51 protein-coding genes, 2 tRNA genes and 1 other RNA gene are annotated in these 57,394 nt (G+C 63.1%); 23 read left to right on the top strand and 31 right to left on the bottom strand.

Translation table 11 applies throughout. The features are described from left to right. Nucleotides 1–118: 118 nt before the first annotated feature. Nucleotides 119–1,150 carry a type IV pilus twitching motility protein PilT gene (locus IZU87_RS07810; RefSeq protein WP_213114188.1) on the bottom strand — a complete coding sequence of 344 codons (1,032 nt, stop codon included), beginning with the start codon at nucleotides 1,148–1,150 and terminating at the stop codon, nucleotides 119–121. Nucleotides 1,151–1,345: 195 nt separating this feature from the next. Here IZU87_RS07810 and IZU87_RS07805 point away from each other — a divergent pair, with 195 nt between their 5' ends. The 6 genes from IZU87_RS07805 (at nucleotide 1,346) to IZU87_RS07780 (ending at nucleotide 6,583) form a co-directional block, all read left to right on the top strand. Next, nucleotides 1,346–2,098, top strand: a complete 753-nt coding sequence (locus IZU87_RS07805; protein WP_131431152.1) for a YggS family pyridoxal phosphate-dependent enzyme — start codon at nucleotides 1,346–1,348, stop codon at nucleotides 2,096–2,098. Between the two features lie 88 nt (nucleotides 2,099–2,186). Then, nucleotides 2,187–3,029, top strand: a complete 843-nt coding sequence (proC, locus tag IZU87_RS07800) for a pyrroline-5-carboxylate reductase (RefSeq protein WP_043333440.1) — start codon at nucleotides 2,187–2,189, stop codon at nucleotides 3,027–3,029. Nucleotides 3,030–3,178: 149 nt separating this feature from the next. Next, a complete protein-coding gene (locus IZU87_RS07795; protein WP_043333437.1) occupies nucleotides 3,179–3,760 on the top strand; it encodes a YggT family protein in 582 nt (193 codons plus the stop codon). Nucleotides 3,761–4,029: 269 nt separating this feature from the next. Continuing rightward, nucleotides 4,030–5,223 carry a homoserine O-succinyltransferase MetX gene (metX, locus tag IZU87_RS07790; protein WP_213114187.1) on the top strand — a complete coding sequence of 398 codons (1,194 nt, stop codon included), beginning with the start codon at nucleotides 4,030–4,032 and terminating at the stop codon, nucleotides 5,221–5,223. Then, nucleotides 5,216–5,830, top strand: a complete 615-nt coding sequence (gene metW / locus IZU87_RS07785; RefSeq protein ID WP_213114186.1) for a methionine biosynthesis protein MetW — start codon at nucleotides 5,216–5,218, stop codon at nucleotides 5,828–5,830. Before metX ends, metW begins: the two co-directional genes overlap by 8 nt. Before the next feature lie 249 nt (nucleotides 5,831–6,079). Beyond that, on the top strand, nucleotides 6,080–6,583 hold the full coding sequence (locus tag IZU87_RS07780; RefSeq protein ID WP_213114185.1) for an acyl-CoA thioesterase: 504 nt from the start codon (nucleotides 6,080–6,082) through the stop codon (nucleotides 6,581–6,583). Nucleotides 6,584–6,726: 143 nt separating this feature from the next. Here the strand turns inward: IZU87_RS07780 and IZU87_RS07775 are convergent, their stop codons facing one another. Next, nucleotides 6,727–7,809 carry a ChaN family lipoprotein gene (locus IZU87_RS07775; RefSeq protein WP_213114184.1) on the bottom strand — a complete coding sequence of 361 codons (1,083 nt, stop codon included), beginning with the start codon at nucleotides 7,807–7,809 and terminating at the stop codon, nucleotides 6,727–6,729. A 185-nt stretch (nucleotides 7,810–7,994) separates the two neighbouring features. On the opposite strand from IZU87_RS07775, the gene IZU87_RS07770 reads away from it, so the two are divergent. Then, on the top strand, nucleotides 7,995–8,327 hold the full coding sequence (locus IZU87_RS07770) for a Rieske (2Fe-2S) protein (RefSeq protein WP_213114183.1): 333 nt from the start codon (nucleotides 7,995–7,997) through the stop codon (nucleotides 8,325–8,327). 56 nt (nucleotides 8,328–8,383) lie between these two features. Here the strand turns inward: IZU87_RS07770 and sfsA are convergent, their stop codons facing one another. Both sfsA and IZU87_RS07760 read right to left on the bottom strand, forming a co-directional pair. Continuing rightward, complete coding sequence (sfsA, locus tag IZU87_RS07765; RefSeq protein WP_213114182.1) at nucleotides 8,384–9,226, bottom strand: DNA/RNA nuclease SfsA; 843 nt, start codon at nucleotides 9,224–9,226, stop codon at nucleotides 8,384–8,386. Next, the gene (locus tag IZU87_RS07760) at nucleotides 9,226–10,410 is read right to left on the bottom strand and encodes an aminotransferase class I/II-fold pyridoxal phosphate-dependent enzyme (protein ID WP_213114181.1); all 1,185 of its coding nucleotides are present in this window, start codon (nucleotides 10,408–10,410) and stop codon (nucleotides 9,226–9,228) included. The genes sfsA and IZU87_RS07760 overlap by 1 nt, the downstream gene beginning before the upstream one ends. 275 nt (nucleotides 10,411–10,685) lie before the next feature. On the opposite strand from IZU87_RS07760, the gene dksA reads away from it, so the two are divergent. From dksA to IZU87_RS07705, 10 genes are all read left to right on the top strand, one after another. Next, nucleotides 10,686–11,123: an RNA polymerase-binding protein DksA gene (dksA, locus tag IZU87_RS07755; RefSeq protein WP_043333424.1), complete on the top strand. Its 438-nt coding sequence runs from the start codon at nucleotides 10,686–10,688 to the stop codon at nucleotides 11,121–11,123. A 134-nt stretch (nucleotides 11,124–11,257) separates the two neighbouring features. Beyond that, nucleotides 11,258–12,172, top strand: coding sequence for a tRNA glutamyl-Q(34) synthetase GluQRS (gene gluQRS / locus IZU87_RS07750; RefSeq protein WP_213114180.1), 915 nt, complete (start codon nucleotides 11,258–11,260; stop codon nucleotides 12,170–12,172). Nucleotides 12,173–12,335: 163 nt separating this feature from the next. After that, on the top strand, nucleotides 12,336–13,946 hold the full coding sequence (locus IZU87_RS07745; protein ID WP_249330489.1) for a sigma 54-interacting transcriptional regulator: 1,611 nt from the start codon (nucleotides 12,336–12,338) through the stop codon (nucleotides 13,944–13,946). Between the two features lie 477 nt (nucleotides 13,947–14,423). Next, nucleotides 14,424–14,930, top strand: coding sequence for a hypothetical protein (locus tag IZU87_RS07735; RefSeq protein ID WP_152965404.1), 507 nt, complete (start codon nucleotides 14,424–14,426; stop codon nucleotides 14,928–14,930). Between the two features lie 129 nt (nucleotides 14,931–15,059). Then, nucleotides 15,060–16,460, top strand: a complete 1,401-nt coding sequence (pcnB, locus tag IZU87_RS07730; protein WP_213114179.1) for a polynucleotide adenylyltransferase PcnB — start codon at nucleotides 15,060–15,062, stop codon at nucleotides 16,458–16,460. A 46-nt stretch (nucleotides 16,461–16,506) separates the two neighbouring features. Continuing rightward, nucleotides 16,507–17,004 carry a 2-amino-4-hydroxy-6-hydroxymethyldihydropteridine diphosphokinase gene (folK, locus tag IZU87_RS07725; protein ID WP_213114178.1) on the top strand — a complete coding sequence of 166 codons (498 nt, stop codon included), beginning with the start codon at nucleotides 16,507–16,509 and terminating at the stop codon, nucleotides 17,002–17,004. Nucleotides 17,005–17,173: 169 nt separating this feature from the next. Next, nucleotides 17,174–17,965, top strand: a complete 792-nt coding sequence (gene panB, locus IZU87_RS07720; protein ID WP_153635066.1) for a 3-methyl-2-oxobutanoate hydroxymethyltransferase — start codon at nucleotides 17,174–17,176, stop codon at nucleotides 17,963–17,965. Continuing rightward, nucleotides 17,965–18,819 carry a pantoate--beta-alanine ligase gene (gene panC / locus IZU87_RS07715; RefSeq protein WP_213114177.1) on the top strand — a complete coding sequence of 285 codons (855 nt, stop codon included), beginning with the start codon at nucleotides 17,965–17,967 and terminating at the stop codon, nucleotides 18,817–18,819. Before panB ends, panC begins: the two co-directional genes overlap by 1 nt. Before the next feature lie 122 nt (nucleotides 18,820–18,941). Then, entirely contained in the window at nucleotides 18,942–19,322 is a 381-nt protein-coding gene (panD, locus tag IZU87_RS07710; RefSeq protein WP_043333409.1) for an aspartate 1-decarboxylase, read from the top strand. Nucleotides 19,323–19,627: 305 nt separating this feature from the next. After that, on the top strand, nucleotides 19,628–20,809 hold the full coding sequence (locus IZU87_RS07705; RefSeq protein ID WP_043333407.1) for an acetyl-CoA C-acetyltransferase: 1,182 nt from the start codon (nucleotides 19,628–19,630) through the stop codon (nucleotides 20,807–20,809). 171 nt (nucleotides 20,810–20,980) lie between these two features. Here the strand turns inward: IZU87_RS07705 and pnp are convergent, their stop codons facing one another. The 15 genes from pnp to rlmE all read right to left on the bottom strand — a co-directional run bounded on the left by pnp (nucleotide 20,981) and on the right by rlmE (nucleotide 37,111). Continuing rightward, nucleotides 20,981–23,122, bottom strand: coding sequence for a polyribonucleotide nucleotidyltransferase (pnp, locus tag IZU87_RS07700; protein ID WP_213114176.1), 2,142 nt, complete (start codon nucleotides 23,120–23,122; stop codon nucleotides 20,981–20,983). A gap of 248 nt (nucleotides 23,123–23,370) precedes the next feature. After that, on the bottom strand, nucleotides 23,371–23,640 hold the full coding sequence (gene rpsO / locus IZU87_RS07695) for a 30S ribosomal protein S15 (RefSeq protein WP_024952154.1): 270 nt from the start codon (nucleotides 23,638–23,640) through the stop codon (nucleotides 23,371–23,373). 98 nt (nucleotides 23,641–23,738) lie between these two features. Next, nucleotides 23,739–24,668 (bottom strand): tRNA pseudouridine(55) synthase TruB, encoded by a 930-nt coding sequence (gene truB, locus IZU87_RS07690; protein ID WP_213114175.1) that lies wholly within the window; start codon nucleotides 24,666–24,668, stop codon nucleotides 23,739–23,741. Then, entirely contained in the window at nucleotides 24,668–25,093 is a 426-nt protein-coding gene (gene rbfA / locus IZU87_RS07685; protein WP_043333400.1) for a 30S ribosome-binding factor RbfA, read from the bottom strand. The genes truB and rbfA overlap by 1 nt, the downstream gene beginning before the upstream one ends. Before the next feature lie 27 nt (nucleotides 25,094–25,120). Further along, entirely contained in the window at nucleotides 25,121–27,565 is a 2,445-nt protein-coding gene (gene infB, locus IZU87_RS07680) for a translation initiation factor IF-2 (RefSeq protein WP_043333398.1), read from the bottom strand. A 28-nt stretch (nucleotides 27,566–27,593) separates the two neighbouring features. Beyond that, nucleotides 27,594–29,087 (bottom strand): transcription termination factor NusA, encoded by a 1,494-nt coding sequence (nusA, locus tag IZU87_RS07675; RefSeq protein ID WP_054556444.1) that lies wholly within the window; start codon nucleotides 29,085–29,087, stop codon nucleotides 27,594–27,596. Nucleotides 29,088–29,163: 76 nt separating this feature from the next. Beyond that, nucleotides 29,164–29,622, bottom strand: coding sequence for a ribosome maturation factor RimP (rimP, locus tag IZU87_RS07670; RefSeq protein ID WP_043333393.1), 459 nt, complete (start codon nucleotides 29,620–29,622; stop codon nucleotides 29,164–29,166). Between the two features lie 123 nt (nucleotides 29,623–29,745). Beyond that, nucleotides 29,746–29,822, bottom strand: a tRNA-Met gene (locus tag IZU87_RS07665). Nucleotides 29,823–29,925: 103 nt separating this feature from the next. Further along, nucleotides 29,926–30,012 (bottom strand) — tRNA-Leu (locus IZU87_RS07660). 62 nt (nucleotides 30,013–30,074) lie between these two features. Beyond that, nucleotides 30,075–30,461, bottom strand: coding sequence for a preprotein translocase subunit SecG (gene secG, locus IZU87_RS07655; protein ID WP_043333391.1), 387 nt, complete (start codon nucleotides 30,459–30,461; stop codon nucleotides 30,075–30,077). A 5-nt stretch (nucleotides 30,462–30,466) separates the two neighbouring features. Next, nucleotides 30,467–31,213, bottom strand: a complete 747-nt coding sequence (gene tpiA / locus IZU87_RS07650; protein ID WP_043333389.1) for a triose-phosphate isomerase — start codon at nucleotides 31,211–31,213, stop codon at nucleotides 30,467–30,469. A 126-nt stretch (nucleotides 31,214–31,339) separates the two neighbouring features. Next, a complete protein-coding gene (gene glmM / locus IZU87_RS07645) occupies nucleotides 31,340–32,689 on the bottom strand; it encodes a phosphoglucosamine mutase (protein ID WP_043333386.1) in 1,350 nt (449 codons plus the stop codon). After that, nucleotides 32,686–33,579, bottom strand: coding sequence for a dihydropteroate synthase (gene folP / locus IZU87_RS07640; protein ID WP_474373112.1), 894 nt, complete (start codon nucleotides 33,577–33,579; stop codon nucleotides 32,686–32,688). The genes glmM and folP overlap by 4 nt, the downstream gene beginning before the upstream one ends. Before the next feature lie 426 nt (nucleotides 33,580–34,005). Further along, on the bottom strand, nucleotides 34,006–36,006 hold the full coding sequence (gene ftsH / locus IZU87_RS07635; protein ID WP_054556443.1) for an ATP-dependent zinc metalloprotease FtsH: 2,001 nt from the start codon (nucleotides 36,004–36,006) through the stop codon (nucleotides 34,006–34,008). A gap of 481 nt (nucleotides 36,007–36,487) precedes the next feature. After that, entirely contained in the window at nucleotides 36,488–37,111 is a 624-nt protein-coding gene (gene rlmE / locus IZU87_RS07630) for a 23S rRNA (uridine(2552)-2'-O)-methyltransferase RlmE (RefSeq protein WP_349305170.1), read from the bottom strand. A 279-nt stretch (nucleotides 37,112–37,390) separates the two neighbouring features. Here rlmE and yhbY point away from each other — a divergent pair, with 279 nt between their 5' ends. Beyond that, complete coding sequence (gene yhbY / locus IZU87_RS07625; protein ID WP_043333380.1) at nucleotides 37,391–37,705, top strand: ribosome assembly RNA-binding protein YhbY; 315 nt, start codon at nucleotides 37,391–37,393, stop codon at nucleotides 37,703–37,705. A gap of 268 nt (nucleotides 37,706–37,973) precedes the next feature. On the opposite strand, the gene greA is transcribed toward yhbY, so the two are convergent. From greA to dapB, 4 genes are all read right to left on the bottom strand, one after another. Further along, on the bottom strand, nucleotides 37,974–38,450 hold the full coding sequence (gene greA, locus IZU87_RS07620) for a transcription elongation factor GreA (protein WP_043333374.1): 477 nt from the start codon (nucleotides 38,448–38,450) through the stop codon (nucleotides 37,974–37,976). Beyond that, complete coding sequence (gene carB / locus IZU87_RS07615) at nucleotides 38,447–41,677, bottom strand: carbamoyl-phosphate synthase large subunit (protein ID WP_213114174.1); 3,231 nt, start codon at nucleotides 41,675–41,677, stop codon at nucleotides 38,447–38,449. The genes greA and carB overlap by 4 nt, the downstream gene beginning before the upstream one ends. A gap of 67 nt (nucleotides 41,678–41,744) precedes the next feature. Further along, nucleotides 41,745–42,890, bottom strand: coding sequence for a glutamine-hydrolyzing carbamoyl-phosphate synthase small subunit (carA, locus tag IZU87_RS07610; RefSeq protein WP_213114173.1), 1,146 nt, complete (start codon nucleotides 42,888–42,890; stop codon nucleotides 41,745–41,747). Nucleotides 42,891–43,491: 601 nt separating this feature from the next. Beyond that, nucleotides 43,492–44,298, bottom strand: a complete 807-nt coding sequence (dapB, locus tag IZU87_RS07605) for a 4-hydroxy-tetrahydrodipicolinate reductase (RefSeq protein ID WP_043333367.1) — start codon at nucleotides 44,296–44,298, stop codon at nucleotides 43,492–43,494. 210 nt (nucleotides 44,299–44,508) lie between these two features. Here dapB and IZU87_RS07600 point away from each other — a divergent pair, with 210 nt between their 5' ends. Continuing rightward, nucleotides 44,509–45,537 (top strand): esterase-like activity of phytase family protein, encoded by a 1,029-nt coding sequence (locus IZU87_RS07600; RefSeq protein ID WP_131431138.1) that lies wholly within the window; start codon nucleotides 44,509–44,511, stop codon nucleotides 45,535–45,537. A 163-nt stretch (nucleotides 45,538–45,700) separates the two neighbouring features. Here the strand turns inward: IZU87_RS07600 and dnaJ are convergent, their stop codons facing one another. The 3 genes from dnaJ to grpE all read right to left on the bottom strand — a co-directional run bounded on the left by dnaJ (nucleotide 45,701) and on the right by grpE (nucleotide 49,771). Then, nucleotides 45,701–46,852 (bottom strand): molecular chaperone DnaJ, encoded by a 1,152-nt coding sequence (gene dnaJ / locus IZU87_RS07595; RefSeq protein ID WP_043333362.1) that lies wholly within the window; start codon nucleotides 46,850–46,852, stop codon nucleotides 45,701–45,703. A 169-nt stretch (nucleotides 46,853–47,021) separates the two neighbouring features. Beyond that, complete coding sequence (gene dnaK / locus IZU87_RS07590) at nucleotides 47,022–48,944, bottom strand: molecular chaperone DnaK (RefSeq protein WP_043333360.1); 1,923 nt, start codon at nucleotides 48,942–48,944, stop codon at nucleotides 47,022–47,024. 203 nt (nucleotides 48,945–49,147) lie between these two features. Continuing rightward, on the bottom strand, nucleotides 49,148–49,771 hold the full coding sequence (gene grpE / locus IZU87_RS07585; RefSeq protein WP_213114172.1) for a nucleotide exchange factor GrpE: 624 nt from the start codon (nucleotides 49,769–49,771) through the stop codon (nucleotides 49,148–49,150). Between the two features lie 376 nt (nucleotides 49,772–50,147). Between grpE and recN the strand changes: the two genes are divergently transcribed. Then, a complete protein-coding gene (gene recN, locus IZU87_RS07580) occupies nucleotides 50,148–51,818 on the top strand; it encodes a DNA repair protein RecN (protein WP_213114171.1) in 1,671 nt (556 codons plus the stop codon). Between the two features lie 218 nt (nucleotides 51,819–52,036). Here the strand turns inward: recN and fur are convergent, their stop codons facing one another. After that, entirely contained in the window at nucleotides 52,037–52,459 is a 423-nt protein-coding gene (gene fur, locus IZU87_RS07575; protein WP_043333352.1) for a ferric iron uptake transcriptional regulator, read from the bottom strand. A 78-nt stretch (nucleotides 52,460–52,537) separates the two neighbouring features. On the opposite strand from fur, the gene IZU87_RS07570 reads away from it, so the two are divergent. Continuing rightward, nucleotides 52,538–52,966 (top strand): outer membrane protein assembly factor BamE, encoded by a 429-nt coding sequence (locus IZU87_RS07570; RefSeq protein WP_052384519.1) that lies wholly within the window; start codon nucleotides 52,538–52,540, stop codon nucleotides 52,964–52,966. Between the two features lie 92 nt (nucleotides 52,967–53,058). Here IZU87_RS07570 and IZU87_RS07565 read toward each other — a convergent pair whose 3' ends face one another. Then, a complete protein-coding gene (locus IZU87_RS07565) occupies nucleotides 53,059–53,370 on the bottom strand; it encodes an RnfH family protein (protein WP_043333350.1) in 312 nt (103 codons plus the stop codon). An 87-nt stretch (nucleotides 53,371–53,457) separates the two neighbouring features. Further along, nucleotides 53,458–53,895 (bottom strand): type II toxin-antitoxin system RatA family toxin, encoded by a 438-nt coding sequence (locus tag IZU87_RS07560; RefSeq protein ID WP_043333347.1) that lies wholly within the window; start codon nucleotides 53,893–53,895, stop codon nucleotides 53,458–53,460. 162 nt (nucleotides 53,896–54,057) lie between these two features. Between IZU87_RS07560 and smpB the strand changes: the two genes are divergently transcribed. Both smpB and ssrA read left to right on the top strand, forming a co-directional pair. Continuing rightward, nucleotides 54,058–54,534 (top strand): SsrA-binding protein SmpB, encoded by a 477-nt coding sequence (gene smpB, locus IZU87_RS07555; protein WP_043333345.1) that lies wholly within the window; start codon nucleotides 54,058–54,060, stop codon nucleotides 54,532–54,534. Between the two features lie 135 nt (nucleotides 54,535–54,669). Beyond that, nucleotides 54,670–55,024: a transfer-messenger RNA gene (gene ssrA, locus IZU87_RS07550) on the top strand. Nucleotides 55,025–55,241: 217 nt separating this feature from the next. Here ssrA and IZU87_RS07545 read toward each other — a convergent pair. Both IZU87_RS07545 and IZU87_RS07540 read right to left on the bottom strand, forming a co-directional pair. After that, nucleotides 55,242–56,099 carry an ABC transporter ATP-binding protein gene (locus IZU87_RS07545; protein ID WP_213114194.1) on the bottom strand — a complete coding sequence of 286 codons (858 nt, stop codon included), beginning with the start codon at nucleotides 56,097–56,099 and terminating at the stop codon, nucleotides 55,242–55,244. Between the two features lie 153 nt (nucleotides 56,100–56,252). Further along, complete coding sequence (locus IZU87_RS07540; protein WP_249330488.1) at nucleotides 56,253–57,311, bottom strand: FecCD family ABC transporter permease; 1,059 nt, start codon at nucleotides 57,309–57,311, stop codon at nucleotides 56,253–56,255. Nucleotides 57,312–57,394: the final 83 nt, after the last annotated feature.

Here is a 57,394-nt window from a genome sequence, read left to right as displayed (position 1 = left end):
CTTGAGAGTCGCGCCCAAGGCCTCGCGCTGAAATGCCGTCCCATGAACCTGAAAAGTTGACGTGTTCCGGCCCCTGCCCCACCTACCTGCCACGTGATTGTCGGTACTCCCGGCGAATTCAGCTCAACAAGCCCTTGGCTTTCGCCTGAGCATCTTCATTGGTCACCAGCCCTTCCGCCAACAGACGCGTCAGCGCTGCATCCAGTGTCTGCATGCCCAGGGCGCCACCGGTCTGGATGGAGGAATACATCTGCGCCACCTTGTCCTCGCGGATCAGGTTACGAATGGCAGGCGTCGCGATCATGATCTCGTGAGCCGCCACTCGGCCACCGCCAATCTTCTTGAGCAGTGTCTGGGCGATGACGCCCTGCAGGGACTCGGGCAGCATCGAGCGCACCATCGACTTCTCCTCGCCGGGGAAGACGTCGATGATACGGTCGACGGTCTTGGTCGCGGAGGTGGTGTGCAGGGTGCCGAACACCAGGTGGCCCGTCTCGGCCGCGGTCAGCGCCAGGCGGATGGTCTCGAGATCTCGCAGCTCGCCGACCAGAATGACATCCGGGTCTTCACGCAGCGCCGAACGCAGCGCGGGCGCGAAGCCGTGGGTATCACGGTGCACTTCACGCTGGTTGACCAGACACCGCTTGGACTGGTGCACGAATTCCACCGGGTCCTCGATGGTGAGGATGTGGCCGTACTTGTTCTCGTTGATGTAATCGACCATCGCCGCCAGCGTGGTGGATTTACCGGAGCCGGTCGGCCCGGTGACAAGAATCAGGCCGCGCGGCAGCATGCACATCTTGCGGAAGGCTTCACCGAGCCCCAGATCCTCCATCGTCAGCACTTCCGAGGGGATGGTACGGAAGACGGCCCCCGCACCACGCCCCTGATGGAAGGCGTTGACACGAAAGCGCGAGACGCCCGGCACCTCGAAGGAGAAATCGGTCTCGAGGAATTCCTCGAAGTCACGGCGCTGCTTGTCATTCATGATCTCGTAGATCAGCGCGCGCACCTGCTTGTCATCCATTGACGGCACATTGATGCGCCGCACATCACCGTCGACACGAATCATCGGTGGCAAACCAGCGGACAGGTGAAGATCCGACGCGTTCTGTTTTGCCGAAAAAGCCAGCAGTTCGGTAATATCCATGCAGTTCCCTCGCGAAGACCGAAGCTCTTGTACCAACGAGTCTTGTGTACTCTGGTGAAAGTGTGAAGTGGCTCTTCAGTAGATAGTGCGATGGGCACCATGTCACCAGGCCTGTCACGCTCATGCTATTGATGACACGCCTGATACCGTGCCAGCCATCGCCAGGTTGTTCCGCAAATTCTGGAGCCGAGCCGCATGACCGCAGTCCCCGACGACGAAGCTTGTGTTACCCAGTGTATCCTAGAGGCCCGCGCGCGGCTGGAAAAGGCATTGCAGACAAGTAAACGCAACGCTGATTCGGCGCAAGTGCTGGCCGTCAGCAAGACCAAACCCGCCACGCTGGTGCGCGCAGCCTGGCAATCCGGCCAGCGGGCCTTCGGCGAGAACTATCTGCAGGAAGCGCTGGACAAGCAGCAGGCGCTGTCGGACCTCACCGATATCGAATGGCATTTCATCGGCCCCATCCAGTCCAACAAGACGCGCGCCATTGCCGAGCACTTCGCCTGGGTGCATACCGTGGAACGCGAGAAGATCGCACGCCGCCTGAGCGAGCAGCGCCCCGATGAGCTTGGCGCGCTCGATGTCTGCCTGCAGGTCAATATCTCCGGCGAAGCCTCCAAGGCTGGCGTGGCACCGCAGGAACTGCTGGCGCTGGCCGAGACAGTGATCGCGCTGCCCGGGCTGCGCCTGCGCGGCCTGATGGCGATTCCGGCCCCCTGCGCCGCCGATGCCAGTGAGACCGAGCGCCGTGCGCCCTTCCGCCAGCTACGTGAGCTGCTGGAACAACTGCAGACGCGCTTCCCCGCCGCCAGCTACCCGCAGGCCCGGCTCGATACGCTCTCGATGGGCATGAGCGCGGATCTTGAGGCCGCCGTCGCCGAAGGTGCGACACTGGTACGCCTCGGCACTGCCATCTTCGGCGCACGTGACTATTCCCACGTCCACTGAGTCCAACGCTCGCTGATGCAAGCCCAACGCTCACGCAAGGCTCTCGAGCTTGCTGCCAGCCCTTCCACTGAATGATCAGGAGCACCGCATGACGCACCAGAGCACCGCTACACCGCGCACCATCGCCTTCATCGGCGCCGGCAACATGGCCAGTGCCATCTTCGGCGGCATGGTCGATGCCGGTTATCCCGCGGACCGCATCATCGCCACGGCTCGCTCGCGCGAGACACTCGATGCCCTCGAGCAGCGCTACGGCGTAAGCACGACCCAGGACAACGCCTATGCCGTCTCGCAAGCCGATGTGGTGGTGCTGGGCGTCAAGCCGCAGATGATGCATGACGTCTGCCAGGCGCTGACCCCTGCGGTGCAGAACCGCAAGCCGCTGATCGTCTCGGTCGCGGCCGGCATCACCTGCGACAGCCTCGAGCGCTGGCTGGGCGGCGACCTCGCCATCATCCGCTGCATGCCCAACACGCCGTCACTGGTCGGTGTCGGTGCCAGCGGCCTCTATGCCACCGCCCAGGTGACGGAGGAGCAACGCGGCTTGATGGATGAGATGCTGACTGCGGTCGGTATCGTCGAGTGGGTCGAGGAAGAAGGTCTGCTGGAAGCCGTCACCGGCATTTCCGGTTCCGGCCCGGCCTACTTCTTCCTGTTCATCGAGTCACTCGAAGCGGCAGGCATCGAGCTGGGACTGAACGCCGAGACCGCGCGCCGCCTGGCGATCCAGACCGCCCGCGGTGCCGCCGAGATGGCCTTCTCCAGCGAGCATGAGCCTGCCGAGCTGCGCCGTCGCGTGTGCTCGCCGAACGGCACCACGGAGCGCGCCATCAACAGCTTCGAGGAGGATGGCCTGCGCGATATCGTCGAGCGCGCCGCCAAGGCCTCCAGCGTGCGCGCCGCAGAGCTTGCCCGCGAGCTGGATCGCTGACAGCCTCTGCACCACTGACAACTCCTGCAGGCCGCTGGCAGCCCGGGTCACAACAGGCCATCATGCGCTGTTCATCTGTTGTTGGCATGCTAGCGGCATGACGCGTGCACTATCGCGCGCCCACTTCTCACCGTCTTAAGGAAAGCCCCATGGGTGCTATGGGTAATATCGGACTTCAGCTGGTCACCATCCTGCTGCAACTGTTTGTCTACATCCTGATGCTGCGCTTCCTGCTGCAGCTGTCCCGCGCGGACTTCTACAACCCGGTCACCCAGTCAGTGGTCAAGGCGACCAACCCGCTGGTGGCCCCGTTGCAGGGCATCCTGCGCCCGCTGGGTCGCTTCGACATCGCCACCCTGGCCGCGGCCTTCATCGTCGTCAGCCTGGTGCTGGTCGCGATCGGCGCCCTGTTCGGTGGCGGCATGCTGCCGGTCGGCTTCATCGCGCTGACGGCGCTGGGCACCATTCTCGACAGCATCATCAATATCTACTTCTTCGCCCTGATCGCGATGATCATCCTGTCGTGGGTCGCACCGCAGGCCAATCACCCGGGCGCCATCCTGGTTCACCAGCTGGTCGATCCGATCATGAAGCCGGTGCGCAAGGTGATTCCGTCGATCGGCATGCTCGATCTGTCCCCGATCTTCGTGTTCATCGCGCTCAATCTGGTCGGCAGCCTGATCAACCAGACCCTGCCGTCACTGGGCATGCTGCGCAGCGCTTTCAGTTAAGCCGGCGCTCCGCCAGCAAGGATGGCTCGCGCGCGCCCAGCGCGCAGGCCGACGAGATCAGCGCCCGCCACGGACTCCCGTGGCGGGCGCTCTTGCATCGCGCGTCACTGGATCACGCGTACGCACGCTGTGCTAGAGTGAGCCCTCGGCCGAAGCCAGAACCACGGTGCACGAGACGCCCACAAGGCGCATCACCGCGGCTTCGCGCCCCGGACACGGGCCTTGCCCCGAACACTCTGCTGGACATGATGCTGGAAACCTTCACCACGATGCCTGATTCCCTGCCCCCGGATTCGGTCGGTCTCGTCACGCCTCAGACTGCCCACTTCAATACCCCGCTGGAGCTGGCCTGCGGCAGACGCCTCGAGCAGTACTCGCTGGTCTACGAGACCTACGGCGAGCTGAACGCGGACGCCAGCAACGCCATCCTGATCTGTCATGCCCTCACCGGCCACCATCATGCGGCTGGCTATCACGCCATGAGCGACCGCAAGCCTGGCTGGTGGGACGACTACATCGGCCCCGGCAAGCCCATTGATACCTCGCGCTTCTTCGTCATCGCGCTGAACAACATCGGCGGCTGCCACGGCAGTACCGGCCCGACCTCGATCAACCCGGAGACGGGCGAGCAATGGGGGCCTGACTTCCCATTGGTGACCGTGCCGGACTGGGTCGAGAGCCAGAAGCGCCTCGCCGAGTCTCTCGGCATCACCCGCTTCGCGGCGGTGGTCGGTGGCTCGCTGGGTGGCATGCAGGCGCTGCAGTGGGTGATGGACCACCCTGATCGCGTCGGCCACGTCGCCATCATCGCCTGCACGCCGAAACTCTCGGCGCAGAACATCGCCTTCAATGAAGTCGCACGTCAGGCGATTCGCTCTGACCCGGAATTCCATGACGGCTGGTACTCGCGTGTCGATGCCGTGCCCAAGCGCGGCCTCAAGCTGGCGCGCATGGTCGGTCACATCACCTATCTTTCCGAGCATTCGATGGGCACCAAGTTCGGGCGTGATCTGCGTCAGGACCGCCTCAACTTCGGTTACGACGTCGACTTCCAGGTCGAGAGCTATCTGCGCCACCAGGGCGATACCTTCTCCACCGCCTTCGATGCCAATACCTACCTGCTGATGACCAAGGCGCTCGACTACTTCGATCCTGCCGCCACGGCAGGCGATGACCTGTCCGCGGCCATGGCGCCGATCAGCTGCCCGGTACTGGTAGTCAGCTTCACCACCGACTGGCGCTTCGCGCCGTCACGCTCTCGCGAGCTGGTCAATGCCATGATCCATGCCGGCAAGTCGGTCAGCTACGCCAACATCGACTCGCCGCACGGCCATGATGCCTTCCTGCTGCCGGGCGAACGCTACGAGACGGTGCTGGGCAACTTCCTGACTCGCGCTTACGACCACGCCTGTGGCGCGCCAGCCACGCAAAAGCCGAGCACCAAGGAGACCAGCCATGCGTAACGACCTCGCCCAGATTCATGACTGGATTCCCGAAGGCGCGCGCGTGCTGGACCTCGCCTGCGGTGACGGCACCCTGCTGGCCTCCCTCAAGGAGACCAAGCAGGTCTTCGGCTATGGCCTGGAGATCGACCCCGACAACATCAGTGCCTGTATCGCCCGTGGCGTGAACGTCATCGAGCAGAATGTCGATGATGGCCTGGCCAACTTCGCCGACGACACCTTCGATCGCGTGGTGATGTCCCAGGCATTGCAGGTACTGCGTCGCCCGGACCGTGCGCTGGAAGAGATGATGCGTGTCTCGCGTGAGGCCATCATCACCTTCCCCAACTTCGCCTACTGGCGCCACCGCCTGCACCTGGGCATGAAGGGCCGCATGCCGGTCTCCAAATCGCTGCCTCACGCCTGGTACGACACGCCGAACATCCACCTGTCGACCTTCGCGGACTTCGAGCGCCTGTGTCGCGCCCAGGGCCTCAAGATCATCGATCGCGCGGTCGGCAATGGCGATCACGAGCCACACCCGGCGGCGACCTGGTGGCCGAACCTGTTCGGGGAAGTGGCCATCTTCCGCGTCTGCCGCGACAACTGCCCACCCGACCAGCGCTGAGTTCAGGCGCCAGACATAAGTCGCCACAGACCAAGCGCCAGGCACCGCAAAAAGACGGCCGACAGGACACTCCTGTCGGCCGTTTCGCGTCATGACGCTACCGATTCTTCCGCGCCGCGATAGTGCTGCGCTATCCGGGCCATGCACAGACAGTCGCAACTAAAGTCTATATACTTTCGGGGTAAACGCAGCTGAGGATCACGGCTCGCACTTCCGGTGAGGTGCGCCGGCATCCCGAGGAGAGAGTGCATGAACTTCCATACCCGCAAGTGGGTCAAGCCTGAAGATCTCAACCCCAACGGCACCCTGTTCGGTGGACGCCTGCTGGCCTGGATCGACGAAGAAGCGGCCATCTACGCCATCGTCCAACTGGGCACCTCGCGCGTGGTCACCAAGTTCATGTCGGAGATCAACTTCGTCTCCAGCGCGCGTCAGGGCGACATCATCGAACTGGGCATCACCGCCAGCGCCTTCGGTCGCACCTCGATCTCGCTGTGCGTCGAGATCCGCAACAAGATCACCCGCGAGCGCATCCTGACCATCGACCGCATCGTGCTGGTCAGCGTCGATGCCGACTTCAAGCCGGTGCCCCACGGCCGCACGCGCATCACCTATATCGAAGACCGCTTCCGTGAGCAGGCCGGCAGCAACGATAGCCATAACGACGGCCACAACGACAATCACAAAGACGAAACGCCGCAGAAGGCACCGCGTCGGCGTGCCGACAGCGCCTCGGACCTCAAGAACGCCTGATCGCGTCGCTCTTCAGGTCGCGCCACGCAGGTCGCACCAACGAAAAAGGCACCTCCGAGAGGTGCCTTTTTTCATGCCGGCAATTCAGGCCGCTGTTGTGTTGCTGATGTCCGAGGGCTGACTAAGCAGGGCCTGACTGGCCGCTAGCTGACGATCGTCTGCATCGTCTCACGCAGGCCTTCACAGGCATCCGCGACTGGCGCCGTCGCCGGCGTGAACCACACCAGATCATAGGCCGGCGCCGCACCGGCGCTTTCGGGCAGATAATCGGTGAGATGTGTCAGCGGTTGGCCCGCGTCATCCCAGGCCACCGGCATCAGCGCCACGGACAGCGTGCTGCCGTCCAGCCAACGCGGCACGCCGATATCGCGACGGGCATGGCCGGAGCCACACACCAGCAGGCTGGTGGCGCCGTCGGCCGTCAGGCCCTCCAGGCGTTCTGCCATCTGCTGATCCCGCGCCAGCTGCGCACGCAGCATCGCATCCAGGCGCTCTGCGCCCAGCAGGCCGCAATGGCCTTCATCCAGCGCCTCACGCTGCAGGCGCAGCACCGCTTCCGGCAGCGCCAGCGGCGACTGTCCCGGTGCCATGCTGGCCTCCAGCTGTGCCGACGACAGGCTGGCAGAGGCCAGTGGCGCACCACTGTCCAGCGCTCCGCGCAGCAGGGGAGCGTAGTCGGTGAAGGGCCAGCGCGCATTCCAGGCCAGCAGCTGCTGAAGCTCGTCATCCGGCAATCCCGCGACCGCAAGCGAGGTGCGGTTGGCCAGCGACAAGGCGGCATCCTGGGTCGTGTCCAGCATCTCCAGCGCCACACCACCCAGCTGACGCCGCGCGACCAGCGCATCGATCAACCAGCGCTCCAGCTGGTGATGGTCCGGATTGTCGTGATGCTCGCCCAGCAGCACCATCGAGTGTGCCTGACTCCAATCGACCAGCGCCGCTGGCGACAGACGACGGTTGCCCTCCGCGACCAGAATGCTGCCCAGCAACGGATGGGACGCCTTGGGGTCATGCCAGGCCGGCAGCGGTGGCAACGGCCCGTTGGCTGGCTGAGCGGCCTGTGCGAGCGGGCTTCTCAGTGCCGTGCCCAGCACGGAGAGCCCGCCCGCCGAGGCGACCATGCCGGCCAGCAACTGGCGACGGCTTACCCCGACCGTGCGCTCAGGCGTCTCGGATTCGTTGCTGGAGCGGAAGCTGGAAGTGATCGAGCGGCGAAATAGCGACATGAAGATGACCCGGCATGGAAGGAAGCGGCAAGACACGGTAAAAGACCACAAGAGAGCGTGCCAACGCTGCCATGATACCCGATGCGAGCCCCCTCATGTCCGAAAGGCCACCAACACTCCCCCAAGGGCCCTCATCCAGGCTGTGCTTGAGACTGCCGCTGCCATCACTGCCCGTCGGCCGCAGCATGACACTGACACTCGATGATGGCCGTCCGGCCTTGCTGGTGATGCAATCCGACGGCCCGCGCGCCTTCCTCGACCGCTGCCCGCACCAGGGCAGCCGAATGCTGACCGAGGACGAGACTGGCGATCCCTACATGGACGCGACCGGCGGCCTGATTCTCTGCCACCACCATCAGGCCTGTTTCGAACCGCATCACGGCACCTGCATCAGCGGACCCTGCGTCGGCCAACGCTTGACCGCGCTGGACGTTGAGCTGGTGCACAACGACGCCTCACCAGCACAGCTGCTGCTGTGGGAGGCCGCAGGCAGCGGTGGAGAAATGAGGGAGAAATGATAGAGAGATGATGGAGAGACGAGCGCTGACTGACAGGCTGAGCGCCGGCGACCTGATCAGCCAGCAAAGCGCGCGTCATGCAGTGGCAGCGCGCGTGTCAGGCCCAGTCTTGCTCGCCACAGCGGCTGACCCGCGTCCGAAAGAGAATCCTCGAGCGTGATCTGCATGCCCAGCGCCACTACCTCGACACCGGCGGCCTGCGCCCGGGCAAAGGCCTGCGCATAGGCCGGGTCGAGATGCGCCGCCGGTGCGACATCCTCGATCCCGTCATGGGCGACGCAGAACACCAGCACGCAGCGGTGGCCTGCTGCGACCAGCGCCGCGAGGCTGGCCAGATGGCGCTGGGCACGCGTGCTCACCGAGTCCGGGAAATAGCCGTGACCGTCGGCTTCACGCAGCGTCAATTGCTTGACCTCCAGATAGATCGAGGCCGCGCCCTCCTCCTTCGGCCACATCTGGAAATCGAGCCGTGAGCGCTCCGGCATGTCATTGCCCGGCAGCAGGACCTCGACACGCGACTCGCGCTTGAGGCGTGCAAAGTCGGCGAGCCCCATGTCGTGCAGCACGCTCACGCTTGCCTGCTGCAGCGCCGCCTCGACATGGGCATTGGCACGTCCGGTATGCACCGCCACCAAGGCCTCACGCCGGCCGTCAGCGCCGGGCGGGTCCAAAGGCAGGCGAATCAGCTCCCAGGTCCAGGCGAGCTTGCGCTTGGGGTTGTCGGACGGCGATAGCCATACCTCACAGCCTTCGACGCACACCGCGCGCATCGAGCCGGTATTCGGGCAATGCGCCGTCACCACTTCACCGGCCCGCTCACCCTCGAGCAGCTCCACCTCGGCGAAGAAGCGCTTGTAGCGACGGATCAAACGACCACGATACAGTCCCTCAAGCACCATCAAGCCGACACTCCCGCCTGAGTGGCACGCCGCTCAAGGAAGCGCTCCATGCGAGCCAGGGCCTCGCGCAGACGCGCCTCATCAGCAGTGAAGGCGATACGCACATGGCGACGCCCTTCGGCCAGCGCGAAGTCCGTGCCCGGCGTGATGGCGACATTCTCTTCTTCCAGCAGTGCGCGGCAGAAGGCCTCGCTGTCATCACTCAGATGCGAGATATCCAGCCAGACGTAGAAGGCGCCCTGCGGCGGCACCGACGGCGCCAGCCCCAGGCGTTCGAGCCCGGCCAGCAGCACGCCACGGCGGGCTTCGAGCACCTGCCGACGCCGCTCGAGCTCCGCTTCGCATTCCGGCGTGAAGGCCGCCAGCGCCGCATGCTGGGCAGGCGTCGAGGCAGCCAGGAAGACATTCTGCGCCAGGCGTGACAAGGGCTCGACCGCCGCTTCAGGCGCCACCAGCCAGCCCAGCCGCCAGCCCGTCATGCCGAAGTATTTCGAGAAGCTGTTGATGACGAAGGCGTCGGGGCACTCCGCCAGTGCGGTATGCGCAGGCACGCCATAGGTCAGCCCCTGATAGATCTCATCCACCAGCAGGTGCGCATCACGCGTCTGGCACAGCTCGCCCAGCGCCTTCAATTCCTCGGGCAACAGCACGTGTCCGGTGGGGTTGGAGGGCGATGCCACCATCACGGCCCGCGTGTTCTCGCGCCAGAAATCATCGGCAAGTTCGGCGGTCAGCTGCCAGCCACTCTCGGCATTGACGGGCACCACATCCAGCTGGGCATCCACCAGGCCCATGAAGTGGCGATTGCAGGGGTAGGTCGGGTCGGCCATCAACACGCTGTCGCCACGTTCGGCGCACAGCAGCGTGGCCAGCAGCAAGGCACCGGAGGCGCCGGGCGTGATGATGATACGGGAGGGAGACACCGTGACGCCGTGGCGGCGCTGGTAGTCTGCCGCGATGGCCTCGCGCAGGGCCGGCAGGCCGCAGGCGGGGGTGTAGCGCGTCTGACCGGCCGCCAGCGCCGCCTGCCCGGCGGCGATCACCGGCGCGGGGGTCGGGAAGTCGGGCTCGCCCACTTCCAGATGAATGACGTCATGGCCCGCGGCCTCGCGCGCCTGGGCGGCTTCCAGCAGCGTCATCACGCGAAAGGCAGCGACGGATTCAAGACGGCGGGCAAACGGCATGACAACACTCCTCAGGATGGGAGCTTCATTCTAGGCGCCTGCCAAGGCCCATTCCCAGCCCCTTCGTGCAGGAAAATCGGTGTTTGCCGGTACACGCCGGACCACTGCCCGCTACAAACTATCGTCGGAGATCGGTTGCAAACTTGTCATTTTTACGCTAAATAAGCTGATCTTCTCGCGAGGGCAGCAGTCAGGACAGCCCCCTCGCCGTGGCCAAGGAGGCAGTGCAACAGACTGTCGACGGCCCAAGTCACCTTGCGGAATGAGGCGGTCCCATGCCCTTAGCTGAAACCAAGCCGGAAGCGCTTAAGAAATTCACCCCGTATGAGCCGGCAGCGGGTGAAGAGTACATGAACGAGAAGCAGCTAGCGCACTTCCGTCAGATCCTGCTGGACTGGAAACAGGAGCTGATGGAAGAGGTCGATCGCACCGTGCGTCACTTGCAGGAAGATGCCAACAACTACGCGGACCCTGCAGACCGTGCCACTCAGGAAGAAGGCTTCAGCCTCGAACTGAGAACACGTGATCGCGAGCGCAAGCTGCTGAAGAAGATCAACGAGACCATCGAGAACATCGATGAAGACGACTACGGCTTCTGCGAAGCCTGCGGCGTCGAGATCGGCATTCGCCGTCTGGAAGCACGTCCGACCGCTACCCAGTGTGTCGACTGCAAGACGCTGGCCGAGTTGAAGGAAAAGCAGCTGGGCCGCTAAGCCCTGCTGTCGATGAAGCGACGTCAGGCCGTCGCCCTCATCCCCCATACGGGCACCCTCCTCGGAGCGGTGCCCGTATGCGTTCAGGCCCTGCTGCCTGCGAATTCCCCACCACGAAGGATGACGGAGCCCACATGCCTACCGCCTACCGTGGCCGCTTTGCCCCTACCCCTTCCGGTCCGCTGCATGCCGGCTCACTGCTGGCCGCCGTCGCCAGCTATCTCGATGCCCGCCATCACGGCGGCGAGTGGCTGGTGCGTATCGAGGATATCGACCCGCCGCGCTGCCCCGCCGGGAGCGCCGATACCATCCTGCGCCAGCTGGATGCCTTCGGCCTGCAGCGCGATGGCGAGCTCCGCTACCAGAGCCAGCGTCACGCCGCCTACGCCGAGGCGCTGGAGCAACTGAAGGCCAGTGGTATCGCCTACCCGTGTGATTGCTCGCGCAAGCAGTGGCGCGAGCATGCCATCTACCCCGGCTGGTGCCGTGAGCGAGCCGAACCGCCCGAGGGCGAGCATGCCTGGCGGCTGGATGTGCGTGCGGCAGAGCGCTTCGGCGGCGCCCGGGCCATCGCTGGCTGGCAGGACCGCCTGCAGGGCGCGATCCAGCTGGATCTTGCCACGCTCGGCGATGTGGTGCTCAAGCGACGCGATGGCCTGTGGGCCTATCAGCTGGCCGTGGTGGTGGATGATGCCGAGCAAGGCATCACCGATGTCGTGCGTGGGCTCGATCTGGTCGACAACAGCCCCTGGCAACGCCTGCTGCAGGCCGCGCTCGACCTGCCGATGCCGCGCCTGACGCACCTGCCGCTGATCACGGCCGCCAATGGCCAGAAGCTCTCCAAGCAGAATCTGGCACCGGCCCTGCCGGAAGACGCCAGCGCGATTCGAACGCTGCTGCACCATACCCTGACGCTGCTCGGTCAGGCGCCGCCGCCCGAACTGGCGACCGCCAGCCCCGCTGAGCAACTCGCCCACGCCACTCCTCGCTGGTCACTCGCGGCGGTTGGCACCGCGCCGTCACTCAGTGCGGCCACTGCTCCAATGTGAAGGACTGCTGAGGGAAGTTGAGGGAAGCTGAGACCAGGCACGCCATGCACTCGGGATGCCTGACAACAGCCACGATTGTCGGATTGCCTCCCCTGTGGGAACAGGACAGACTCGAACGACAGCCATTCCCTCATGCACACCCTCAGGCGAGCGACATCACCCCATGGCCCGGATTCTGATCGTCGAAAAGGAAGGTGCTTCGCGCAACACGCTGCAGCATCTGCTGGAGCGCGAGGGTCATGACGTGGTGCAGGCCAGCGGCCTGGAGGATGCCCGTCTGCAGCACCCCGCCGACTTCGCGCTGGTGATCTGTGACAGCGAACTGGCCGGAGAGCATGCCGACCCGATCCTGCGCGCCAGCCGGCCAACTCCCGTGCTGCTGCTGGCCGACAACCCCAGCCTGCACGCCGCCATCGGCTGCCTGAAGGCGGGGGCAGCCGACTATCTGCCCAAGCCGTTCGATCAGCAGGCCTTCGCGCGCAGCGTGCGAGATGCGCTGTCGCTGCCACGCCAGGGGGCGCCGAGCGACGCGCCCCCTCCTCCCCAGGCGCATGCTGGCACGGCCAACAAGCCGGTGGAGATGATTGGCCATTGTCGCGCCATGCAACAGGTCTATACCCGCATCCGCAAGGTTGCGCCCGCCGATGTCACCGTGCTGGTGCTCGGTGAGTCCGGCACCGGCAAGGAGCTGGTCGCGCGCGCCATTCACCGCCAGAGTGAACGCCATCAGGCGCCGCTGATCTGCGTCAACTGCGCCGCCATTCCCGAGACGCTGATCGAGTCCGAGCTGTTCGGCCATGAAAAAGGCGCCTTCACCGGCGCCACCAGCTCGCGCACCGGTCTGATCGAAGCTGCCGACGGCGGCACACTGTTCCTGGATGAGATCGGCGAACTGCCGCTGGATGCCCAGGCACGCCTGCTGCGAGTGCTGCAGGAGGGCGAGATTCGCCGCGTGGGGGCCATCGAGACGCGCTACGTCGACATCCGCCTCATCGCCGCGACCCACCGCAACCTGCATCAGCTCTCGGCCAGCGGCGAGTTCCGCCTTGATCTCTACTACCGCTTGAACGTGATGGAGATCGACCTGCCGCCCCTGCGTGAACGCGGCGATGACGTGCTGGAACTGGCCGAACATCTGCTGGCCGGCATCGCCCGCAAGCATGGTCGTGACGGCATGCGGCTCTCTCAGCGGGCACGACAGGAAATCCATCACTACGCCTGGCCCGGCAATGTCCGTGAGCTGGAAAACGCCCTCGAGCGGGGCGTCATTCTGGCGGAGCGCCGCATCATCGCCCCGGAAGACCTCGGCCTGCGTACGCCCTCAGGGCAGCCGCTTCAAGCAGCGCCCGCCGCAACGGCAGACCCGGTGCCCCCATCCACTGCTCAGGCGCCGAAGACAGCGGGCAAAGGGGCGGCGAAAGGAGCAATGAAAGGGTCGATGAAAGGCACAGTGAAAGGCGCCGCCAGGGACGCAAGTTCCGAGACGGCCGCAGCGCCTGTGACAGGGCAACCCGCGGCCGGCCAACAGGACATGGGCCAGCCACCGCCTGCGGACACCCCACGCAGCGGCCTCTCGGTGGTCGGCGATGCCGGTGAAGAGGAAGACCTCTCGCTGGAGGACTACTTCCAGCACTTCGTGCTCGAGCATCAGGACCACATGAGCGAGACCGAGCTAGCACGCCGCCTCGGCATCAGCCGCAAGAACCTCTGGGAGCGACGCCAGCGCCTGGGCATTCCACGTCGCAAGGGCCGCCGCAGCTCTCCCGCAAACTGACGTCGGCGCAATGAAGCTGGAGCACTGACACTGGAGTACTGAAGTCACTGCGCTGAAGTCACTGCGCTGAAGTCACTGCGCTGAAGTCACTGCACCATGCAGGTGCCCTCCCGAGCTAGCAACCCGCCTGCGGCGCCACCTTGCATGCCAGAGATCCCCGCATCATCGAGGGCATCGCTAGACTTTAGTGTCGAATGACTCGCAAAAAACCCAGCTCAATCATTAGCTTGCAAGGCACTTCGTTAGACCTTCGCACCAATTGTTACCATCGACCCCAAATCATGACCCTATCCAGCGCACCAATGGGCACGTCAGGTAACACCTCGCACCTCTCTACACCTCACGTCTCAGCGACCTATGTCTAAATGACTGAATTGCTGGTTTTTTTTAAGCTGTGGCACATCCGATGCAATAACACGGTCAAGAAAAAGAACAACCGGAAATACGAAGCGCGCCCAACAACAACAAGAACGCGCAATGCTTCGAAAACCCTCGACACCAACAAGAACAATACCCGTCGAGCGCGTGACATTGATGATGAACCGCATGCCTCACTACATGAGTGGTGACAGGCAAGAGCCAAAACAAGAACAAACGGCCGCAGTTCATCATCCGCCGATCCAACAACAACAAGATATCGGCAGTCCGGAATCTACTGACCAGGACGCGACGAATCCGGCCTCGAGCACCAACAAGAACAACAGGCTCGACCCCGGATCACCCCCGAAACAACAACAACTCGCGGGGGGAGGCTACTCAGCCGTCGGTGAATGGAAGATTGTTTTGAATACGAGATGGTCACCGAACAGACAGCCAGACAACAACAACATGATCTGCAACACGAAGGATCTGTCTGCATTGATTTGTGACTGTGGTGCGTATTCAGGGCGATGCGCCATCACGAAAAAGAACATCCGCTCAAGGATGCGTGTACCCTACCTGCAAGGGAGACCGAGTGATCGGTCTCCCTTTTTCCTTGTCTGAGAGGTGATTTTCGCCTCGTCAGACGCCTTGAAGTGCAGAGTCGGCCCCTGGATGGCAGACCGGCGCTTTGCCAAGGTATCTGCCCTCGGCTACACTGGGCGGCCTGCCACGCACGAGTCGAATCGCTGCATGCTCAAAGGATTTACCCGCTTTCTACAACGCCCCGGTGACCGCTTGAAGACGCTTTTCAATGCAACTGACGCGCCCGCGGCCCCATTGCCCAGCCTGCGTGTGATACCGCGGGACGAGCATCCCGTGTCCCGCCGCCAGCTCAGCGAGAATGCGCTGAAGGTACTCTATCGCCTGCAAAGCGGTGGATATCAGGCCTATCTGGTCGGTGGCTGTATCCGTGATGCCCTGCTCGGACAACGCCCCAAGGACTTCGACGTGGCCACCAACGCCACGCCGGAACAGGTCCGCGAGCTGTTCCGCAATGCCCGCATCATCGGCCGTCGTTTCCGTATCGTGCACGTGCGCTTCGGTCGTGAGGTGATCGAGGTCACCACCTTCCGCGGCAAGCCGGCCGATAGCACGCCCAGCCAGCATACCCAGCAGTCGGAAGACGGCATGCTGCTGCGCGACAACGTCTTCGGCTCCATCGAGGAGGACGCGCTGCGCCGCGACTTCACGATCAATGCCCTCTATTACGACGCGTCCGACTTCACGATCCATGACTGGGCCAATGGTGTACGCGATATCGAAGCGCGCATGATTCGCCTGATCGGCGACCCGGAAACACGCTATCGCGAAGATCCGGTGCGCATGCTGCGTGCCGTCCGCTTCGCCGGCAAGCTGGACTTCGACATCGAGGAGGCCACGGCCGAACCGATGTATGAACTGGCCCCGCTGCTGCTGCAGATTCCGCCGGCGCGCATGTTCGAGGAAGTGCTCAAGCTGTTCATGTCCGGCTATGCACTGGAAACCTTCCATCTCCTGCGTGAGTTTGGTCTGTTCCAGATGCTGTTCCCCGAGACGGAAGAGAGCTTCGCGCATTATCACTGGTCCATGCCGCTGATCGAGAAGGCGCTGGCCAGCACGGACGACCGCATCCGCGAAGACAAGCCGGTCACGCCGGCCTTCCTGTATGCCGCCCTGCTGTGGCCGGGCGTCAAGGCGCGTACCGACCAGCTGATCGCCAGTGGCATGCCCGATATTCCGGCAGCCCACCAGGCGGCCCAGCAGGCGATCGCTCGCCAGCTCAACCATACCTCGATCCCGAAGCGCTTCAGCATTCCGATGCGCGAGATCTGGGACATGCAGGCCAAGTTGCCGCGTCGCCGTGGCAAACGCGCCTTCCAGACCCGTGAGCATCCGCGCTTCCGCGCCGCCTATGACTTCCTGCTGCTGCGCGAATTCGCCGGCGAAGTGAAGCCGGGGCTGGGCAAGTGGTGGACCGACTTCCAGGAAGTCGATGCTCGCACCCAGGTCACGATGATCGAAGGTGTCTCCGATGAAGGCCCCGCCGGCAGCAAGCCGGTCGGCACCAAGCGTCGCGGCAAACGTCGGCGCAATGGTCGCGGCCAGGGCTGAGCAGTGGCTCGTCTGAGCCACTGCCGTCTCCACGCAGGAACTCCGCATGATTTCGACAGCCTTGATTGGCCTCGGTGCCAATCTTGACGATCCGCGCGCTCAACTGGAGCGCGCGCTTGAGGGTCTCGACCGGCTGCCGCTGACCCGCTGCACGCGACACTCTCGCCTGTATGCCAGCAAGCCGGTCGGCCCGCAGGACCAGCCCGACTTCGTCAATGCCGTCGCCGAGCTATCGACCCGCCTGTCTCCCCTCGCCCTGCTCGATCAACTGCAAGCCCTGGAACAGCAGCATCGCCGCGTGCGGCTGCGTCACTGGGGCCCCCGCACGCTGGATCTGGACCTGCTGCTCTTCAATGACAGCAGGATCTCGACGCCGCGTCTCGTCGTGCCCCATCGCGAAATGCTCAAACGTGGTTTCGTGATGCGTCCGTTGGCTGACCTGCTGGGCCCGCAGCGCCTCAGCGTGCTGGGCGAGGAGAATCTCGAAATACTGGCGTCTCGAGTTGAGGGCGATGACTTGCTCCCCCTCGGACCTCAGGAGTAGAGTTTCGCCATCTTGTTACCGTCGTGCCCACTTTGGCCTGTGCGGTAACACTTTCTGGTAACACCGGCCCGTGTCGCCCGCAGTCCGCCCTCGGCGGCCTTCTCGCGATCGCGGCTGCTCGACGCCACGGGCAGCCGCGTCATACGCGCCGCAACGAGTAAGCGTCCCGATGAAAAACGTCACCCTGAGCACCCTGCGCCGCCTCAAGGCCGATGGTGAGACGTTCAGTTGCCTCACCGCCTACGATGCCACCTTTGCTCATCTTGCCAGCGATGCCGGCATTGAAGTGCTGCTGGTCGGCGACTCTCTCGGCATGGTCCTGCAGGGCCATACCAGCACCCTGCCCGTCACCATCGATGACATCTGCTACCACACCGCCGCCGTGGCACGTGGCAAGCAGGGCAGCCTGCTGATGGCCGACCTGCCCTTCATGAGCAATGCCAGCACCGACATCCTGCTCGATCATGCGGCGCGCCTGATGCGTGCCGGCGCCGAGATGGTCAAGGTCGAAGGCGAAGCCTGGCTGGCCGATGCCGTCACCGCGCTCGTCCAGCGTGGTGTACCGGTCTGCGTGCACATGGGCCTGACACCACAGCACGTGCATGCCTTCGGTGGCTACAAGGTACAGGGTCGCGACGAGGCACGCGCCGAGCAGATCATCGCCGATGCGCGCACGCTGGAAGCCGCAGGCGCCGCGATCATCCTGCTCGAATGCGTGCCGTCCGAGCTGGCCGCGCGCATTCGTGATGCCGTCGAGGTGCCGGTGATCGGCATCGGCGCCGGCGTGGACGTCGATGGCCAGATCCTGGTCATGCACGACATGCTCGACCTGACGCCCGGCCGCAAGCCGCGCTTCGTCAAGAATTTCATGAGCGATGCCGGCAACGTGCAGGAGGCCTTCGCCGCCTACCACCAGGCGGTCAAGACGCGCAGCTTCCCGGCGCCGGAGCACGGCTTCTGATGAAAACCGTCTCCCAGATCAACGTCCTGCGCGAGCAACTCGCCCAGGCGCGCCGCGATGGCCTGCGTATCGCGCTGGTGCCGACCATGGGCAACCTGCATGCCGGCCACCTGTCGCTGGTCCGTGAAGCGCGCCGCCACGCCGACATGGTCGTCGCGAGCATCTTCGTCAATCCGCTGCAGTTCGGCCCCGGCGAAGACCTCGACAGCTATCCGCGCACCCTCGAGGCCGACCAGAATGCGCTGGCCGCAGAAGGATGTGACCTGCTGTTCGCCCCCTCGACGGCGGAACTCTACCCCGCGGGCCGCGACGGACTGTGCAACGTGCAGGTGCCGGGCGTTTCCGAAGGCCTGTGCGGCGGCAACCGCCCGGGTCACTTCGATGGCGTCGCCACCGTCGTCAGCATCCTGTTCAATCTGGTACGCCCTGAAGTCGCCTGTTTCGGCGAGAAGGACTTCCAGCAGCTGGCCGTGATCCGCAAGCTCAACCGCGACCTGCACTTCGGCATCGAGATCATCGGTGTGCCCATCGTGCGTGCCGAGGATGGGCTGGCGCTGTCATCACGCAACGGCTACCTGAGTGCGCAGGAGCGCGCCATCGCGCCGCGTCTCAAGCAGTGCCTCGACGCCCTGAAGGCTCGCCTTGAAGAGGGCGTGGCGCGTGATGTGGCGCTGCGCGAGGCACTGGCCGCCATCAGCGAGAGCGGCTTCAAGCCGGACTACCTCGAGCTGCGCCGCGCGGCTGACCTGGGGCCGGTCGAGGATGACACGCGCGAGGCGGTGATTCTGGTCGCCGCACACCTGGGCCGTACGCGCCTGCTCGATAACCTGAAGGTCGCCTTGCCGGTGGCCTGATGCCTGATTAGACTGCGCCGCCTTGCACCCTGGCGTGGCACTGTCCGCCACGTCAGACGCGCCATGGCCCTGGTCCCAGGGCCTTGATCTGCGCCCGGCGGCGCTCAACCGGAGACATCCTGATGCAAGCCATCATGCTCAAGGCCAAGCTGCACATGGCCCGCGTGACTCACGCCGTCCTCAACTACGAGGGCTCCTGCGCCATCGATGGCGACCTGCTCGACATGGCAGGCATTCGTGAGTACGAACAGATCCAGATCTACAACGTGGACAACGGCAAACGCTTCACCACCTATGCCATTCGCGGCGAAGAAGGCTCGAAGATCATCTCGGTGAACGGCGCCGCAGCCCACCAGGCCGACGTCGGCGACCGCGTGATCATCTGCGCCTTTGCCCACTACGCCGAGAGCGAACTGGACGCGCACAAGCCCTCCATGGTCTATCTGATGGAAGGCAACGAGGTCAGCCATACGGCCAACGCCATCCCGGTCCAGATGGCCTGAGAACCCCTTGCTGCCTGCCGCTCCACGCCCTGAGGGCTGATGCTTTCAGGCCTTGAGCCTGCCGCAAGCGCCCCAACACGACGCCAGCCCTGCCTGCCAGAGCGCTGGCGTCGTGCCGTCTGGACAGGCGATACGTATGGCTAAAGGCTGACACTGGAGATGCCCTTTGGCGATTGCCGCACCGCACAAAACTGCCTTATGCTGGAATCTCACCTCAGCAGGACTGCGCCTCGCCCGCTTGATGGCATGGCCATAGTCGCAGCCCATTGACTCAGACAGTCTCGCAAGAGAACAGGAGCGTTCAGATGCAGGATGTGGTGATCGTAGCAGCCCGTCGTACCGCCGTAGGCGCCTTCGGTGGCAGCCTGGCTGGCATTTCCGCCGCGGATCTCGGCGCACATGTCATCAAGGATATCCTCGCCAGCACGGGTGTCAGTGGCGATCAGGTCGATGAAGTGCTTCTGGGGCAGGTGCTGACAGCAGGATGCGGTCAGAACCCGGCACGTCAGGCGGTCATCAAGGCAGGCTTGCCGGAAGGCGTGCCTGCCATGACCATCAACAAGGTCTGCGGGTCTGGCCTCAAGGCGCTGCACCTGGCCACCCAGGCCATCCGTTGCGGCGATGCCGAGCTGATTCTGGCCGGCGGCCAGGAAAACATGTCCCTGTCTCCGCACGTGCTGCCCAACTCGCGTGACGGCAAGCGCATGGGCGACTGGAAGGCGATCGACTCCATGGTCCACGACGGTCTGTGGGATGCCTTCAATGATATCCACATGGGCATCACCGCCGAGAATCTGGCCGAGAAATACGAGATCACCCGTGAAGCCCAGGACGCCTTCGCGGCCGCCTCTCAACAGAAGGCCTGCGCAGCCATCGAAGCTGGCCGCTTCAAGGGCCAGATCGTCCCGGTCGAGATTCCGCAGCGCAAGGGCGACCCGATCGTCTTCGATACCGATGAAAATCCGCGCGCCGGTACCACGGCCGAGAAGCTCGGCGGCATGCGCCCGGCCTTCAAGAAGGACGGCACCGTCACCGCCGGCAACGCCTCAGCGCTCAACGACGGCGCTGCCGTGGTCATGCTGTGCTCCGCCGACAAGGCCCGCGAGCTGGGCCTGACGCCGCTGGCGACCATCAAGGCCTACTCCAACGCGGGTGTTGATCCCAAGATCATGGGCATCGGCCCGGCGCCGGCGACTCGCCTGTGCCTCAAGAAGGCCGGCTGGAGCCTGGAAGACCTCGACCTGATCGAAGCCAACGAAGCCTTCGCCGCCCAGGCCCTGTCGGTCAACAAGGAGCTGGGCTGGGATGTCGACAAGGTCAACGTCAATGGCGGCGCCATTGCCCTTGGCCACCCGATCGGCGCCTCCGGCTGCCGTGTGCTGGTCTCGCTGGTGCACGAGATGATCGAGCGTGATGCCAAGAAGGGTCTGGCGACCCTGTGCATCGGTGGCGGTCAGGGTGTCGCGCTGGCCATCGAGCGCAGCTGATCGCTCACATATCTGAACCCCCGCCTGAACCCTCCCTGCTCGCGCAATCTCGAGCAGGGAGACACGCAAAAGCCCCCGCCAGGTTACTGGCGGGGGCTTTTTCTTGCCCGGAGGGCTCACCTCTCATGCAGAGCAGGCAAGACCGAGGCGGGGACGCTCCGCGACGATCGGTCAGTCCTGGGCGGCGGCCTCTTCAGCCTGAGCAGCGGCAAAGCCCGCCTTCTCTTCTTCGCTGATCTCTTTCAGCGACAGCTTGACGCGATTGCGGTTGTCGATGTCGAGCACCTTGACCACCACCTCATCGCCTTCATTGAGGTAGTCACGTACGTCATTGACCCGCTCCTCGACGATCTGCGAGATATGCAGCAGACCATCAGTGCCCGGCATGAAGGTGATGAAGGCACCGAAGTCGGCGATGCGCGCCACCTTTCCGGCATAGAGCTTGCCGATCTCGGCCTCGGCAATGATGCCCTCGACGTATTTGGCAGCCGCCTGTGCCTGCGCCTTGTGCTCGGCATAGATGCGCACGCTGCCATCGTCGTCGAGATCGACATTGGCCCCGGTCTCTTCACAGATCTTGCGGATGGTGGAGCCGCCCTTGCCGATCACATCACGCACCTTGTTGGGCGCGATCTTGAGGGACAGCATCGCCGGGGCATTGTCCGAGACTTCCTGGCGACTGGCGGCCAGCACCTCATTCATCTGCGCGAGGATGGTCAGACGTGCCTCGAGGGCCTGTTCCAACGCCTGCTCAAGAATCTCCTCGTCGATCCCCTCGATCTTGATGTCCATCTGCAGCGCGGTAACGCCTTCGGCGGTCCCCGCGACCTTGAAGTCCATGTCGCCGAGGTGATCCTCATCGCCGAGGATATCGGTCAGTATCGCGACGCCATTGGCGTCCTTGACCAGCCCCATGGCGATACCCGCGACCGGCGCCTTGATCGGCACACCGGCGTCCATCAGCGCAAGCGAGGCGCCACACACGGACGCCATCGAGCTCGAACCATTGGATTCGGTGATCTCGGAGACGACACGAATCGCGTAGGGGAAGGCCTGCAGCGACGGCAGCATGGATTCGATGCCACGACGCGCCAGACGCCCATGGCCGATCTCACGCCGCTTGGGCGCGCCGATGAAGCCCGTCTCGCCGACGCAGTAGGGCGGGAAGTTGTAGTGCAGCATGAAGCGGTCCTGCTTCTCGCCGGACAGCCCTTCGATCAGCTGTGAGTCGCGCGTGGTCCCCAGGGTGGCAGTGGCGATCGCCTGGGTCTCGCCGCGGGTGAACAGCGCCGAACCATGCGCCTTGGGCAACACGCCCACCGCCATGTCCAGCGGTCGCACGGTGCGCGTATCACGACCATCGATACGCGGCTCGCCGGCGATCACGCGCTGACGCACGATACGCTTCTCGAGCGCCGCGAAGGCCGTGGCGACGGCCTCGACGCTGAAGCGCGCATCATCCTCGGCGCCCAGCAGGTCGATGGCCTGCGCCTTGAGCGCCGACAGACTGTCCTGACGCGCCATCTTGTCACTCAGGCGATAGGCATCACCGATCCGGGTGGCGAAGCTCTGCTCCAGCGCCTCGACCAGCACACGGTCGAGCTTCTGCGGCACCCACGCCCACTTGGGACGATTGACCTTGGCGGCGAACGTCTCGATCCCCGTGATGGCCTTCTGCATCTCGTGATGGCCATAGAGCACGGCGCCGAGCATCTCGTCTTCCAGCAGCTCCTGGGCCTCGGACTCGACCATCAACACGGCCTTCTCGGTCCCCGCCACCACCATGTCCAGCTCGGAATGCGCCAGTTCGCTGTAGCCGGGATTCAGGAAGTAGCCGCGCTGCTCGCTGAAGCCGACGCGCGCCGCGCCCACGGGGCCCGCGAAGGGTACACCGGAGATGCAAAGCGCTGCAGAGGTGCCGAGCAGTGCCGCGATGTCCGGGTCGACATTGCGCTCCGCCGACATCACCGTGCAGACCACCTGCACCTCATTCATGAAGCCTTCGGGAAACAGCGGGCGCATCGGACGGTCGATCAAGCGTGAGGTCAGGGTTTCCTTCTCGGTGGGACGCCCTTCGCGCTTGAGGAAGCCGCCGGGGATACGCCCCGCCGCGTAGGCCTTCTCCTGATAATGGACCGACAACGGGAAGAAGGACTGGCCGGGTTTCGGCGACGCCTTGGCCACCACGGTGCACAACACCGAGGTATTGCCCATGGTCACCATCACGCTACCGGTCGCCTGACGCGCGATGCGGCCGGTCTCGAGGGTGATGGTGTCATTACCGTACTGGAAGCTGTGCGTTACCGGGTTCACGGCGCATGTCCTTTAATCTGATAGTCATCGATGCCAGGCGCTCATGGTAAAGCGCGCCACAGGCAATGAAAAGCGGGTTGATCCCACGCGACAAGCGGGCTGCAGCGCGGGTCGAGCCTCTGATCTGAAGCCCGGATCACCTCGGTATCAGGCACAAAAAAACCGACACCGCCCGCAGGCAGTGTCGGTTTTCCTGTGCCCACCGGGGGCCCGCCATGCACCGAAGTGCATGGCGGCAACATCGCTGATTAGCGACGCAGACCCAGACGCTGGATCAGAGCGGTGTAACGCTCGAAGTCCTTGCGCTTGAGGTAGTCAAGCAGCTTGCGGCGCTGGTTGACCATGCGGATCAGACCACGACGGGAGTGGTGATCCTGCTTGTTGGCCTTGAAGTGACCCTGCAGGCCATCAATGTTGGCGCTCAGCAGAGCAACCTGAACTTCCGGGGAACCGGTGTCGTTCTCGCCACGGCCGAATTCGGTAACGATCTCAGCCTTCTTCTCAGCGGTAAGTGCCATCTGTCTCTCCAGTAAGCAATATGCTTGATAGATTAGAAATGTCGAAGACCACGCATATTTGCAGTCTTCATGCGGCTTGCGGCGAGGCCGCAATCAGCTCACCCAGCCGCCGCCTCGACGGCAGAACTGAGCAGTCGGCGAGGAGCGATGACGCCCTCCGCCGCAATCCGGACCAGCCCGAGCAACTGCTGGTCCTGATACACACGAGCCAGGGAGTCCACTTCCAGCGACCCTGTCGTCGTTTCGGCCTGTTGACCACGCAATATCATCCGCGCCATCTCGGCAGTGATGTCGAGACGCGGGAGATGATCGAGCAGGATGTCGACAGGTAACAGAACGCCTTCACGTGCCTGCTGGTCAGCCAGCGCCTCGAGGCGCTCGAAATCCAGCATGGCATCACCCGTGAACGGGCCCGTCTTGAGACGACGCAGTGCCGTGAGGTGGGCTCCACAGCCCAGCGCCTCGCCGATATCCTCGGCCAGACTGCGTATGTAGGTACCCTTGCTGACCGCCACTTCGATCTCGATGCCATCGGAGTGCCGCGCAAGAAGCGCCATATTGTAGATGGTAACGCGACGGACTGCACGCTCGATTTCAATCCCCTGGCGCGCCAGCTCATAGAGCGGACGTCCCTGGTGCTTGAGCGCGGAGTACATCGGCGGTACCTGATCTATCTCGCCACGGAACCTGTCCAGCACCGCGTCCAGCTCGGCCGGCGCAATCTCGGAAATCTCCCGCTCGCGAATCACCGTGCCTTCCGCATCACCGGTATCGGTGACCTGGCCAAACTTGATCCGTGCCCGATAGACCTTGTCTGCCTCGAGAAGATGCGAGGAGAACTTGGTCGCTTCCCCGAAGCAGACCGGCAACAAGCCGGTCGCCATCGGGTCGAGCGTACCGGTATGACCGGCCTTCTGCGCCTGGTAGAGGCGACGAGCCTTCTGAAGCGCATAGTTGCTGGACATGCCCTTGGGCTTGTCCAGCAACAGAACGCCATCGATCGGCAAGCCGCGACGACGACGCGCCATCAGGCGTCCGGCGTGGTGCCCGGGGCACCATCTTCGCTGTCGTCATCACCGCGTTCAGCACTACGCTTGCGATCGTCGGCGACCGCATCGTTGATCAGTGAGGACAGGTGATGGCCACGAACGACGCTTTCATCGTAATGAAAACGCAGTTCCGGCACGTGGCGCAGCTGAATGGTGCGCGCCAGCTGGGAGCGCAGGAAACCTGCCGCGCGCTTGAGCACGGCGAGGTTTTCCTTGATGCGTTCCGGGCTGTCGTCACCCAGCAGGGTCACGTAGACATCGGAGTAGGACAGGTCGCGGCTGACCTTGGCGGCGCTGACCGTCAGCATGCCAAGGCGCGGGTCCTTGACCTCGCGCTGAATCAACAGCGCGAGCTCTTGCTGGATCTGGTCCGCCACGCGGTCAGTACGGCTGTATTCACGCATCCGTGATCTCTCCTTGCAGGGGCGCTATCAGAGCGTGCGCTCGACCTGGATCTGGTCGAACACCTCGATCTTGTCGCCAACCTGCACGTCGTTGTAGTTCTTGACGCCGATACCACATTCCATGCCGTTGCGGACTTCGTTGACGTCATCCTTGAAGCGACGCAGGGATTCCAGCTCGCCTTCATAGATGACCACGTTGTCACGCAGCACGCGGATGCGCTTGGAGCGGTACATGTTGCCTTCGACGACCATACAACCGGCGATCGCGCCGATCTTCGGTGCCTTGAAGACATCGCGCACTTCGGCAACACCGACGATCTGCTCGCGGAATTCCGGTGCCAGCATGCCAGTCATGGCCAGCTTGACCTCGTCGATCAGCTGGTAGATGACGCTGTAGTAGCGCAGATCCAGACCTTCACGTTCGACGATCTCACGCGCGGAGGCGTCAGCACGGACGTTGAAGCCGACCAGGATCGCTTCGGAAGCGAGTGCCAGGTTGGCATCGGTACCGGTGATACCACCGACACCGGAAGAGACCACGGCCACCTTGACTTCTTCGGTGGAGAGTTCTTCCAGCGCGCCACGGATGGCTTCCAGAGAACCCTGCACGTCGGCCTTGAGGACGACGTTGACCTTGGCGACTTCGTCCTGACCCATCTGGGAGAACATGTTCTCCAGCTTGGCCTTCTGCTGACGTGCCAGGCGCACTTCGCGGTACTTGCCCTGACGGAAGTTGGCGACTTCACGTGCCTTCTTCTCGTCCGGGACCACGGTGAACTCTTCACCGGCGTCCGGCGTGCCACCCAGGCCCTGGATCTCGACCGGCATGGCCGGACCCACGGAATCGACCTGCTTGCCGAGTTCGTTGATCAGCGCACGCACACGACCGTAATGCAGGCCGGCGAGGACGATATCGCCCTTCTTCAGCGTACCGTTCTGGACCAGCACGGTCGCGACCGGGCCACGGCCCTTGTCGAGACGGGACTCGACCACGACGCCTTTACCCGGCGCGGACGGCACGGCCTGAAGTTCGAGAACTTCGGAGACCAGCAGGACACCTTCGAGCAGCGCGTCGATGTTTTCGCCGGTCTTGGCGGAAACGTGGACGAATTGGGTATCACCACCCCATTCCTCGGAGATGACACCGTGCTGGGACAGCTCATTCTTGACGCGGTCCGGATCAGCACCCGGCTTGTCGATCTTGTTCACCGCCACGACCATCGGGACACCCGCGGCCTTGGAGTGCTCGACAGCCTCGATGGTCTGCGGCATCACGCCATCATCGGCAGCCACCACCAGGATGACGACGTCGGTCGCCTTGGCACCACGAGCACGCATAGCGGTGAACGCCGCGTGGCCCGGGGTATCCAGGAAGGTGATGTCACCGTTGTCGTGTTCGACGTGGTAGGCACCGATGTGCTGGGTGATACCACCCGCTTCACCTGTGGCCACCTTGGTGCGGCGGATGTAATCCAGCAGCGAGGTCTTGCCGTGGTCGACGTGACCCATGACGGTAACGACCGGCGCGCGGGTGATCTGCTCACCTTCGTAGGAGATGCCTTCGAGAACGGCTGTCTCGAGTGCGTCATCCTTGATCAGCTTGGGCGTGTGACCCATTTCCTCGACCACGATGGTCGCGGTTTCCTGATCGATCGTCTGGTTGATGGTGACCGCAGCGCCCATGTTGAACATGGTCTTGATCACTTCAGACGCCTTGACGGCCATCTTGTCGGCGAGGTCTGCCACTGAGATGGACTCAGGGATGGAGACTTCACGGACGAAGGTCTGGACCGGCTTCGGCGGCTGACGGTTGGCATCACGGCCACCACGACGACCACCGCGACGCTCGGCGCGCTTGACCTTCTTGGCCCCGCCACGCTTGCGTTCGCTACGGTCTTCACGGGCTTCGCGACGATCACGTGATTCATCACGCGGCGCAGCCTTGGCGCGACGCGGTGCATCACCACGCGGCTCCTTCGGCGGCGCATTGACTTCCGGCGCAGCGTCGGCGGCCGGTGCAGCGGCAGCAGCCGGTGCACTCTGACGCGGACGCTCTTCGCGACGGTTGTCATTGCCACGACGCTCTTCGCGCTGCGGTGCCGCAGCCGGCTTGTCCGCAACGGCAGCAGCCGGTGCAGCAGCAGCCGGCGCTTCTGCAGCCTGCTCTTCGCCCTCTTTGACGTAGGTACGCTTCTTGCGCACCTGCACCTCGATGGACTTGCCGCGACCGCTACCCGTGTTGATGCGAGACTTGGTCTTGCGGGTCAAGGTAATGCGGTTCTTGGGCGCTGCCGGAGCGGCGCCACCACCGTGGCTCTTGGTGAGGTGATCAAGCAGCTTCTGCTTGTCGACCTCAGAGACGGCGTCGTTCTCTGACTTGTGCTTCAGACCCGCTTCATGCATCTGTTCCAGTAGGCGGGCTGACTCGCGGCCCACCTTCTTGGCGAATTCTTTGACTGTCATTTCTGACATGTACGACCCTCCTGAGCCCGTGACCTAGTTACTGTTCGCTTGCGAACCAGGGCGCGCGGGCGGTCATGATCAACGCCGCTGCTCGCTCTTCGTCGACGCCTTCGATGTCTTTCAGATCATCGATGGCCTGCTCAGCAAGGTCTTCCATGGTGACGATACCCTTGCTGGCCAGGATGTATGCCAGATGACTCTCCATGCCTTCCATGTTGAGCAGGTCTTCGGCCGGCTGTGCGCCGTCCAGTTGCTCTTCAGTGGCGATGGCGAGATTCAGCAGTTCATCCTTGGCCCGAGCGCGCAGCTCCTCGACCAGATCCTGGTCAAAGCCCTCGACCTCGAGCATTTCCTCGAGCGGGACATAGGCGATTTCCTCGAGTGAGGTGAAGCCCTCGTCCACCAGGACACGGGCTAGATCCTCTTCAATCTCGAGATGAGTGATGAAATATTCGACGAAACTGTCGATTTCCTGCTCGCGCTTGCCCTCGGCTTCCGCCTCGGTCATGACGTTGAGCTGCCAACCGGTCAGCTCACTGGCCAGACGAACGTTCTGACCGCTGCGGCCGATGGCCTGAGCCAGGTTGTCCGCAGCGACAGCGACATCCATGGAATGGGTGTCTTCGTCGACCAGAATGGAACCGACATCTGCCGGCGCCATGGCGTTGATGACGAGCTGGGCAGGATTGTCATCCCACAGGATGATATCCACGCGTTCGTTACGCAGTTCATTGGACACGGCCTGCACGCGTGAACCACGCATGCCGACACAGGCACCGATCGGATCGATGCGCTTGTCGTTGCTCTTGACCGCGATCTTGGCGCGCGAGCCCGGATCACGGGCAGCACCCTTGATCTCGATCAGCTGCTCGGCGATTTCCGGGACTTCGATCTTGAACAGCTCGATGATCAGCTCAGGACGCGTACGCGACAGGATCAGCTGAGAACCACGAGCATCCGCGTCGACTTTCCACAGCAGGGCACGAACCCGCTCGTTCAAGCGGTAGCGCTCGCCGTGAATCATCTCACCGCGCGGAAGGAAGCCTTCGGCGTTGTCGCCCAGATCGATGATGAGGCCATCACGTGTCGTCTTCTTGACGATACCCGCGACCAGCTCACCTTCACGTTCGGCGTAAAGGCGCACCACTTCCGCACGCTCGGCCTCGCGCACCTTCTGCACGATGACCTGCTTGGCGGTCTGTGCAGCGATGCGACCGAACGCTTCGGATTCGATCTGCTTCTCGACCACGGCACCCAGCGCCAGCGGCTCTTCGCGCTGTTCGGCGATACTGGCCTTGATCTCGTAGTCCGGCGTCTCGAACTCGTCGTCTTCGACGACGGTCCAGCGACGGTAGGTCGCGTAATCACCGGTGACACGATCGATCTTGACGCGGATATCCGCCTCTTCCTGATCGAAACGCTTGCGTGACGCCGAAGCCAATGCCGCTTCGACGGCTTCGAAAATCACATCCCGCGGCACGCCTTTCTCGTTGGAGATGGCGTCAACGACCAGCAGAATCTCTTTGCTCATGACTTTGCCTCGCCAGAAACCTGTCCTTGCGCATCGACCCGGGCTCGCAACGCGAGCGGTGTGCCGACAACGTCAGTTATTTGAACTGCGGCACAATGCGTGCCTGGTCGATGCTTTCAATGGGAAAGCAGTATTCTTCTTCATCGACCCGGATCACGACATCACCGTCTTCGGTGCCAGTCACCAGCCCCTGGAACTTGCGCTGGCCATCGAAGGCCTGGCGAAGTCGCAGTGCCACCACGTGACCGATGTAGCGCTCGTACTGGTCAAGCGTGAACAACGGACGATCCATGCCTGGAGACGAGACTTCAAGCTGGAACTGACCGGTAATGGGGTCTTCGACATCCAGTACGGCACCCACCTGACGACTGACGTTTGCGCAGTTGTCCACGGTAATGCCATCGGGATGGTCGATATAGATCACCAGACGGGACTGCTTGCCTTGGGAGAGATAGTCGATACCCCAGAGCTCGAAGCCCAGAGCAGAGACGACTGGATCGATAAGCGCGTTAAGCGCAGCGTCCTTGGTTGACACAGACGAGGCTCCTACAGCAGTTGCATCAGGCACCTGACCGGGAGTAGAGAAGAGAGCTAGGTGGCTGATTGGCACTGGTGCTAACAAAAAGCCCCTTCATAGGAAGGGGCCTTTCAAGAAACTTGGTAGCGGGGACCGGATTTGAACCGATGACCTTCGGGTTATGAGCCCGACGAGCTACCAGACTGCTCCACCCCGCAACAATAGTCGGACGATGGTAATGTCACCGAAAAAGGAGGTCAAGGAATGACGTCTTTCCAAGGTGGCAGAGTTGCGTCCAGACTGCCAATCGATCTAACAAGATGGTGCCGAAGGGGGGACTTGAACCCCCACGACCATAAGGTCACTACCCCCTCAAGATAGCGTGTCTACCAATTCCACCACTTCGGCACGGGGGCGGGTATCGCCTGAGACGTTACCCGGAAGAATTCAAAGTTAACGCCTTGAATTCCTTAGAGTGCTGGCTGGTCTGCGTTGCCGCTTTCCTCAAGCACTGGCGACGTATTCTCCACACTTTCCTCGGAGTCGTCAAGTGATGGCAGTGAATTTTTCTGCTGCTCGATCACGCTGGCATTCGGAATGCCCGCTTCGACTGACGGCTGGTTGGCGTTGGACGCGAACCAGGCCAGTGTCAGAGAGGTCGCGAAGAAGCCCGCGGCCAGAACACCCGTGAAGCGCGCGAGGAAGTTGCCGCTACCGCTGGACCCGAAAACGGTCTGGGAAGCACCACCGCCACCAAAGGCAGCGCCAGCTTCGGCACCCTTGCCCTGCTGGAGAAGGACGAGCACGATCAGCGCGACCGCGAGTACCACATGGACCATCAGAACGGCTACTTGCATGAGATTCAACCTGCAGACTGGCAAATGGCTAGGAATTCGTCGATCTGGAGCGAGGCACCGCCCACGAGACCGCCGTCGATATCCGGCTGCGCAAGCAGCTCGGCGGCATTGGCAGCTTTCATGCTGCCGCCGTACAACAATTGCATTGCCTCGGCGAGCGAGGCAGACCACTCGGCCAGGCGCGCGCGAATGGCCGCATGGACCTCCTGCGCCTGCTGGGGCGAGGCGGTGCGCCCGGTACCGATGGCCCAGACGGGCTCATAGGCGACGACCAGACGCGTGCGCGCATCGGCGGAGAGCGCGGAGAACACCGCCTCCAGCTGTCCCAGCACGACACGCTCCGTGTCACCGGCTTCACGCTCCTCGAGCGTCTCACCGACGCACAGCACCGGTGTGAGGCCAGCGGCGAGCGCCGCCTCGACACGCGCCAGTACCGCCGCATCGTCTTCAGCATACAGGCTTCGACGCTCCGAGTGACCGACCAGCACCATCGCGGCACCGACATCCTTGAGCATCTGACCCGCCACTTCGCCGGTAAAGGCACCCTCGCTCGCCGGGTTCAGCGTCTGCCCCGCCAGCGCCACGCTCACAGGCATGCTCGCGCGAGCGGCGCTCAGATAAGGGAAAGGCACTGCCAGCGCCACCTGAATGCCCTGCGGCAGCTCAGCCGCCTGCAGGCCCCGGGCAAACTCATCGACCAGGGCAAGATCACCATTCATCTTCCAGTTTCCGGCAATCAGCGGTGTACGCATGTGCTTCTCCCTTGTGAGCAGTGCGAGGATGGTAATGGAGCCGCCCTTGACTGACAACCTTCGCGACCCCTGTCAAGCCCCGTGATCCGGCACGATCAGGCTCGGGGCAACTGCCTTGTCAGCGCATCACGCCGACATGCTGGATTCGACCGTCGCGGCGATCTGACCCGCCAGCGCATCGACATCGAAGTGCGGACGCCCTTCGACCATGACGCGAATCAGCGGTTCCGTGCCGCTGGGGCGCAGCAGCACGCGCCCTTCGTTGCCCAGCGTCTGCTCCACTTCGACCACCGCGGCCTGCACGGCGTCCGCCGCCATCAGCGCCTTGTTGTCACACCCCGGCGCCAGACGCACATTGATCAGCGCCTGAGGAGCCTTTTCGAAGCCGACCAGCAATTCACTGAGCGAGCACTCTTCACGCGCCATGATCGCCAGCACCTGCAGCGCCGAGACGATGCCATCACCGGTGCTCTGGATATGGCTGCAGACGATGTGACCGGAGGATTCGCCGCCCAGCTGCCAGCCATTGGCTTCCAGACGCTCGATGACGTAGCGGTCACCGACCTTGGCACGCTCGAAGGGAATTCCCAGGCCTTCCAGCGCAGCCGCCAGACCGAAGTTGGACATCAGGGTGCCGACGACACCGCCGCCCAGCACGCCGCGCTCGTGACGGTCACGCGCGATCATGTAGAGGATGTCGTCACCATCGATGACACGACCATCGGCATCGACCAGGATCAGGCGGTCACCATCCCCATCGAAGGCCACGCCCAGATCGGCGCCTTGCTCGATGACGGCCGCGCGCAGCGCCTGCGGGTGCGTGGAGCCGACGCCCTGATTGATGTTGAGGCCATCCGGCTCACCGCCGATGACGCTGACCTTGGCACCCAGCTCACGGAAGACGTTCGGCGCGATGTGATAGGTCGCACCATGCGCGCAATCCAGCACCACCTTCATGCCGTGCAGGCCAAGACGACCCGGCAGTGTGGACTTGCAGAATTCGATATAGCGACCGGCCGCATCCTGGATGCGTGACGCCTTGCCCAGACTGTCCGGGCCGACGATCACGATGTCGCGGTCCAGCTCGGCTTCGATCTCGGCTTCCAGCGCATCATCCAGTTTGGTACCGGCAGCGGAGAAGAACTTGATGCCGTTGTCCGGATAGGCGTTGTGGGAGGCCGAGATGACGATGCCGGCATCGGCGCGGAAGGTGCGCGTCAGATAGGCGATCCCCGGCGTCGGCATCGGACCGAGCAGGGACACATCGACGCCCGCTGCCGAAAGGCCGGACTCGAGCGCGGATTCGAACATGTAGCCCGAGATGCGCGTGTCCTTGCCGATCAATACCTTGCCGCGGCCGTGACGGGCGAATACGCGGCCTGCCGCCCAGCCCAGCTTGAGCATGAAGTCTGGCGTGATGGGGAATTCCCCGACCGTGCCGCGAATACCATCCGTACCAAAATAACGTCGACTCATCGTATCGTGCCTTCCTGTAGCACGGCCCATGCCATGTCGACAGCGTCGACAGTCGGGGCCACGTCGTGAACGCGAAACAGTCTGGCCCCGTCACGAACGGCCAATGCCGTCAGTGCCAGGTTACCAGCCAAGCGATCCTCTACCGCGCGCCCGAGGGCATTGCCGATCATGCTCTTGCGTGATGTGCCGATCAGCAGCGGGAGGTTGAATTCATGCAACTGCGCCATGCGGTGATAGAGGCGCAGATTGTCTTGCAGTGACTTGCCGAAACCGAAGCCGGGGTCCAGCAGCAGTCGCTCACGCGTGATGCCCGCCGCCTCACAGGCCGCGATACGCGCCGCCAGGAACGTCCGGACTTCCTGCTCGATGGACTGAGCATAATGCGTATCCTGCTGCATGGTGTCCGGCTCGCCGCGCATGTGCATCAGACAGACGGGCAGCCCGCTGTCAGCGGCGGCCTCCAGCGCGCCGTCTCGATTCAGCGCACGCACGTCATTGATCATGCCGGCCCCCAGCCGTGCGGTTTCGCGCATGACTTGCGGGTTGCTGGTATCGATGCTCACCAAGGCGCCCAGCTCGCTCACCAGCCGCTCCACCACCGGGCAGACCCGCTCAAGCTCTTCCTCGGTGCTGACCGGCGTCGCTCCGGGTCGCGTCGACTCACCGCCGACATCGATCATCGCGGCACCATCGGCCAGCATCTGCTCGGCATTGCGCAGCGCGGCGTCCAGGGTCGCGCTGCGGCCGCCATCCGAGAAGGAGTCCGGCGTCACGTTGAGAATCCCCATCACCCGCGGACGCGAAAGATCGAGAAGGTGTCCAGCGCACTCCAATGACATCAGATGGCCCACTCGAGGCTCGAGAGGCGTACTCAAGGCAGAATTCGTCATGGCATTCCATGCAGGCGAGAGAGGCGCGAAGGTGACTTCGCAGCCCGGTCAGAAATGATTGGGCACCACTTTAAAGAGCCAGCCCATGGCGCGCAAGGCGTGGAATGGCCACCACACGGGGCGTCAGCAGATGGCAACGCCATTGGCTCAGACCTTTCACCCCACGCCCATCATGGCGCTGACAATGCCCGTGCAGAGACATGAGTCGACGCCGTCACGCCACGGCGTAGGCCACTCATCAGCAGCACCTTAACTTCACCAGCGTCATTGCGGCAGCGGTACAGGCCAGCATTGCTGCAGACAAGAAAACGCCCGACTGGCAAGCCAGTCGGGCGTTTTTCCTTTCAGAGGCTCAGACATCGCATGCGATATCGGGCGCCCCTTATGCCTAGATCAGGCCTACATCAGGCCTGCATCAGGCGTACATCAGTGACCGCTCGGGCCACCCAGCGGGTCAGACGGACGACGGCGGTTGCTGTCGTCATCTTCACTACCATCAGCGTCATCATCCGCCTTGGGAGCTTCCGGCGCTTCCGCCTTCGGAGTGTCGGCAACCGGGGCCACCAGGCCACCGTCACCGCCGCTCGCCGGGCCACCCCAGTCCTTCGGCGGACGCGGAGCACGACCCGCCATGATGTCCGCCAACTGCTCGGCATCGATGGTCTCGTAGGTCATCAGCGCTTCGGTCATCGCATCCAGCTTGTCGCGATTCTCTTCCAGGATCTGCTGCGCCTTGGCGTAGCACTCGTCGATGATACGACGCACTTCCTTGTCGAGACGCGAGGTGGTGTCGCCAGACTTCAGCTTGCCGCCACCCTGACCCGGACCACCGAGGAACTGATGGGACTCGTCCTCGTCGTACATGATCGGGCCCATCTCGCTGGAGAGACCCCACTTGGCGACCATGTTGTGGGCAAGCTCGGTAGCACGCTTGATGTCGTTGGACGCGCCGGTGGTGACACCGTTCGGGCCCAGCGTCATCTCTTCGGCGATACGACCACCGAACAGCGAGCAGATCTGACTGATGATCTGCTGACGCGAGTAGCTGTAGCGATCCTCTTCCGGCAGGAACATCGTCACACCCAGCGCACGACCGCGCGGAATGATCGACACCTTGTAGACCGGATCATGCTCGGGCATCACCAGGCCGATGATGGCGTGGCCAGACTCGTGATAGGCCGTGTTGCGCTTCTCCTTCTCGGACATGACCATCGATTTGCGCTCGGCGCCCATCATGATCTTGTCCTTGGCCAGTTCCAGCTCTTCCATACCGACCAGACGCTTGTTGCGACGTGCGGCGAACAGGGCGGCTTCATTGACCAGGTTGGCCAGGTCCGCACCGGAGAAACCCGGCGTACCACGTGCAATGTTGACCGGCACGACGTCATCGCCCATCGGCACCTTGCGCAGGTGGACGCCGAGGATGTGCTCGCGACCACGGATGTCCGGCAGTGCGACGGTCACCTGACGGTCGAAGCGGCCCGGACGCAGCAGCGCGGGGTCAAGCACGTCAGGACGGTTGGTCGCGGCGATGACGATGATGCCGTCGTTCGCCTCGAAGCCATCCATCTCGACCAGCAGCTGGTTCAGGGTCTGCTCACGCTCATCGTGACCACCGCCCATGCCGGAACCACGGTGACGGCCGACGGCGTCGATCTCATCGATGAAGATGATGCACGGCGCCTGCTTCTTGGCCTGCTCGAACATGTCACGCACACGGGAGGCACCGACACCGACGAACATCTCGACGAAGTCAGAACCGGAGATGCTGAAGAAGGGCACCTTGGCTTCACCGGCGATCGCCTTGGCGAGCAGGGTCTTACCGGTACCCGGCGGGCCTACCATCAGGACGCCACGCGGAATCTGACCGCCAAGACGCTGGAACTTGCTGGGGTCCTTGAGGAAGTCGACCAGCTCCTCGACCTCTTCCTTCGCTTCGTCACAGCCTGCGACGTCGCTGAAGGTGGTCTTGATCTGGTCCTGGCTCAGCAGCTTGGCCTTGGACTTGCCGAAGCTCATCGGGCCACCCTTGCCGGCACCGCCACCCTGCATCTGGCGCATGAAGAACATGAAGATGGCCAGAATGATCAGAATCGGGAAGCTGGCAATCAACAGGCGTGTCCACAGCGACTGCTGCTCAGGCTTCTTGCCGATGACCTCCACCTTGTTGGCAAGCAGGTCATCCATCAGCTTGGGATCGGACGCCGCCGGCCGGATGGTGGTGAAGCTGGAGCCATCGGCCCGCTCACCCTCAATGGTGTAACCATCGATGGTCACACTCTTGATCCGGTCGTTCTGCACCTGCTGGACGAACTGTGAATAGTTCATCGCCTGCGGCGAGGTATCGACGCTGAAGTTGTTGAACACCGTCAGCAGCACTGCTGCGATGATCAACCAGAGAATCAGGTTCTTCGCCATGTCGTTCAAGGGGACACCCTCATTGCATGAATCTGTCTTGGCATGCCGTGAATACTCCGACTGCCGTCTTGTGGTGGCCTGCCATGCTATCTGATCGTGCCTGCGGGGTATCAAGTCAGCGCAACGCGCCACTTCGCCTACCGAGTCACTCAAAGCTTGCCGTGCATTGTGCTACTTGCCTGCCAGCATCGGTAAGGCATTGAAACCCACCGAACTGTCACTGGCCCATCGTACTCAAGACCCAATGATATCGACACTACACCAGATGGGGGCTGGCAACCATTGCTTAAAGCCCGACAATGGACTATTGCGCCGATAGACAGCCTGCATCAGCCAGCGCTGCGACTCGCCCGGACACATTGGCGCCAGTCTGGACGAGCATCGCATGGCTCGCCTTAACCCGCGATGAAGCATGCGACCAGCAACGTGGAAATCTCGCCACCGCGAGCCGATGCCTGCCGCGTGCAGCGGCATGCAAGGACACTGACCGTCAGCCCTTGAAGCCCTGCCCCAGCAGATAGACTTCGCGTGAGCGTGCACGCGACGCTTCCGGCTTGCGGGTCACGACCTTCTTGAAGCTGCCGCGCATGTCCTTCAGATAGGCATCGAAGCCCTCGCCCTGGAAGACCTTGACCAGGAAATTGCCGCCCGGCTTGAGGGTCTGGCGCGCCAGATCCAGCGCCAGCTCGACCAGGTACATGCCGGCAGGCTGATCGATCGCGCTCATGCCGCTCATGTTGGGCGCCATGTCGGAGATCACGAGATCAACCGGGCGGTCACCTAGGGTGGCCAGAATCTGGTTCAGCACGGCCTCTTCGGTGAAGTCGCCCTGAATGAAGTCGACACCGGCCAGGGCGTCCATCTCGAGAATGTCGGAGGCGATGACCACGCCTTCCATGCCGACGCGGTCCGCGGCGATCTGGCTCCAGCCACCGGGGGCTGCGCCGAGGTCGATGAGGGTGGCGCCCGGCTTGAGCAGGCGGTCCTTGTCATCGATTTCAATCAGTTTGTAGCTGGCACGGGAACGATAACCGTCGGCCCAGCTGCGCTGGACATAGGCGTCATCAAAGTGTTCCTTCATCCAGCCAGCACTGCTCTTGCTGGGGTGAGCCACGTTGTCACCTGGAATGTCGGGGAAAATCGAATACTGGCGGGAGATAGCGCGGGGGATAACGACGACACGAAAGGCGTGGCAAGCTTGCGCACGGGTCGTGTCATGAGCGTCGTCATGGAGTAGAATGGCGGGTCCTGCGCGCGGTTCCGCCCGTGGGCACAGACATTGCCTGCGCAACAGACGGGTTCACACCCCTGGATTTCAAGCCCTGGAGTCGACCCTGTCTTTCGCTACGCTCCCCGCTCCCATCGGACGCCAACAGGGAAACTTTACGATACCATGAGCTTGTCACAGTCACAAAAGAAAGCATTTCGCAGCATCGGGCACCATCTTGACCCGATCGTCACCGTCTCGGAAAACGGCCTTTCCGAAGGCGTCGTGACCGAACTGGAGCGCGCACTGCACGATCACGAACTGATCAAGCTGAAGCTGGCGATCAACGATCGCGAAGCGCGCGGCGAGGTGGCTCGCCACCTGTGCAGCGAAACCGGTGCGACCTTGATCCAGAGCATCGGCAAGATCGCTCTGCTGTATCGCCGCAACCCGCAGGCCAAGCCGAAGCTGTCGAACGTACAACGCTTCAGCGAGAAGTAAGCCGCCGGGCCCAGGCCTGACGAGGCTCACCTCGCACGCCACGCCTGCTGCAGACAGAAACGCCGCCCTCGATGAGGGCGGCGTTTCTGTTTTCTGTTGCTGACAATCACGGCCTGATGACGCTGAGAGCCGTCTGTCTGAAGGATTTCGTGCCCGCAGGCCAAAAAACAGCCCTGCCGGGGTTACCGGCAGGGCTGTCACGACATCAGGATCTGACGAATCAGAGGCGATGTGCTTCAGATGTGACGTACTTCAGATGTGACGTGCTTCAGATGTGATGCACTTCGGAGATTTCATACTCCACATCGCCACCCGGGGTACGCACGACCACGACATCCCCTTCTTCCTTGCCGATCAGCGCACGCGCGATCGGAGAGGTGACGGAGATCTTGCCGTCCTTGATGCTGGCTTCATCTTCGCCAACGATGCGATAGCGCACTTCGCTATCGTCATCGAGGTTCATCAGGTCGACCGTGGTGCCGAAGATCACCTTGCCGGTCTTCGGCAACTTGGTGACGTCGATCACCTGGGACATGGAGAGCTTGGACTCGATCTCCTGGATACGACCCTCGATGAAACCCTGCTGTTCACGCGCGGCGTGGTACTCGGCATTCTCCTTGAGATCGCCGTGCTCACGGGCTTCCGCGATGTCAGCGATGACCCGGGGACGCTCAGTGCCCTTTAGGTGCTCGAGCTCCTTGCGAAGGCGGTCTTCGCCTTCGACGGTCATCGGACTTCTACTCATATCATGACTCCTGCATGCATATCCTGGAGACGACGGACCTTGACGTCGTTGCCGTAGGCAAGCGCCATGCACACGGCATTGGCACCCGCCAGCGTCGTGGCATAGGGCACCTTGTGCGCCAGCGCCGTGCGACGGATCACGGACGAGTCATTGATGGCCTGACGTCCCTCTGTGGTGTTGACGATATAGGCGATCTCGCCGTTCTTGATCATGTCGACGATATGCGGCCGCCCTTCGAACACCTTGTTGACGGGTTCAACCTCGAGGCCGGCAGCGGCGATCACCTCTGCCGTGCCACGGGTAGCACAAAGCGTAAAGCCTAATGTTACCAGAGAGCGGGCCACCTCGATAACGCCCGCCTTGTCGAACTCACGCACGGACAGGAAGGCCTTGCGATCGCCAGTCAGGGTCGGGATGGCTTCACCGGCACCCAGCTGCGCCTTGTAGAAGGCTTCCGCGAAGGTATCGCCGGAGCCCATCACTTCGCCGGTGGACTTCATTTCCGGCGACAGGATCGGGTCGACCCCCGGGAACTTGGCGAACGGCAGCACCGCTTCCTTCACGCTGTAGAAGGTCGGCACGATTTCCTGGGTGAAACCGATCTCTTCCAGGGTCTGGCCGGCCATGCAGCGTGCGGCGATCTGCGCCAGCGACTGGCCGATGCACTTGGAGACGAACGGCACGGTACGTGAAGCGCGCGGGTTGACCTCGATGACGTAGATCACGCCATCCTGCCAGGCCAGCTGCACGTTCATCAGACCGACGACGTTGAGTTCCAGCGCCATGCGCTTGACCTGCTCACGCATCTCTTCCTGGACATCTGCCGGCAGCGAGTACGGCGGCAGGGCGCACGCGGAGTCACCGGAGTGGATACCGGCCTGCTCGATGTGCTGCATGATGGCGCCGATCACGACCTGCTTGCCATCGGACACCGCATCGATGTCGACCTCGATGGCCGCGTTCAGGAAGTGGTCCAGCAGCACCGGCGAGTCATTGGAGACCTTGACCGCGTGGGTCATGTAGTTCTCGAGCTCGGCGGCGGAGTAGACGATTTCCATCGCGCGGCCGCCCAGCACGTAGCTCGGGCGCACCACCAGCGGATAACCGATGACCTCGGCCTTGACGAAGGCTTCCTCGAAGCTGCGCGCGGTGGCGTTTTCCGGCTGGATCAGACCGAGCTTCTCGATCATCTGCTGGAAACGCTCGCGGTCTTCGGCGCGGTCGATGGCGTCCGGCGTGGTACCGATGATCGGCACACCGGCGGCTTCGAGCTCACGCGCCAGCTTCAGCGGCGTCTGGCCACCGAACTGGACGATGACACCGACCGGCTGCTCCTTGTCGGCGATCTCCAGCACGTCTTCCAGGGTGACCGGCTCGAAGTAAAGGCGATCTGAAGTGTCGTAGTCGGTGGACACGGTTTCCGGGTTGCAGTTGACCATGATGGTCTCGTAGCCGTCCGCGCGCATGGCGAGGGAGGCGTGGACACAGCAGTAGTCGAACTCGATGCCCTGACCGATACGGTTCGGCCCGCCACCCAGCACCATGATCTTCTTCTTGTCGCTGACTTCCGCCTCGCACTCTTCCTCATAGGTGGAGTACATGTAGGCGGTGTCGGACGCGAATTCGGCGGCACAGGTGTCGACGCGCTTGTAGACCGGACGGATGCCCTGCTTCTGACGGTGCTTGCGGAACGCCTTCTCGGACACGCCCATCAGACGCGCCAGGCGCGCATCGCTGAAGCCCTTGCGCTTGAGACGGAACAGACGATCAGCGTCCATCTCGCCCAGCGAGCTTGCGGCCACTGCGCCTTCCTGAGCGATCAGGTCGGCCAGCTGCACCAGGTACCAGCGGTCGATGTTGGTGAGGCGGAAGATCTCTTCGATATCGAGACCGGCACGCATGGCATCGGCGATGTAGAAGATACGCTCGGCACCGGCGGCCTGCAGCTCGCCCTTGATACGCGCCATGTTCTCGTCGCTGAAGTTCTCGACGATCGGATCGAGACCATCAACGCCGGTCTCCATGCCACGCAGCGCCTTCTGCAGGGATTCCTGGAAGGTACGGCCGATGGCCATGACTTCGCCGACCGACTTCATCTGCGTGGTCAGGCGGTCATTGGCCTGCGGGAACTTCTCGAAGGTGAAGCGCGGAATCTTGGTGACGACGTAATCGATGGACGGCTCGAAGGACGCCGGCGTCTTGCCACCGGTGATGTCGTTCTGCAGCTCGTCCAGGGTGTAGCCGACGGCCAGCTTGGCGGCGATCTTGGCGATCGGGAAGCCGGTCGCCTTGGAAGCCAGCGCCGAGGAACGCGACACGCGCGGGTTCATCTCGATCACGACCATGCGGCCAGTGTCCGGGCAGATGCCGAACTGGACGTTGGAACCGCCGGTCTCGACGCCGATCTCGCGCAGAACGGCCAGCGATGCATCACGCATCAGCTGGTATTCCTTGTCGGTCAGGGTCTGGGCCGGGGCGACGGTGATGGAGTCGCCGGTGTGCACGCCCATCGGGTCGAAGTTCTCGATGGCGCAGACGATGATGCAGTTGTCGTTCTTGTCACGAACGACCTCCATCTCGTATTCCTTCCAGCCCAGCAGCGATTCGTCGATCAACAGCTCGCGGGTCGGCGACAGTTCGAAGCCGCGATGGCAGATCTCTTCGAATTCTTCACGGTTGTACGCCACGCCGCCGCCGGAACCGCCCATGGTGAAGCTGGGACGGATGATGGACGGGAAGCCCAGCTCGGCCTGGATTTCCCAGGCTTCTTCCATGGAGTGCGCGACCTTGGCCTTCGGGCACGCCAGACCGATCTTCTTCATCGCCTTGTCGAAGCGATCACGGTCTTCGGCCTTGTCGATGGTGTCGGCGTTGGCACCGATCATCTCGACACCGTACTGCTCGAGCACGCCTTCACGCTCCAGCGCCAGCGCACAGTTCAGCGCGGTCTGGCCGCCCATGGTCGGCAGGATGGCGTCCGGGCGTTCCTTCTCGATGATGCGCGCCACGGCTTCCCAGGTGATCGGCTCGATGTAGGTCGCATCGGCCATCACCGGGTCGGTCATGATGGTTGCCGGGTTGGAGTTGACCAGGATGACCCGGTAACCCTCTTCACGCAGGGCCTTGCAGGCCTGTGCGCCGGAATAGTCGAACTCGCACGCCTGGCCGATGACGATGGGGCCGGCGCCGATGATCAGGATGCTGTTTAGGTCTGTACGTTTCGGCATGTCTCTTCCCGCAATGATCTGGTGACTGAACTCAACGATGGATCAGGCCCTCGGGCCTGCGCTCGGCTCAGCGTCGCGCGCGCATCATCTCGATGAAACGATCGAACAGCGGGGCGACGTCCTGCGGGCCGGGACTGGCTTCCGGGTGACCCTGGAAGCTGAAGGCCGGGCGGTCGGTGCGCTCGATGCCCTGCAGGCTACCGTCAAACAGCGACTTGTGCGTCGCGCGCAGGCTGCTCGGCATGCCCGCTTCATCCACTGCGAAGCCGTGGTTCTGGCTGGTGATCATCACCACACCGCTGTCGAGGTCCTGCACCGGGTGGTTGGCACCGTGGTGACCGTGGCCCATCTTGACCGTGCTCGCGCCGGAGGCCAGTGCCAGCAGCTGGTGACCCAGGCAGATGCCGAAGACCGGCGTGTCGGTCTCGAGCACTTCACGAATCGCGGTGATGGCGTAGTCGCAGGGCTCGGGGTCGCCCGGGCCGTTGGACAGGAAGACGCCATCCGGATTGAGCGCCAACACATCGGCGGCAGGCGTCTGCGCCGGCACGACGGTCAGGCGGCAGCCGCGGGAGGCCAGCATGCGCAGGATGTTGTGCTTGACGCCGTAGTCGTAGGCGACCACATGGAAGGGACGTTCGGACTCACGGGTATCGGCGTAGCCTTCACCCAGTGTCCATTCGCCTTCGTGCCACTCGAACTGCTCGCTGCAGGAGGCTTCCTTGGCCAGGTCCATGCCCTTCAGACCCGGGAAGGCGCGAGCCGCTTCCAGCGCGCGTTCGACGGCATCATCACCCTGGGCATCTTCACCGGCGAGGATGGCACCGTTCAGGGAGCCCTTCTCGCGCAGGATGCGCGTCAGGCGACGTGTGTCGATATCAGCGATGCCGACGACATTCTCGTCGCGCAGGTACTGATCGAGGGAGCGAGTGGAACGGAAGTTGCTGGCCAGCAGCGGGAGGTCGCGGATGACCAGGCCGGCGGCTGCGACGCTGTCGGACTCGGTGTCCTCGTCGTTGATGCCGGTATTGCCGATGTGCGGATACGTCAGAGTGACGATCTGTCGGGTGTAGGAGGGATCGGTCAGGATTTCCTGGTAGCCGGTCATGGCAGTGTTGAACACTACCTCGCCGCTGGTCTGCCCATCAGCACCGATGGCGCTGCCGTGAAATACACTGCCGTCTTCCAAGGCCAGTATCGCGGGTTTGATCAACGCAACGTCCTCCCCATAGTGTCCACTTTCCTGCCCGGAATCCGCGGTCGAACACCGGACATGCTGCTTGATTATCGTGCTCGGCATTCGCCGAGCCTGTGTCCCGCTGCCGACTTCTGCCAGGTGCCTGTCACTGGACAGACGCGCGCCAGAAGCGGCAAATTCAGGTTGCAAAAAAGCGGGACGAAACCGAAAAATCAGGTTTCATCCCGCTTGTTATCATTCTTCGGAATGCTGCTGGCCCGAGCGCTGCCAAAACGGCAACCAATAGGGCGGCCAAGAACGTGGCCAAATTGGGTAGAGATTACCGGAATCCTTGAGTGCTGACCACCCCGCGCATGCCCCGCCAGCAGGCGACAGGGCCCACGATACGGTCGTTTCGTCGCCGCGGTCAGCTTGACGAAACCCTTGGCCGAGCCGGGACACTGCACAGCGCTTGTAAAGCGAGGCAGTCCAGCGGCGCAAGGCGGCCAGAATGGCTCACGCGTGCGCCGCATCCTGCCCACCGAGACAGCTTTCAAGAAATTCTCCTGAATGTCGCCAGACTGTCATCTCAGCGCTTGGCTCTCCATTCCGCTCCCCACTTTGCTCTCCACTTCGCTCACTTGAGCCCCAGCACATCCTGCATGTCATAGCGGCCGACTTCGCGTCCTGACAGCCATTCGGCCGCGCGTGCCGCGCCCTTGGCGAAGGTCATGCGGCTCGACGCCTTGTGGGTGATCTCGATGCGCTCGCCTTCAGTGGCGAACATCACGGTGTGCTCACCGACGATGTCACCGGCACGCACGGTGGCGAAGCCGATTTCCTTGTCGGTACGCGGGCCGCACTGACCTTCACGCGCGAAGACACCATGGGTGGCGAGATCACGTCCGATGGAATGTGCCACGGCCTCGCCCATCGCCAGCGCCGTGCCGGACGGGGCATCGACCTTGTGGCGGTGGTGCGCCTCGATGATCTCGATGTCATAGCCGGCATCGCCGAGGGCACGCGCGGCGGTCTCCAGCAGCTTGAGGGTCAGGTTGACGCCGGAACTCATGTTGGCCGCGAACACGAAGGGCACGCTGTCACGGTAGCCATCCAGCTGCTCGAGCTGCTCCGGCGTGAAGCCGGTCGTGCCGATCACCATGCGCTTGCCGTGCTCGGCGCACAGCGCCAGGTTGGCCAGCGTCACCTGCGGTGCGGTGAAATCGATCACCACATCGAAGTCATCCACCACGGCAGCCAGACTGTCGCTGGCGACCACGCCCAGACGGCCCTGACCGGCCAGCTCACCGATGTCGACGCCCGCCAGGGAGCTGCCGGATTCGACGATGCCCGCCGCCAGCGTCAGACCTTCCACTGCACCGACGGCCTCGACCAACGTGCGTCCCATGCGTCCGGCGACGCCCATGATTGCGATACGGGTCATGCTGACTCCTGCCTGTTGTGGGTCTTGAGGGTGACAGCCCGCGAGCATGCCCCGAGCGTGCCACCTATGCTGTGCCACGAGTATATCAGCCGCCTGCAGTGTTGGCTGACGTCATGTATTTGTGCCGGTTACGCGCTAGAGTAGCCTCGTACCAGGTTGTCTCCTGTTGATCGTCATTTTTCTCATCACCGCTCAGTCTCCGGAGTCAGCATGCCTGCACGCCAATCCCCCGCCTCGCGCCGCTGGCGCATGCTCCAGACCCTCGCTGTCACCACGGCGCTCGCCGGCCTGTTGAGCGCCTGCGGCGTTCACCCGCGCCCCTACACGCTGGCATCGCCGGAACAGAAAAGCGAGTTCCCGGAAATCCAGTGGTGCGGCACGCTCAGGCTGCCGGGCAAATGGCTGGATGACACCCCCGTCGGGGGCCTGTCGGATATCGGCTGGGACCAGGACGAGTCACTGCTGTATGCCGTGTCGGACCGCGGCTGGCTGCACCGCCTGCGGCTCGCCTTCCGTCACGGTGAGCTGGTCGGGGCCAAGGCGCTCAACACCTACACCCTGCGCGACGAGACCGATGTCTCGCTGCGCGGCGCCCTCAGTGATGCCGAGGGCCTGCAGCTGCTGCGCGCGAACAATGACCGCCGCGGCGATTCCCGCCTGGTGATCAGCTTCGAGCAGCAGCCACGCGTCGAGCACTTCCTGCCCAGCGGCCTGGCCGTCAGCGAGCCCTTCACCCCGATGGGCGCACGCGGTGCGGCGCCCAACAACGGCATGGAAGCCCTGACCCTGCACCCGGAATACGGCATGCTCGCCGGACTGGAAGCCACGCCGGAAGGCATGAGCGACGGCATGACGCGCATCTTCAGCCTCGACGACAAGCACGAGTGGAGCTACCCGCTGGCCAGCGACACCGGCTCGAGCCTGACCGCGATGGAGATGCTGCCCGACGGTGACATGCTGATGCTGGAGCGCGCCTTCTCACCGCCCTTCCCGCTGGTGATCAGTCTGCGCCGCGCGCATCTCGGTGAGCCCGGCACCCAGGCCGAGGTGCGCACCCTGGCACGCCTGTCGAGCGGCGATGGCTGGTCGCTGGACAACTTCGAAGGGCTGACGCATCTGGAAGGCAATCGCTTCCTGATGATCTCGGATGACAACTTCAGCAGCTTCCAGACCACGCTGCTGAGCTGCTTTGCCGTCATCGAACCCGAAGCCTTCACGGCTGAATCAGCGCCGGAATAGCCATGTCCCCGGGCTGCGTTACTGGACTGAGCCACTGGTCCGAGTTACCAGAATGAGCCACCGAGCCTGAAACGCGAGAGCCCCGCACTCGAGGAGTCGAGTACGGGGCTCTCTGGCATGAAGGCCATCCACGGGGCTGACCCGCGGACGGCAAGGCGAACGCCTAGGGCTTCATGTCTTCGAAGAACTTCTTCACGCCATCGAAGAAGCTGTTCTCCTTCGGTGAATGGCTCTTGCCGGTATCACCAAGGCTCTGCTGGAACTGACGCAGCAGCTCCTTCTGCTCTTCATTCAGGCTGACCGGGGTCTCGATGACCACCTTGCACAGCAGGTCCCCGGCGGGGCCGCCGCGCACCGGCTTGACGCCCTTGCCGCGCAGACGGAACAGCTTGCCGGTCTGGGTCTCGGCCGGAATCTTCAGCACGACACGTCCGTCGAGGGTCGGCACGTTGAGCTCGCCGCCCAGCGCCGCATCGACGAAGCTGATCGGCACTTCACACTGCAGGTGACGACCATCGCGCTTGAAGATCTCGTGCTCGCGCAGGTTGACCTGCACATACAGATCACCTGACGGCCCGCCGTTGACACCGCCCTCGCCTTCGCCGTTCAGACGGATGCGATCGCCGGTGTCGACGCCCGGCGGAATCTTGACCGAGAGGGTCTTGGATTCCTGGACGCGGCCTTCGCCGTGACACTTGCGGCACGGCACGCTGATCTTCTCGCCACGACCGTGGCAGGTCGGACACGCCTGCTCGACCGCGAAGAAGCCCTGCTGCATGCGCACCTTGCCCATGCCATTGCAGGTCGGACAGGTCTCCTTGCTGGAACCCGGCTCGGCACCATCGCCATCGCAGTGGCCACAGGCCGCCAGACGCGGCACGCGGATATCGACCGTGGTACCGGCGACCGCCGATTCCAGATCGAGGTCCAGGTTGTAACGCAGGTCGCTGCCGCGCTGCGGAGCGTTCGGGTTGCGACGACCACCGCCGCCACCGAAGATGTCACCGAAGACATCGCCGAACACATCGCCGAAGCCGCCGGCACCACCACCGCCAAAGCCGCCGCCACCGAAGCCACCGCCGCCCTGACCATCGACACCGGCATGACCGAACTGGTCATAGGCGGCGCGCTTGTCAGCATCGGACAGCACTTCGTAGGCTTCAGAGACTTCACGGAACTTCTCGGCCGAAGTTTCATCATCCGGGTTGCGGTCCGGGTGATGCTTCTGGGCCAGGCGTCGGTACGCCTTCTTGATGTCCTTGGTGTCGGCGCCACGCTCGACACCAAGCACTTCGTAATAATCACGCTTGGACATGGATCAGGTCCGCCTGGATTGCTGGCAGCCTGAGGCTGCCGGTCTGTTCTGGAATGCCGGTTGTCACCGGTGGCTCGCGGCTAGCGCAAGGCGCCACCGATGCAAACGACAACGCGGGACACCTTCACAAGGCTCCCGCGCTGTCATCAGACGTCGTTCAAGAAATCCCTCAGGACTTCTTGTCGTCGTTGACTTCCTCGTACTCGGCGTCAACCACGTCGTCGTCCTGCTTCTTGCCAGCCTGACCTTCGGCAGCCTGCTCACCCTGGGCGCCCTGCTCGGCGTAGAGCTTCTGCGCCAGGTTGCCGGACGCTTCGGTCAGTGCATCCAGCTTGGCCTGGATCGCATCCTTGTCGTCGCCTTTCAGGGCTTCTTCCAGCTCGGAGATCGCCGTCTCGATGGCTTCCTTCTCGCTGGCTTCGGCCTTGTCACCGGCTTCGGTCAGGGTCTTCTTGGTCGCGTGAATCATGCCGTCGGCCTGATTGCGCAGCTGGACCATTTCCTCGAACTTCTTGTCTTCGTCGGCGTTGGCTTCCGCGTCACGCACCATCTGTTCGATCTCGTCGTCGGACAGGCCGCCGGAAGACTTGATGACGATGGACTGTTCCTTGCCGGTCGCCTTGTCCTTGGCGGACACGTTCAGGATACCGTTGGCATCCAGATCGAAGGCGACTTCGATCTGCGGCACACCGCGCGGTGCCGGCGGAATGTCGGCCAGGTCGAAGCGACCCAGAGACTTGTTCTGCGCGGCCTGCTTGCGCTCACCCTGCAGGACGTGGATGGTCACCGCGCCCTGGTTGTCGTCAGCGGTGGAGAACACCTGGGACTTCTTGGTCGGGATGGTGGTGTTCTTCTCGATCAGCGGCGTCAGCACGCCACCCATGGTCTCGATACCGAGGGTCAGCGGCGTCACGTCCAGCAGCAGCACGTCCTTGACGTCGCCGCCCAGCACGCCGCCCTGGATACCGGCGCCGACGGCGACCGCTTCATCCGGGTTAACGTCCTTGCGAGCTTCCTTGCCGAAGAACTCGGCCACCTTGGACTGCACCAGCGGCATGCGGGTCTGACCACCGACCAGGATGACGTCGTCGATCTCGGAGGCGGACAGGCCGGCGTCGGACAGTGCGGTCTGGCACGGCTTCAGGGAGCGTGCGACCAGGTCGTCGACCAGAGACTCGAGCTTGGAACGGGTCACCTTGACGTTCAGGTGCTTCGGACCGGTGTTGTCAGCCGTGATGTACGGCAGGTTCACATCGGTCTGCTGAGCGCTGGACAGCTCGATCTTGGCCTTCTCGGCGGCTTCCTTCAGACGCTGCATGGCGAGGTTGTCGCCGGACAGATCGATGCCGCTGTCTGCCTTGAACTGGTCAACCAGGTAGTTGATCAGGTGCATGTCGAAATCTTCACCACCCAGGAAGGTGTCGCCGTTGGTGGCGAGCACTTCGAACTGGGTCTCACCGTCGACGTCGGCGACTTCGATGATGGAGATATCGAAGGTACCGCCGCCCAGGTCATAAACCGCGATGGTCTTGTCACCACGAGACTTGTCCATGCCGTAGGCGAGGGCTGCGGCAGTCGGCTCGTTGATGATGCGCTTGACGTCAAGACCCGCGATGCGGCCGGCGTCCTTGGTCGCCTGACGCTGGGAATCGTTGAAGTAGGCCGGCACGGTGATGACGGCTTCGGTGACTTCTTCACCGAGGTAGTCTTCCGCGGTCTTCTTCATCTTCTTGAGGATTTCCGCACTGATCTGCGGCGGAGCCATCTTCTTGTCTTTCACCTGCACCCAGGCGTCGCCGTTGTCGGCTTCGACAATCTTGTACGGCACCATCTTGATGTCTTTCTGAACCACATCATCCTTGAACTTGCGACCGATCAGGCGCTTGACCGCGAAGAGAGTGTTCTCCGGGTTGGTCACTGCCTGACGCTTGGCCGACTGGCCGACCAGAATCTCGTTGTCGTCGGTGTAAGCGATGATGGACGGTGTGGTGCGACCGCCTTCAGCGTTTTCGATGACCTTGGTTTTCTCGCCGTCGAGCACTGCCACACAGGAGTTGGTAGTACCCAAGTCAATACCGATGATGCGTCCCATAATCGTATACCTCGAATCTGTTGCTAGCCTGAAAGATAAGTCTGGATGTCGGCACCTTGTGTCGGTGCCTGAACTTGTTTCTCTAGATGGGGTCGCGTGTCAGGGTTTCAAGACCCGGCCGGGCAAATTTTCCCGGGCCGGATCGCCCTGAGCCCCCACAGGGCGCGATCCAACGCCTATCGGGCGTCGGGAGCGCGCAGGCCTCAGGAGACCTTGCTGACTGCCACCATCGCCGGACGCACCAGGCGGCCATTGAGGGTGTAACCCTTCTGCATCACGTCGATGACGCTGTTCGGCTCCGCGTCCGGGGACGGCACCATGGCGACAGCCTGATGGTATTCCGGATCGAAGGGCTCGCCGTGCGGATCCAGCTGCTCGACGCCTGACTTGTTCAGGGCATCCAGCTGCATTTTCAAGGTCATCTCGATGCCTTCGACGTGGGTCTTGGCCGCTTCGTCACCCGACATGGATTCCAGTGCCTTCTCGAGGGAATCCACCACCGGCAGCATTTCCTTGACGAACTTCTCCAGCGCGAACTTGCGCGCCTTCTCGGCGTCCTGCTCGGCACGACGGCGCGCGTTCTGCGCATCGGCAGCCGCACGCAGCGCCTGGTCCTTGGCTTCCTTGACGGCCTGCTCAAGCTCTTCGACTTGGGCGGCCAGCATCTCGGCTTCCGGGTTGTCCACCAGAGAGCCTTCGGCGCCGGTATCGTCGGCATCCAGTACGTTGTCGATCACTTCACCTTCCGGCGTTTCCGGCTGCGGCTCGGCATCGCGAGCGGCACGCTGAAGCTCTTCATCCATCGGGGTCTGCGGGTCCTGAGCCATGCTGATCTCCTGCGGGCCGGCGTCTATGCGCCATTGCCCTGATTCGTGGCCTGCTGAGCTTGTCGCGAAGCATCACGCGCACTGGCTGACAGACAGGCCATGAGTTGCCTTGAGAGGCAGCAAGGCCAGGCCATTGCTGCCGACTGAAAGTGTCAGTGCCTCTATATGGGGACAGCACATCGCTTCTCAAGCCTTGCCGCAGGCTTTTCTCCCCACTGAGTCCGGCATGGATTGAAGGCCACCCGAACGTGCTGTATAAAAAGCCATGTTCACTGTATAAACATACTGTATGGCGACACCGTAGCCCGCCCATCGAGTCCGGGTCCGCTGATGTTCCCCCAGCACGGCGTACGTCAAAGCCCCCTCAGAGGTAGTCATGCTGCTGCAACTCGCCATCCAAGATTTTGCCATCGTCGAAACGCTGGAACTCGATTTCCGCCGCGGCATGACCGCCATCACCGGCGAGACCGGTGCCGGCAAGTCCATCCTGCTCGGCGCCCTCGGCCTGTGCCTGGGCGAGCGTGCCGATGCCGGCAGCGTGCGCCATGGCGCCGACCGCGCCGACCTCATCGCGCGTTTCGATATCAGTGAGCTTGGCGACGCCCATCAGTGGCTGGATGAGCGCGAACTGGGCAGCGACGACTGCCTGCTGCGTCGCGTCATCACCGCCAGCGGCCGCTCCAAGGCCTGGATCAACGGCACGCCCTGCACCATCGCCGACCTGCGCGAGCTGGGCGAGCACCTGATCGACATCCACTCCCAGCACGCCCATCACTCCCTACTTAAGGAAGAGACGCATCTGCGTCAGCTCGACGAATATGCGGGCCTGGAGACTCAGGCTGCCCAGTTGCGCGAGGATTTCCGTCACTGGCAGGAGGCGCATCGTCGCCTCAAGCGCATGAGCAATGATGGCGATGAGGTGCGTGCGCGTCGCCAGCTGCTGCGCTATCAGGTCGAGGAGCTCGATGAACTGGCGCTGTGCGAAGGGGAGCTGGAAGCCCTGGAACAGGAGCAGGAAACGCTGGCCAATGCCGAGCAGATTCTGGCCGAGGCGCAGTCCGCCGCCGAGTGCTGTGATCACGACGAAGAAGGTGCGCTGTCACGCCTCAACCAGGCCCTGGCGCGCCTGGCGCATCTGCCGGGCAACGAACATGGCTCACTGGCCAGTGCGCTGGGCATGCTCGAGGAAGCGCGCATCCAGATAGAAGAAGCGGCGCGTGAACTGCATCGCTTCGTGGAAGTCACCGAACTCGACCCCGAGCGTCTGGCCTTCGTCGATGAGCGCCTGAGCCGCATTCATCAGATCGCGCGCAAGCATCATGTGATGCCGGACGAGCTGCATGGCCTTCATCAGCGCCTGAGCGAAGAACTCGACGGCCTGGGTGGCGATGAGGAGGCCATCGAAGCCTTGCGCGAAGAAGTGGCTCAGCGTCGCGAGGCCTGGAAGGGGCTGGCGAGCGAGGTGAGCGCCAAACGCGCCACCGCCGCCCCGCAACTGGCCAGCGACATCCAGGACCAGCTGGCCTTCCTCGGCATGGGCAAGGCCACCTTCGAGGTCGCCATCGAGGCGCGGGAGCGCCCGCAGCCCGAGGGCATGGAACGCATCCACTTCCGCATCAGCGCCAACCCGGGCCAGCCGCCACGTGCGCTGGCCAAGGTCGCCTCCGGCGGCGAGCTCTCGCGTGTGTCACTGGCGATCCAGGTCGTGGCCGCCAGTCGCTCGACCATCCCCAGCCTGGTCTTCGATGAAGTCGATGTCGGCATCTCCGGCGCTACCGCCGAGATCGTCGGTCAGCTGCTGCGTCGCCTGGGCGACAAGGGCCAGGTGCTGACCGTCACGCACCTGCCGCAGGTCGCCGCACAGGCGCATCAGCACCTGCATATAGAGAAGCAGGCCGAGAAGGACACCACCCGCACCCATATGGCGCTGCTGGATGAAAGCGGCCGCGTGCGCGAGCTGGCACGCATGCTGGGCGGCATTCATCTCTCCGAGCAGACCCTCGCCCATGCCCGCGAGATGCTCGGCGCTGCCGACAGCCGCCACTGAGCACTGTCGTCAAAGTCGCCGTCGCCGTCGCCGTCGCCGCTCATGCACTGCCAGCGACATCCATTCGTCCAATGATGCTCCTCAACAAGACGAACGCCAGAGTCATGGATTGAGGAAACATGAACGCCAGATACACGAACGGCCGCCCCTGAGGGCGGCCGTTCGTGTATCTGGCCGGAGAAGGCTCTCCGGCCACGTCATCCCTGACGCAACCCGCGTCAGCTATCGCTCTTGTCGCCCTTGGGACGCACGTAGAGCACTAGCGCATGCTCGACCAGCTCATAGCCGTGCTCCTCGACGATCTCGCGCTGACGGCGCTCGATCTCGGGATCACAGAACTCTATGATCTCGCCGCTGTCCAGACATACCATGTGGTCATGGTGTTCTTCCTGGGACAGTTCGAAGACGGCGTGACCGCCATCGAAGTTGTGACGCATCACCAGTCCCGCTGTTTCAAACTGGGTGAGCACACGATAAACCGTCGCCAGACCGACATCTTCGCCAGCCTCAAGCAACGCCTTGTACACGTCCTCGGCACTCAGGTGTCGATCCGTCGATTTCTCGAGGATCTGCAGGATCTTGACTCGCGGTAGGGTTACCTTGAGTCCCGCCTTGCGCAGTTCATGGTTCTGATCGGCCATGCTGGGGTACTCTTCGCAGTCGCTTGATGTATCAGGTATGATCGGCCAAGGCAAAACGATAGGGAATCTTCAGGGCAAATGCAAAACTTGATCAAAACAGTCGCCTTTTGCAGCGCCCTGTCGCTGCTCACCGGGTGCAGCTACTTCAGCGTCTACAAGCGCGACCTTCCTCAGGGCAACCTGATCAAGCCGGAAATGGTCGAGCAATTGAAGCCGGGCATGAGCCGCGAACAGGTCATCTACGTGATGGGCTCACCGCTGCTGACCGCCCCCTTCAGTGAGGATAGCTGGGACTACGTCTATCGCCTCAAGAAAGCGGATGGCGAAATCATCAACAAGCGCGTGACGTTGACCTTCGCAGGCGATTCACTCTCCAACATCGACAAGAGTGGCGACATCGACCAGGAAACCGTCATCGTGCCGGACCTGGACATCGACCCTCGCGCGGCACAGCCTAACCGTGCTGAACCCAAGGCAGGCGCAGCCGACCTGCCTGAAGAGCGCTGATCACTGTCCTCTTCACTCAGTGACAAGCCAGAAAAACAGCGGGGCACCTTTCAAGGTGCCCCGCTGTTTTTGATTCTCGCCTGTATCTCGTCTTACTGAGCGGCGCGAGCGGCCTTGTCGGCGCGCCGCTTGCGTGCAAGCTTGGGGTCGGTGATCAAGGCGCGATAGACCTCGACTCGATCCCCGGCGTCCAGCACATGCTCATCGGGCTTGCGCAGCGCCTTGCCGAAGATGCCCAGGTCCGCCTCGAGAAACACCTCGGCGGCAATCGTCGGAAAGTGCTGCTCCAGACGTGCCATGCGCACGGCCTCGCGCGCCGTGGTGCCGGGGGCGACCGCCAGCGAGACGATCTTCTGCTTGTCGGGCAGCGCATAGGCCACCTCGACCGTGATTCTGTCTGTCATGTCTGCTCCTTTGCTCTCGCCACCTTTATATACCACCTGTGCGATATATCACCTGCGCGGCGTTTCACCCTGGCCAACGGCCAGGTGTCAGCGCTGGGTGTAGATCTGGTCAGCACGGCGCGTGAAGGCCTCGACCATCTGAGCGGCGACCTGACTGAACAGCTTGCCGAACGCCATGCCCAGCAGGCGATTGCTGAACTCGAAGTCCATCTCGAGCGAGACCTTGCAGGCGTCTTCGCCCAGCGGCGTGAACAGCCAGGTCCCCTGCAGACGCTTGAAGGGGCCATCGACCAGGTTCAGCTCTATCCGCTCGGGGGCATACAGGTCATTGCGCGTGACGAAGCTCTGCTGCATGCCTGCCTTGGACAGGGTGAGCCTGCCCTTGAGATGGTCCTCATCACGTTCCAGCAATTCCGCGTTGCTGCAGCCGGACAGGAATTCGGGATAACGCTCGAAATCATTGACCAGATCGAACATTGCCCGGGCCGAATGCCGCACCAGGGCAGACCGGTTGACCGTAGGCATCTAGCTCTCCGCTGACTTGGATACGCAGCATGCGTATCATGAACAATGGGCCGGCGCATGAAGTGCCGTCTGGCCTTGAATGGTAACACGCCTCCCCCCATCCAGAAGGATGTGCCATATCCACACTGGATGACGGCAGGCGCACACGACAAATGAGGCAACATGGGCAAGAAAAAGAAACCCGAACAGGGCGGCAATCTGATCGCCCAGAACAAGAAGGCACGCCACGAGTACCACATCGAGGAAACCTTCGAAGCGGGTCTGGTACTGGCAGGCTGGGAAGTGAAGGCGCTGCGCGCAGGCAAGGGCCAGCTGACCGATACCTATATCGTGATCAAGAATGCCGAAGCCTGGCTGCTGGGCTGCCACATCCACCCGCTGGAAACCGCCAACACCCACGCGGTGGCGGACCCGCAGCGCACGCGCAAGCTGCTGTTGCACAAGAAGCAGATCGCACGCATCTTCTCGCGCACCCAGGACAAGGGCCACACCTGTGTGCCGGTCAAGCTGTACTGGAAGAATGCAATCGTGAAGTGCGAGATCGCGCTGGTGGAAGGCAAGAAGCTGCACGACAAGCGCGCCACCGAGAAAGACCGTGACTGGAACCGTCAGAAGGCCCGTATCCTGCGCGACCGCTGAGGGCAGCGTGAGGGAGCTCACGCCAGCAAGCTACTGTCAGGTCAGAAATTTTCCTGAACGCTTGAACTGGCGTAGCACAGTCCCCACCTGTTATGATGAAGACGTAGCAACGCAGTAAAGTGGTAACACTGTTATGGGGGCGTTCTGGCATTCGACGCTGGTGGCAAACCCTGAGGTGCATGCCGAGATCGTAACGTATCTCGTAAATAAAACGTTGCAAATATATAGTCGCAAACGACGACAACTACGCTCTAGCTGCATAAGCTGCTCATGATACCGTTGCGCCTGTTCAAGGTGGATTGAGAACGAGCCCGTATAAACAGGATCGTCTTGGCCGACGTCTCTAAGGTCGAGATTAAAACTCAGAGAATCGCATTGCTGTAGCCTGTTCATTGGCGGCAGTAGTGTTAAATCAAATAATGAAACTAAGCATGTAGAGCCGAAGGCGGAGTGCCGGCGGACACGGGTTCGACTCCCGTCGCCTCCACCATATCCGTGACAGAAAGGCCTCCCTTCGGGGAGGCCTTTCTGTTTGTGGGCGATCAGTTCTGGCTGGGGCTTTCCTGTCAGAGGCCGAGCGCTCTCACAAGTCGCCCTATCAAGCTGCCCTCTCAAGTCACCCTCTCAAGCCCCTCTCTCAGGCCCGCTCAAGGCCCGGCAGCGGCTACGCAGGCGTCACAGCGTCCGCGATAGCCACCGCCTCGGGCTCAGGTCGCGCTGCCGCTCAGGCGCTCGCTGGTGCGGCGTACGCCGATCAGCAGCGGTGTGCCGGTGTCGGGGTCGGGGATCAGGCGGCACTCGACTCCATAGAGCTTGCGCACCAGCTCCGGCGTCACCACCTCGGCGGGCGCACCCTCGGCGATCACGTGACCTGCGTGCATGGCCACGATGTGGTCGGCATAGCGGCAGGCACTGGCCAGGTCATGCACCACCATCACGATGGTCTTGCCCTCTTCATGGGCCAGACGCTGGATCAGCTCGAAGACCTCGATCTGGTGGCCGAGATCCAGCGCCGAGGTCGGCTCATCCAGCAGCAACAAGGGTGTCTGCTGTGCCAGCGCCATGGCGATCCAGGCACGCTGGCGCTGCCCACCGGACATCGAGGCCAGCTCACGGTCCGCCAGGCTCTCGATATCGGCGGCGGCCATCGCCTCGGCCACCAGCCGCTGATCCTCCTCTGACCACTGACTCAGCGCACCCTGATAGGGCTGACGACCGAAACGCACCAGCTCATGCACCGTCACCCCCTCGGGCGAGTGCGTCTCCTGGGGAAGCAGCGCGATGCGCTGGGCCACTTCGCGCCGCTTGTAGGCGTGAATGTCCTTGCCTTCCAGCAGCACCGCGCCTGACTCAGGCAACTGCAGGCGAGCCAGCCCTGCCAGCAGTGTCGACTTGCCACAGCCGTTGGGCCCGACGATCGCCGTCACCTTGCCGTCGGGCAGCCCCAGGGTCAGCGAATCGATCACGGTGACATGGCGCTGGCGCGCGCCATAGCCCAGCGACAGCTCGTTCGCTCGCAGGGTATCGGTGGTAGCCGCGGCGTGGCGATCGCCCGGGGAATTCATCGCTCGCGGATCAAGCATCGTCTCAGCGCTCATGGCGCACTCTCCTGAAACATCATCGGCCGCTGGAACATCATCAGCCGCTGAAACATGTCGTGCGACGCTGAGCGGCAAGGGCTGGCCCTGGGCCGCTCAGCAGGAAAATAGGGGCAACGGCTAGCGCGGGCTGCGCAGCAGTATCCACAGCAGATAAGGGCTGCCGACCACGGCCATCACGATACCTACCGGGATTTCCAGTGGCGACAGCAGGGTGCGACCGGCGAGGTCGGCCAGCACCATCACCAGCGCACCGGCCAGCGCCGAAGCCAACAGCGGCACGCCCTTGTGGCGCGACAGGTAGCGTGCGATCTCGGGGCCCACCAGCGCCACCATGCCTACCGGCCCGGCCACCGCGACAGCCGCCGCCGTCAGCACGACCGACAGCCACAGCGTGATCAGGCGTACACGCGACACCGGCTGTCCCAGTCCGGTCGCGACGCGGTCGGTGAAGCGAAGCGTATTCAGCCCGCGCCCCAGCCAGAGCGCGATCGGCACGCCGATCAGCAAGGCCAGTCCCAGCCAGGTGAGCGAATCGGCATCACGCGCATTGAGGCTGCCGACCGTCCACGGATAGGCGCTGTTGGCGGCATCGATGGAGACTCTTGCCAGCATCAGCTGCGTTCCGGCACCGAACAGCGCCCCGACCCCGATACCGGCAACCAGGAAGCGATAGCCACGCGTGCCGATGCCGCCGGAGAGCCCGAAGGCCAGCGCAGTGGCGATCACGGCGCCGCTCAGCGCCATCATCGGCGGCGCCAACGAGATGCCCATCCCGACCACGGAGGCCACCGCGAAGGCGGTCGCGCCATTGTCGATGCCGATGATGCCCGGCGTCGCCAGACGGTTGCCGGCCAGGGTCTGCATCAGACAGCCCGCCAGCGAGAAGGCAGCACCCGTGGCGATACCGGCCAGCAGACGCGGCAGACGCAGTTCCTGTACCACGAAGACGGTAGCGAACTCGCCGTGCCCGAAGGCCGCCTTGAAGGCATCCCACGGCCCGAGGCCGGCACTGCCCAGCATCAGCGAGGCGACACTGGCCATCAGCAGCGCCAGCAGCAATATCCCGGCCGCCAGCAATGGCGCACGCAACAACAGCAGGGACAGCTTGCCATGTCGCCACCAGAGCGTGCCGGTAGGGGCCGAGCGAAGGGGATCAAGCGGTGAAGGTCTAGACATCATCGATTCCAAACAAGGCCCTGTCAGAACAGCGCCTGACAGGGCCGGTCGATTCAAGCAATGAGGCGATGGCGCCGGCATGC

The organism is Cobetia sp. MC34, assembly GCF_018340035.1.
Lineage (GTDB): Bacteria > Pseudomonadota > Gammaproteobacteria > Pseudomonadales > Halomonadaceae > Cobetia > Cobetia amphilecti.
This window is presented reverse-complemented; position numbering and strand designations above follow the sequence as displayed.

Bases quoted from the DNA above. Each gene is read 5' to 3' on its own strand.
- metX (WP_213114187.1), top strand. From the start codon at position 4,030: ATGCCTGATTCCCTGCCCCCGGATTCGGTCGGTCTCGTCACGCCTCAG.
- panB (WP_153635066.1), top strand. From the start codon at position 17,174: ATGAAAAACGTCACCCTGAGCACCCTGCGCCGCCTCAAGGCCGATGGT.
- IZU87_RS07565 (WP_043333350.1), bottom strand. From the start codon at position 53,370: ATGACAGACAGAATCACGGTCGAGGTGGCCTATGCGCTGCCCGACAAG.
- IZU87_RS07810 (WP_213114188.1), bottom strand. From the start codon at position 1,150: ATGGATATTACCGAACTGCTGGCTTTTTCGGCAAAACAGAACGCGTCG.
- pcnB (WP_213114179.1), top strand. From the start codon at position 15,060: ATGCTCAAAGGATTTACCCGCTTTCTACAACGCCCCGGTGACCGCTTG.
- infB (WP_043333398.1), bottom strand. From the start codon at position 27,565: ATGTCAGAAATGACAGTCAAAGAATTCGCCAAGAAGGTGGGCCGCGAG.
- proC (WP_043333440.1), top strand. From the start codon at position 2,187: ATGACGCACCAGAGCACCGCTACACCGCGCACCATCGCCTTCATCGGC.
- IZU87_RS07795 (WP_043333437.1), top strand. From the start codon at position 3,179: ATGGGTGCTATGGGTAATATCGGACTTCAGCTGGTCACCATCCTGCTG.
- tpiA (WP_043333389.1), bottom strand. From the start codon at position 31,213: ATGCGTACACCGCTGATTGCCGGAAACTGGAAGATGAATGGTGATCTT.
- IZU87_RS07560 (WP_043333347.1), bottom strand. From the start codon at position 53,895: ATGCCTACGGTCAACCGGTCTGCCCTGGTGCGGCATTCGGCCCGGGCA.
- nusA (WP_054556444.1), bottom strand. From the start codon at position 29,087: ATGAGCAAAGAGATTCTGCTGGTCGTTGACGCCATCTCCAACGAGAAA.
- recN (WP_213114171.1), top strand. From the start codon at position 50,148: ATGCTGCTGCAACTCGCCATCCAAGATTTTGCCATCGTCGAAACGCTG.
- yhbY (WP_043333380.1), top strand. From the start codon at position 37,391: ATGAGCTTGTCACAGTCACAAAAGAAAGCATTTCGCAGCATCGGGCAC.
- IZU87_RS07705 (WP_043333407.1), top strand. From the start codon at position 19,628: ATGCAGGATGTGGTGATCGTAGCAGCCCGTCGTACCGCCGTAGGCGCC.
- grpE (WP_213114172.1), bottom strand. From the start codon at position 49,771: ATGGCTCAGGACCCGCAGACCCCGATGGATGAAGAGCTTCAGCGTGCC.
- panD (WP_043333409.1), top strand. From the start codon at position 18,942: ATGCAAGCCATCATGCTCAAGGCCAAGCTGCACATGGCCCGCGTGACT.
- IZU87_RS07775 (WP_213114184.1), bottom strand. From the start codon at position 7,809: ATGTCGCTATTTCGCCGCTCGATCACTTCCAGCTTCCGCTCCAGCAAC.
- dapB (WP_043333367.1), bottom strand. From the start codon at position 44,298: ATGACCCGTATCGCAATCATGGGCGTCGCCGGACGCATGGGACGCACG.
- IZU87_RS07760 (WP_213114181.1), bottom strand. From the start codon at position 10,410: ATGCCGTTTGCCCGCCGTCTTGAATCCGTCGCTGCCTTTCGCGTGATG.
- dnaJ (WP_043333362.1), bottom strand. From the start codon at position 46,852: ATGTCCAAGCGTGATTATTACGAAGTGCTTGGTGTCGAGCGTGGCGCC.
- IZU87_RS07540 (WP_249330488.1), bottom strand. From the start codon at position 57,311: ATGTCTAGACCTTCACCGCTTGATCCCCTTCGCTCGGCCCCTACCGGC.
- dnaK (WP_043333360.1), bottom strand. From the start codon at position 48,944: ATGGGACGCATCATCGGTATTGACTTGGGTACTACCAACTCCTGTGTG.
- greA (WP_043333374.1), bottom strand. From the start codon at position 38,450: ATGAGTAGAAGTCCGATGACCGTCGAAGGCGAAGACCGCCTTCGCAAG.
- smpB (WP_043333345.1), top strand. From the start codon at position 54,058: ATGGGCAAGAAAAAGAAACCCGAACAGGGCGGCAATCTGATCGCCCAG.
- sfsA (WP_213114182.1), bottom strand. From the start codon at position 9,226: ATGGTGCTTGAGGGACTGTATCGTGGTCGTTTGATCCGTCGCTACAAG.
- gluQRS (WP_213114180.1), top strand. From the start codon at position 11,258: ATGCCTACCGCCTACCGTGGCCGCTTTGCCCCTACCCCTTCCGGTCCG.
- truB (WP_213114175.1), bottom strand. From the start codon at position 24,668: ATGGCGCGTCGTCGTCGCGGCTTGCCGATCGATGGCGTTCTGTTGCTG.
- folP (WP_474373112.1), bottom strand. From the start codon at position 33,579: ATGACGAATTCTGCCTTGAGTACGCCTCTCGAGCCTCGAGTGGGCCAT.
- metW (WP_213114186.1), top strand. From the start codon at position 5,216: ATGCGTAACGACCTCGCCCAGATTCATGACTGGATTCCCGAAGGCGCG.
- IZU87_RS07570 (WP_052384519.1), top strand. From the start codon at position 52,538: ATGCAAAACTTGATCAAAACAGTCGCCTTTTGCAGCGCCCTGTCGCTG.
- secG (WP_043333391.1), bottom strand. From the start codon at position 30,461: ATGCAAGTAGCCGTTCTGATGGTCCATGTGGTACTCGCGGTCGCGCTG.
- folK (WP_213114178.1), top strand. From the start codon at position 16,507: ATGATTTCGACAGCCTTGATTGGCCTCGGTGCCAATCTTGACGATCCG.
- glmM (WP_043333386.1), bottom strand. From the start codon at position 32,689: ATGAGTCGACGTTATTTTGGTACGGATGGTATTCGCGGCACGGTCGGG.
- rpsO (WP_024952154.1), bottom strand. From the start codon at position 23,640: ATGGCACTTACCGCTGAGAAGAAGGCTGAGATCGTTACCGAATTCGGC.
- fur (WP_043333352.1), bottom strand. From the start codon at position 52,459: ATGGCCGATCAGAACCATGAACTGCGCAAGGCGGGACTCAAGGTAACC.
- IZU87_RS07770 (WP_213114183.1), top strand. From the start codon at position 7,995: ATGACACTGACACTCGATGATGGCCGTCCGGCCTTGCTGGTGATGCAA.
- IZU87_RS07780 (WP_213114185.1), top strand. From the start codon at position 6,080: ATGAACTTCCATACCCGCAAGTGGGTCAAGCCTGAAGATCTCAACCCC.
- rbfA (WP_043333400.1), bottom strand. From the start codon at position 25,093: ATGCGTGAATACAGCCGTACTGACCGCGTGGCGGACCAGATCCAGCAA.
- IZU87_RS07545 (WP_213114194.1), bottom strand. From the start codon at position 56,099: ATGAATTCCCCGGGCGATCGCCACGCCGCGGCTACCACCGATACCCTG.
- IZU87_RS07745 (WP_249330489.1), top strand. From the start codon at position 12,336: ATGGCCCGGATTCTGATCGTCGAAAAGGAAGGTGCTTCGCGCAACACG.
- IZU87_RS07805 (WP_131431152.1), top strand. From the start codon at position 1,346: ATGACCGCAGTCCCCGACGACGAAGCTTGTGTTACCCAGTGTATCCTA.
- carB (WP_213114174.1), bottom strand. From the start codon at position 41,677: ATGCCGAAACGTACAGACCTAAACAGCATCCTGATCATCGGCGCCGGC.
- IZU87_RS07600 (WP_131431138.1), top strand. From the start codon at position 44,509: ATGCCTGCACGCCAATCCCCCGCCTCGCGCCGCTGGCGCATGCTCCAG.
- IZU87_RS07735 (WP_152965404.1), top strand. From the start codon at position 14,424: ATGCTTCGAAAACCCTCGACACCAACAAGAACAATACCCGTCGAGCGC.
- panC (WP_213114177.1), top strand. From the start codon at position 17,965: ATGAAAACCGTCTCCCAGATCAACGTCCTGCGCGAGCAACTCGCCCAG.
- dksA (WP_043333424.1), top strand. From the start codon at position 10,686: ATGCCCTTAGCTGAAACCAAGCCGGAAGCGCTTAAGAAATTCACCCCG.